The organism is Saccharopolyspora montiporae (assembly GCF_015209505.1).
Taxonomy (GTDB): Bacteria; Actinomycetota; Actinomycetes; order Mycobacteriales; family Pseudonocardiaceae; genus Saccharopolyspora; species Saccharopolyspora montiporae.
The window spans coordinates 1-56,550 of the sequence record NZ_JADEYC010000019.1 but is presented as its reverse complement, the minus strand read 5'-3'; the positions used below and the strand labels follow the sequence as shown (position 1 = coordinate 56,550).

Annotated in this window: 54 protein-coding genes; 28 read left to right on the top strand and 26 right to left on the bottom strand. The window is 72.2% G+C overall.

Annotated features, from left to right (window positions below; translation table 11 throughout):
* The first annotated feature begins 220 nt into the window (after window positions 1-220).
* Both IQ251_RS12355 and mptB read left to right on the top strand, forming a co-directional pair.
* A complete protein-coding gene (locus IQ251_RS12355; RefSeq protein WP_370591361.1) occupies window positions 221-1,876 on the top strand; it encodes a helix-turn-helix domain-containing protein in 1,656 nt (551 codons plus the stop codon).
* A gap of 101 nt (window positions 1,877-1,977) precedes the next feature.
* Window positions 1,978-3,552 (top strand): polyprenol phosphomannose-dependent alpha 1,6 mannosyltransferase MptB, encoded by a 1,575-nt coding sequence (mptB, locus tag IQ251_RS12350; RefSeq protein ID WP_370591360.1) that lies wholly within the window; start codon window positions 1,978-1,980, stop codon window positions 3,550-3,552.
* Between the two features lie 18 nt (window positions 3,553-3,570).
* On the opposite strand, the gene IQ251_RS12345 is transcribed toward mptB, so the two are convergent.
* On the bottom strand, window positions 3,571-4,440 hold the full coding sequence (locus tag IQ251_RS12345) for a PfkB family carbohydrate kinase (protein WP_193928679.1): 870 nt from the start codon (window positions 4,438-4,440) through the stop codon (window positions 3,571-3,573).
* Window positions 4,441-4,603: 163 nt separating this feature from the next.
* Between IQ251_RS12345 and IQ251_RS12340 the strand changes: the two genes are divergently transcribed.
* From IQ251_RS12340 to IQ251_RS12330, 3 genes are read left to right on the top strand one after another with little or no spacing between them, the layout of a single operon-like run.
* Window positions 4,604-5,608: a substrate-binding domain-containing protein gene (locus IQ251_RS12340; protein ID WP_193928678.1), complete on the top strand. Its 1,005-nt coding sequence runs from the start codon at window positions 4,604-4,606 to the stop codon at window positions 5,606-5,608.
* Entirely contained in the window at window positions 5,605-6,585 is a 981-nt protein-coding gene (locus tag IQ251_RS12335; RefSeq protein WP_193928677.1) for an ABC transporter permease, read from the top strand. Before IQ251_RS12340 ends, IQ251_RS12335 begins: the two co-directional genes overlap by 4 nt.
* Window positions 6,585-7,400 (top strand): ATP-binding cassette domain-containing protein, encoded by an 816-nt coding sequence (locus tag IQ251_RS12330; RefSeq protein ID WP_193928676.1) that lies wholly within the window; start codon window positions 6,585-6,587, stop codon window positions 7,398-7,400. The genes IQ251_RS12335 and IQ251_RS12330 overlap by 1 nt, the downstream gene beginning before the upstream one ends.
* Before the next feature lie 7 nt (window positions 7,401-7,407).
* Here the strand turns inward: IQ251_RS12330 and IQ251_RS12325 are convergent, their stop codons facing one another.
* Both IQ251_RS12325 and IQ251_RS12320 read right to left on the bottom strand, forming a co-directional pair.
* Entirely contained in the window at window positions 7,408-8,847 is a 1,440-nt protein-coding gene (locus IQ251_RS12325) for a pyridoxal phosphate-dependent decarboxylase family protein (RefSeq protein ID WP_193928675.1), read from the bottom strand.
* Window positions 8,847-10,166 carry an MFS transporter gene (locus tag IQ251_RS12320; protein WP_193928674.1) on the bottom strand — a complete coding sequence of 440 codons (1,320 nt, stop codon included), beginning with the start codon at window positions 10,164-10,166 and terminating at the stop codon, window positions 8,847-8,849. Before IQ251_RS12320 ends, IQ251_RS12325 begins: the two co-directional genes overlap by 1 nt.
* A 197-nt stretch (window positions 10,167-10,363) precedes the next feature.
* Here IQ251_RS12320 and IQ251_RS12315 point away from each other — a divergent pair, with 197 nt between their 5' ends.
* From IQ251_RS12315 to IQ251_RS12305, 3 genes are all read left to right on the top strand, one after another.
* A complete protein-coding gene (locus IQ251_RS12315; RefSeq protein ID WP_193928673.1) occupies window positions 10,364-10,723 on the top strand; it encodes a hypothetical protein in 360 nt (119 codons plus the stop codon).
* Window positions 10,724-10,924: 201 nt separating this feature from the next.
* Window positions 10,925-12,148 (top strand): MFS transporter, encoded by a 1,224-nt coding sequence (locus tag IQ251_RS12310; protein ID WP_228046654.1) that lies wholly within the window; start codon window positions 10,925-10,927, stop codon window positions 12,146-12,148.
* A gap of 183 nt (window positions 12,149-12,331) precedes the next feature.
* Window positions 12,332-13,099 (top strand): sunset domain-containing protein, encoded by a 768-nt coding sequence (locus tag IQ251_RS12305; RefSeq protein WP_193928672.1) that lies wholly within the window; start codon window positions 12,332-12,334, stop codon window positions 13,097-13,099.
* Between the two features lie 47 nt (window positions 13,100-13,146).
* Here IQ251_RS12305 and IQ251_RS12300 read toward each other — a convergent pair whose 3' ends face one another.
* On the bottom strand, window positions 13,147-13,350 hold the full coding sequence (locus tag IQ251_RS12300; RefSeq protein ID WP_193928671.1) for a hypothetical protein: 204 nt from the start codon (window positions 13,348-13,350) through the stop codon (window positions 13,147-13,149).
* A 123-nt stretch (window positions 13,351-13,473) separates the two neighbouring features.
* Here IQ251_RS12300 and IQ251_RS12295 point away from each other — a divergent pair, with 123 nt between their 5' ends.
* The 11 genes from IQ251_RS12295 to IQ251_RS12255 all read left to right on the top strand — a co-directional run bounded on the left by IQ251_RS12295 (window position 13,474) and on the right by IQ251_RS12255 (window position 25,050).
* Window positions 13,474-14,637, top strand: a complete 1,164-nt coding sequence (locus IQ251_RS12295) for a dipeptidase (protein WP_193928670.1) — start codon at window positions 13,474-13,476, stop codon at window positions 14,635-14,637.
* 126 nt (window positions 14,638-14,763) lie between these two features.
* Window positions 14,764-15,651, top strand: coding sequence for an oxygenase MpaB family protein (locus IQ251_RS12290; RefSeq protein ID WP_193928669.1), 888 nt, complete (start codon window positions 14,764-14,766; stop codon window positions 15,649-15,651).
* On the top strand, window positions 15,633-16,253 hold the full coding sequence (locus IQ251_RS12285; RefSeq protein WP_193928668.1) for a TetR/AcrR family transcriptional regulator: 621 nt from the start codon (window positions 15,633-15,635) through the stop codon (window positions 16,251-16,253). The genes IQ251_RS12290 and IQ251_RS12285 overlap by 19 nt, the downstream gene beginning before the upstream one ends.
* A gap of 128 nt (window positions 16,254-16,381) precedes the next feature.
* Window positions 16,382-17,293, top strand: coding sequence for a squalene synthase HpnC (hpnC, locus tag IQ251_RS19770; RefSeq protein WP_228046653.1), 912 nt, complete (start codon window positions 16,382-16,384; stop codon window positions 17,291-17,293).
* Complete coding sequence (gene hpnD, locus IQ251_RS19765) at window positions 17,257-18,153, top strand: presqualene diphosphate synthase HpnD (RefSeq protein ID WP_370591359.1); 897 nt, start codon at window positions 17,257-17,259, stop codon at window positions 18,151-18,153. The genes hpnC and hpnD overlap by 37 nt, the downstream gene beginning before the upstream one ends.
* A complete protein-coding gene (gene hpnE / locus IQ251_RS19760) occupies window positions 18,150-19,511 on the top strand; it encodes a hydroxysqualene dehydroxylase HpnE (RefSeq protein ID WP_370591358.1) in 1,362 nt (453 codons plus the stop codon). Before hpnD ends, hpnE begins: the two co-directional genes overlap by 4 nt.
* Window positions 19,508-20,515: a polyprenyl synthetase family protein gene (locus tag IQ251_RS12275; protein ID WP_193928667.1), complete on the top strand. Its 1,008-nt coding sequence runs from the start codon at window positions 19,508-19,510 to the stop codon at window positions 20,513-20,515. Before hpnE ends, IQ251_RS12275 begins: the two co-directional genes overlap by 4 nt.
* On the top strand, window positions 20,512-22,422 hold the full coding sequence (gene shc / locus IQ251_RS12270; protein WP_370591357.1) for a squalene--hopene cyclase: 1,911 nt from the start codon (window positions 20,512-20,514) through the stop codon (window positions 22,420-22,422). Before IQ251_RS12275 ends, shc begins: the two co-directional genes overlap by 4 nt.
* A gap of 22 nt (window positions 22,423-22,444) precedes the next feature.
* Entirely contained in the window at window positions 22,445-23,290 is an 846-nt protein-coding gene (locus tag IQ251_RS12265; protein ID WP_193928666.1) for a phosphorylase family protein, read from the top strand.
* A 9-nt stretch (window positions 23,291-23,299) separates the two neighbouring features.
* Window positions 23,300-24,301: an adenosyl-hopene transferase HpnH gene (gene hpnH, locus IQ251_RS12260; protein WP_193928665.1), complete on the top strand. Its 1,002-nt coding sequence runs from the start codon at window positions 23,300-23,302 to the stop codon at window positions 24,299-24,301.
* Between the two features lie 83 nt (window positions 24,302-24,384).
* Complete coding sequence (locus IQ251_RS12255; protein WP_193928664.1) at window positions 24,385-25,050, top strand: VC0807 family protein; 666 nt, start codon at window positions 24,385-24,387, stop codon at window positions 25,048-25,050.
* 18 nt (window positions 25,051-25,068) lie between these two features.
* Here the strand turns inward: IQ251_RS12255 and IQ251_RS12250 are convergent, their stop codons facing one another.
* From IQ251_RS12250 to IQ251_RS12220, 7 genes are all read right to left on the bottom strand, one after another.
* The gene (locus tag IQ251_RS12250) at window positions 25,069-25,812 is read right to left on the bottom strand and encodes an SDR family NAD(P)-dependent oxidoreductase (protein ID WP_193928663.1); all 744 of its coding nucleotides are present in this window, start codon (window positions 25,810-25,812) and stop codon (window positions 25,069-25,071) included.
* Window positions 25,803-26,729 (bottom strand): DMT family transporter, encoded by a 927-nt coding sequence (locus tag IQ251_RS12245; RefSeq protein ID WP_370591356.1) that lies wholly within the window; start codon window positions 26,727-26,729, stop codon window positions 25,803-25,805. The genes IQ251_RS12250 and IQ251_RS12245 overlap by 10 nt, the downstream gene beginning before the upstream one ends.
* On the bottom strand, window positions 26,726-29,104 hold the full coding sequence (locus IQ251_RS12240) for a wax ester/triacylglycerol synthase domain-containing protein (RefSeq protein WP_193928662.1): 2,379 nt from the start codon (window positions 29,102-29,104) through the stop codon (window positions 26,726-26,728). Before IQ251_RS12240 ends, IQ251_RS12245 begins: the two co-directional genes overlap by 4 nt.
* A gap of 99 nt (window positions 29,105-29,203) precedes the next feature.
* Entirely contained in the window at window positions 29,204-30,580 is a 1,377-nt protein-coding gene (locus IQ251_RS12235; protein WP_370591355.1) for an LCP family protein, read from the bottom strand.
* 305 nt (window positions 30,581-30,885) lie between these two features.
* Window positions 30,886-31,452: a GNAT family N-acetyltransferase gene (locus IQ251_RS12230; RefSeq protein ID WP_193928660.1), complete on the bottom strand. Its 567-nt coding sequence runs from the start codon at window positions 31,450-31,452 to the stop codon at window positions 30,886-30,888.
* 111 nt (window positions 31,453-31,563) lie between these two features.
* Window positions 31,564-32,226 (bottom strand): HAD family hydrolase, encoded by a 663-nt coding sequence (locus IQ251_RS12225; protein WP_370591354.1) that lies wholly within the window; start codon window positions 32,224-32,226, stop codon window positions 31,564-31,566.
* Between the two features lie 240 nt (window positions 32,227-32,466).
* On the bottom strand, window positions 32,467-33,759 hold the full coding sequence (locus tag IQ251_RS12220; protein ID WP_193928659.1) for a nickel pincer cofactor-dependent isomerase, group 22: 1,293 nt from the start codon (window positions 33,757-33,759) through the stop codon (window positions 32,467-32,469).
* Window positions 33,760-33,951: 192 nt separating this feature from the next.
* Between IQ251_RS12220 and IQ251_RS12215 the strand changes: the two genes are divergently transcribed.
* The gene (locus tag IQ251_RS12215) at window positions 33,952-34,347 is read left to right on the top strand and encodes a DUF5313 family protein (RefSeq protein WP_193928658.1); all 396 of its coding nucleotides are present in this window, start codon (window positions 33,952-33,954) and stop codon (window positions 34,345-34,347) included.
* A 15-nt stretch (window positions 34,348-34,362) separates the two neighbouring features.
* Here the strand turns inward: IQ251_RS12215 and IQ251_RS12210 are convergent, their stop codons facing one another.
* The gene (locus IQ251_RS12210) at window positions 34,363-35,358 is read right to left on the bottom strand and encodes a sigma-70 family RNA polymerase sigma factor (RefSeq protein ID WP_193928657.1); all 996 of its coding nucleotides are present in this window, start codon (window positions 35,356-35,358) and stop codon (window positions 34,363-34,365) included.
* 111 nt (window positions 35,359-35,469) lie between these two features.
* Window positions 35,470-36,399: a siderophore-interacting protein gene (locus IQ251_RS12205; RefSeq protein WP_193928656.1), complete on the bottom strand. Its 930-nt coding sequence runs from the start codon at window positions 36,397-36,399 to the stop codon at window positions 35,470-35,472.
* A gap of 55 nt (window positions 36,400-36,454) precedes the next feature.
* Between IQ251_RS12205 and IQ251_RS12200 the strand changes: the two genes are divergently transcribed.
* Complete coding sequence (locus IQ251_RS12200) at window positions 36,455-37,456, top strand: ABC transporter substrate-binding protein (RefSeq protein WP_193928655.1); 1,002 nt, start codon at window positions 36,455-36,457, stop codon at window positions 37,454-37,456.
* A 66-nt stretch (window positions 37,457-37,522) separates the two neighbouring features.
* On the opposite strand, the gene IQ251_RS12195 is transcribed toward IQ251_RS12200, so the two are convergent.
* From IQ251_RS12195 to benA, 12 genes are all read right to left on the bottom strand, one after another.
* Window positions 37,523-37,939, bottom strand: a complete 417-nt coding sequence (locus IQ251_RS12195; protein WP_193928654.1) for a hypothetical protein — start codon at window positions 37,937-37,939, stop codon at window positions 37,523-37,525.
* Window positions 37,940-38,003: 64 nt separating this feature from the next.
* Complete coding sequence (locus tag IQ251_RS12190) at window positions 38,004-38,789, bottom strand: alpha/beta fold hydrolase (RefSeq protein ID WP_193928653.1); 786 nt, start codon at window positions 38,787-38,789, stop codon at window positions 38,004-38,006.
* A gap of 7 nt (window positions 38,790-38,796) precedes the next feature.
* On the bottom strand, window positions 38,797-39,897 hold the full coding sequence (locus tag IQ251_RS12185) for an ABC transporter ATP-binding protein (RefSeq protein ID WP_193928652.1): 1,101 nt from the start codon (window positions 39,895-39,897) through the stop codon (window positions 38,797-38,799).
* The gene (locus IQ251_RS12180) at window positions 39,894-40,880 is read right to left on the bottom strand and encodes an ABC transporter ATP-binding protein (protein WP_193928651.1); all 987 of its coding nucleotides are present in this window, start codon (window positions 40,878-40,880) and stop codon (window positions 39,894-39,896) included. The genes IQ251_RS12185 and IQ251_RS12180 overlap by 4 nt, the downstream gene beginning before the upstream one ends.
* Window positions 40,877-41,809: an ABC transporter permease gene (locus IQ251_RS12175; protein WP_193928650.1), complete on the bottom strand. Its 933-nt coding sequence runs from the start codon at window positions 41,807-41,809 to the stop codon at window positions 40,877-40,879. The genes IQ251_RS12180 and IQ251_RS12175 overlap by 4 nt, the downstream gene beginning before the upstream one ends.
* Complete coding sequence (locus IQ251_RS12170) at window positions 41,806-42,750, bottom strand: ABC transporter permease (RefSeq protein WP_370591353.1); 945 nt, start codon at window positions 42,748-42,750, stop codon at window positions 41,806-41,808. The genes IQ251_RS12175 and IQ251_RS12170 overlap by 4 nt, the downstream gene beginning before the upstream one ends.
* Before the next feature lie 3 nt (window positions 42,751-42,753).
* The gene (locus IQ251_RS12165; RefSeq protein ID WP_193928649.1) at window positions 42,754-44,286 is read right to left on the bottom strand and encodes an ABC transporter substrate-binding protein; all 1,533 of its coding nucleotides are present in this window, start codon (window positions 44,284-44,286) and stop codon (window positions 42,754-42,756) included.
* A gap of 235 nt (window positions 44,287-44,521) precedes the next feature.
* Window positions 44,522-47,221 carry an AAA family ATPase gene (locus IQ251_RS12160; protein WP_193928648.1) on the bottom strand — a complete coding sequence of 900 codons (2,700 nt, stop codon included), beginning with the start codon at window positions 47,219-47,221 and terminating at the stop codon, window positions 44,522-44,524.
* 46 nt (window positions 47,222-47,267) lie between these two features.
* A complete protein-coding gene (locus tag IQ251_RS12155; protein WP_193928647.1) occupies window positions 47,268-48,038 on the bottom strand; it encodes a 1,6-dihydroxycyclohexa-2,4-diene-1-carboxylate dehydrogenase in 771 nt (256 codons plus the stop codon).
* Complete coding sequence (gene benC / locus IQ251_RS12150) at window positions 48,035-49,057, bottom strand: benzoate 1,2-dioxygenase electron transfer component BenC (protein ID WP_193928646.1); 1,023 nt, start codon at window positions 49,055-49,057, stop codon at window positions 48,035-48,037. Before benC ends, IQ251_RS12155 begins: the two co-directional genes overlap by 4 nt.
* Window positions 49,058-49,073: 16 nt before the next feature.
* The gene (gene benB / locus IQ251_RS12145) at window positions 49,074-49,580 is read right to left on the bottom strand and encodes a benzoate 1,2-dioxygenase small subunit (RefSeq protein WP_193928645.1); all 507 of its coding nucleotides are present in this window, start codon (window positions 49,578-49,580) and stop codon (window positions 49,074-49,076) included.
* Window positions 49,581-49,590: 10 nt separating this feature from the next.
* Window positions 49,591-50,955 (bottom strand): benzoate 1,2-dioxygenase large subunit, encoded by a 1,365-nt coding sequence (gene benA / locus IQ251_RS12140; protein WP_193928644.1) that lies wholly within the window; start codon window positions 50,953-50,955, stop codon window positions 49,591-49,593.
* Window positions 50,956-51,311: 356 nt separating this feature from the next.
* Here benA and IQ251_RS12135 point away from each other — a divergent pair, with 356 nt between their 5' ends.
* Genes IQ251_RS12135 through catC form a run of 4 tightly spaced genes read left to right on the top strand, consistent with a single transcriptional unit; the run spans window position 51,312 to window position 54,553 of the window.
* A complete protein-coding gene (locus tag IQ251_RS12135; RefSeq protein ID WP_193928643.1) occupies window positions 51,312-52,235 on the top strand; it encodes a LysR family transcriptional regulator in 924 nt (307 codons plus the stop codon).
* The gene (locus IQ251_RS12130; protein ID WP_193928642.1) at window positions 52,216-53,319 is read left to right on the top strand and encodes a mandelate racemase/muconate lactonizing enzyme family protein; all 1,104 of its coding nucleotides are present in this window, start codon (window positions 52,216-52,218) and stop codon (window positions 53,317-53,319) included. The genes IQ251_RS12135 and IQ251_RS12130 overlap by 20 nt, the downstream gene beginning before the upstream one ends.
* 42 nt (window positions 53,320-53,361) lie before the next feature.
* Entirely contained in the window at window positions 53,362-54,210 is an 849-nt protein-coding gene (gene catA / locus IQ251_RS12125) for a catechol 1,2-dioxygenase (protein ID WP_193928641.1), read from the top strand.
* Window positions 54,211-54,262: 52 nt separating this feature from the next.
* Window positions 54,263-54,553: a muconolactone Delta-isomerase gene (catC, locus tag IQ251_RS12120; protein ID WP_193928640.1), complete on the top strand. Its 291-nt coding sequence runs from the start codon at window positions 54,263-54,265 to the stop codon at window positions 54,551-54,553.
* A gap of 20 nt (window positions 54,554-54,573) precedes the next feature.
* Here catC and IQ251_RS12115 read toward each other — a convergent pair whose 3' ends face one another.
* Window positions 54,574-54,789 carry a DUF2277 domain-containing protein gene (locus IQ251_RS12115; protein WP_193928639.1) on the bottom strand — a complete coding sequence of 72 codons (216 nt, stop codon included), beginning with the start codon at window positions 54,787-54,789 and terminating at the stop codon, window positions 54,574-54,576.
* A gap of 274 nt (window positions 54,790-55,063) precedes the next feature.
* Between IQ251_RS12115 and IQ251_RS12110 the strand changes: the two genes are divergently transcribed.
* The 3 genes from IQ251_RS12110 to IQ251_RS12100 form a co-directional block, all read left to right on the top strand.
* A complete protein-coding gene (locus IQ251_RS12110) occupies window positions 55,064-55,300 on the top strand; it encodes a hypothetical protein (protein WP_228046652.1) in 237 nt (78 codons plus the stop codon).
* A 100-nt stretch (window positions 55,301-55,400) separates the two neighbouring features.
* Window positions 55,401-56,057 (top strand): response regulator, encoded by a 657-nt coding sequence (locus IQ251_RS12105; protein ID WP_193928638.1) that lies wholly within the window; start codon window positions 55,401-55,403, stop codon window positions 56,055-56,057.
* A partial coding sequence (locus tag IQ251_RS12100) for a HAMP domain-containing protein (RefSeq protein ID WP_193928637.1) occupies window positions 56,057-56,550 on the top strand: 494 nt, incomplete at its 3' end. The genes IQ251_RS12105 and IQ251_RS12100, both read left to right, overlap by 1 nt.

Here is a 56,550-nt window from a genome sequence, read left to right as displayed (position 1 = left end):
CCGGGGGCGAAATCCCGGGATGCGGCGGACCGCGTGCATCCACCGGGTGCAGCAATCGGCCACCCGGATGGCAGCAGACCGGCCGGGGACCCGACGCGCATGATCGCGCCAGCGCGCGAACCACGCGGCGGGCCCGTTGGCAAGGGACGGGACGTCCCGAGCGCGTCCCGGGACCGCCCGGGACGCGCCGGTGCGGGCCGATACGGGAGGACGGAACACGGTGAACCTGCGGCGACCGGATGACCTCGCGTCGATGCTGCTGGAGCTCAAGCAGCGCAGCGCGTTGAGCTACGCGCAGCTGGCGCGGCGGACCTTCACCAGCAGCTCGACCCTGCACCGCTACTGCACCGGGACGAGCGTGCCCGCCGACTACCAGACTGTCGTGCGCCTGGGGGAGGAGTGCGGCGCCTCCGATGACGAGCTCAACGAGCTGTTGCGCCGGTGGCGCAACCAGGAGCACGAAGCGGTGCAGCGGGGTGCGGAGGCGGTGCCTGCCGAGCCGGTCGAGGAGCCGGTGCCCCTCGGTGCTCTGCGCTCGCGGCGCGGGTTGCGGCCCGGGCACGCGTGGCTGCCGGTGGCCGCCCTGGCCGTGGCGGCGGTGCTGGCTGCGGTCACCATCGCGTCCGTCCCGCCGCCGGAGCAGCAGGAGGAGGTTCCGCCGCAGCAGCGGTCGCTGCCCGACCCGGATGCGGTGCCCGCGTGGGTGCGGCACCCGGCGCCGGTCGAGCCGGAGATGTTCGGCGTCACGATGAACAGCCACAGCGGTGAGATGCCCGCGTTCCGCGTCGGCAGCGTGCGGTTGTGGGACAGCAACACCCGCTGGGCGGGCCTGGAACCGGCGCGGGGGCGTTACGACTGGTCGACGTTGGACCGGATGGTCGGTGCGGCGCAGGAGGAGGATCTGCCGGTCACCTTCGTGCTCGGCGGTACTCCGGAATGGGCCGCGCCCGATGCGCCCAGCGGCACGTACTCGGACGGTTCGCGGTCCGCTCCGCCGGACGACCTCGCCGACTGGGACGGGTTCGTGCGCCGCCTCGTCGAGCGGTTCCAGGGGCGCATCGACGCCTACGAGCTGTGGAACAGCGCCACCGATGAGGTCGTCTACTCGGGATCGCCTCGCACGCTGGTGGAGATGACTCGGCGCGCCGCCGACATCGTGCACGAGGTGGATCCGCGGGCCACGGTGGTGTGCCCGTCGATGGGCGAGCTGTGGTCCGGGCACGGGATGCAGCGGTTGCGCGAGTTCGCCGACCTCGGCGGGTACGAGGAGTGCGATGCGGTCGGGATCAAGCTGCATCCGCGTTCGGCTGCCGATCCGCCGGAAAGCGCGCTGGAGCTGCTGCCCCGGGTCTCCCGGACGCTGCACGAGCGCGGGATCGTGCGCAAGCTCTGGAACACCGGCACCCGGCGGACCCTGCCCAACGAGGAGCAGCTCGACGAGCCGCGTGCGGTGGCGCACGCGATGCGGTTCTACCTCTCCGCGTTCTACGCCCGGCCGTTCGAGGTGGAGCGCATGTACTTCTACAGCTGGGGAACGCCGACGAATCCCGTGGTGCTGCAGGCCGAGGGCTCCCCGCCGACGGCAGCGGGCCTGGCGGTCGAGCGGCTGCAGAGCTGGTTGGCCGGGACCGCCGCGCGCGGGTGCGGTCGGGGGTTGGACCGCGGGCTGCCCGAGGGCGTGTGGGAGTGCGAGTTCGTCGACGGCGCCGGGCAGGTGCTGCAGGTGCGCTGGTCGCCGGGCGAGCGGCAGCAGGAGACGCGCGCGGGCCACGGTGCGCAGTACGTCACCGATGTCCGCGGAGTCCGGACCGCGGTGGGTCCGGGAGATCCGGTGCCGGTGTCCGGAACCCCGGTCCTGCTGACCTCCACGCGCTGAACCGCCGTCGCCTGGTCACTCGGACGGTGGATTGCGGGATGATCCGGACCGGGGGCCGGGGACGCTGAGTGATCTGGCTCATGCGGTTACGCTTCGTGGCCGTGGTGCGAGGTGACGAATCCGAGGGCGCGCGCCGGGAGCCCGGGGCGGACGCCGAGGTGAGCGCGTCGGCGGACCCCCCGCCGCTGGCGAGCTCGCAGCGCCGCATGCTCGCCGCGGTCCGCCGGTTCGGGCTCGCCGGTTCGCTCATCCTGGCCGTCGGCGCCATCGGCGCGGGAGCCACGCCCGTGGACAACCCGCTGTCCGGCGCGCGCCTGATCGGGTTGCCCGCGCGCATCCCGACCGTGGCGATGGCCTGCTCCTGGTTGGGCACGCTGATGGTCGTGGCCGGATGGCTGTGGCTGGGCAGGTTCTGCAGCCCGGCGGGCGGCCGGATGATCACCCTGCGCCAACTGACCCGCGTGGGGGTCCTGTGGAGCCTGCCGCTGGCGCTGGCACCGCCGCTGTTCACCCGCGACATGTACTTCTACCTCGCGCAGGGCGAAGCGGCGCTGCAGGGCTTCGACCCGTACGTGCTGGGCCCCGAGGCCTCGCTGGGCCTGCACAATCCGCTGACCCGCAACGTGGACATCCTCTGGCAGGACACCCCGGCTCCGTACGGCCCCGGGTTCCTCATGCTGGCCCGTGCGCTGGCGGTGCTCGTAGGCGAGAACGTGGTCACCGGTGTGCTGCTGTGGCGGCTGGTCATGCTCGTGGGGTTGGGCATGGCGGTCTGGGCGATCCCGCGGCTGGCCCGGCGCTGCGGGGTGCACCCGGTACCGGCGCTGTGGCTCGGCGCGCTCAACCCGATCGTGCTGTTCCACGTGGTCAGCGGCATGCACAACGAAGCCCTGCTGGTCGGGATCATGCTCGTGGCCATCGAACTGGGCCTGCGGCGCAGCGGGTGGCCGACCGTGGTGCTGGCCGGTGTGCTGCTGTCGCTGGGCGGTGCGATCAAGCCGCCCGGGTTCATCGCGCTGGGCTTCCTCGGCGTGCTGGTCGCCCGCCGCAACGGCGGCCGGTTCGCTGACCTGGTCAAGGTCGCGGTGGTCCTGGCGGTCACGCTGCTGGCCACGATGGCGGTGGTGACCGCGGTCAGCGGGTGGGGGCTGGGCTGGCTGGACACCTACGACGTGCCGAACCGGATCATCACGCCGCTGGCGCCGCTGACCACGTTCGGCGTGGCCGGTGGCGGGCTCAGCATGCTGCTCGGGCTCGGCGACCACACCGACGCCGTGCTGGTGATCACCAAGCTCGTCGGTTACGCGGGTTCGGCCGGGGTGTGCGCCTGGATGCTGTGGCGCTCCTTCCGCGGCCGGATCGAGCCACTGGCGGGCCTGGGCATCACGCTGGGCGCGGTCGCCGTGCTCGGACCGGTGCTGCATCCCTGGTACCTGCTGTGGATGCTCGTCCCGCTGGCGCTGTCCACCCACGACGCGCGATTCCGCATCGGGGCGACCGGATGCGCCGCGGTGGTGGCCCTGCTGATCCCGCCGAGCGGCGGGGGGTACGAAGATCCGTTCCAGATCCCGCTGGCGGTGGTGGCCGCCCTGCTCGCCTTCGCGGCGCTGGTGTGGCTCACCCGGGACAAGGTGCCCGACCTGCTCCCGCGGAAGGGAGCGCGCCGCGGCTCCTGACCGGGGACGTGCCGCGGGTCAGCGGTGCAGCTCGCGCAGCCACGCGCGGGGGCCGGCGATCGTCGTGCGCAGCGCGGCCACCCGCGCGGCGGCCGCGATGCGCCCGGGCACGTCCGGGCGCCCGGCGACCAGCTGCCAGCAGTAGGCGCCGTGGAACGCGTCCCCGGCGCCGAGGGTGTCCACCGCGGCCACCCGCGGCGGGGCGACCGAACCGGACTCCGCGCCGTCGATCCAGTGCACCGGATCCGGGCCGTGCGTGGTGACCACCGTCGGCACCCCCATCCCACGCAGCGCGCGGGAGGTGGCCACGGCATCGGCAGCGCCGGGGGTGCGGAAGCCCGCGGACGCGATCACCGTCTGCGCGCGGGTCAGCAACGGGCGCATCGGTTCCTTCCAGCGCCCCGCATCCAGCACGACCGGTGCCCGCTCGGCGTCGAGGACCGCCGCGGCCACCTCCGGGTAATGCCCGTCCAACAGCACCACGTCCGCCCCGAACGAGCCGATCCCGATCGGTGCGGCCGGCGCCAGTGCGGTCGCGTCCGTGCCGGCCACCGAGCGCTCACCCGTGCCGCGATCGACCAGCACCGCCGACACCGGTGCGTCCCCGCCGTCGACCGGGACCTCCACCACCCGGACCCCGTGCGCCCGCAGGTCCGCGCGGGCCACGTCGGCGGCCGGCCCGGAGCCCAGTGCCGTCACCAGCACCGCGGAACCGCCCAGCGCGGAGAAAGTGACCGCGGCGTTGGCGGCCGGACCGCCCGCGGACAGGAATTGCGCCGCGGCGGTGACCTTCTCGTCGCGTCCCGGGAACCGGTCAACGTGCTGGACCACGTCGAGCGTGGTCAGTCCGGCGAAAACGCCGGCCGCAGTGGGCGAATCCGTGGTCATCCGGCCCAGTGTAGGTACCCCCGGCCGGCGCACGGCCAGCGGCCGGACGAACGAAAAGCGGGCGGTTCCGGGAAAAACGGCAACCTTGTCCGCCGCCGCGGGGCTCCCTAGTATTCCGGTGCCGATCGTCCCGCGATCGACGGGCCTCGACGTGGAGGACACCATGCCCAGACGGGTCGCAGCCGCAGCACTCGGCCTGCTCGTGCTGCTGGCCACGGGCTGCACCGCGCAGCGCCACTGGGGCGGGAACGCCGCCGGCGACGGCGAAGCGCGGATCGGTCTGGTCACCAAGACCGACACCAACCCCTATTTCGTCGCGCTGCGCGATGCCGCCGAGCGGGCCGCGCAGCAGCGGGGCGCCGAATTTTCCGCGCTGGCCGGGCAGTTCGACGGCGACAACGACGGTCAGGTGCGCGCGATCGAGAACCTGCTGCAGCGCAACGTCAGCACCATCCTGATCACCCCGAACTCCTCGACCGGGGTGCTGGACGCCATCGACCGGGCGCGCCAGGCAGGCGTGCTGGTCATCGCGCTGGACACCGCCACCGAACCGGCCGAGGCGGTGGACGCCACGTTCGCCACGGACAACCGCGAGGCCGGGCGCAAGCAGGGCGCTTACGTGCGCGCCGCGCTCGGCGAGCGCCGCCCGCAGCTGCTCATGCTGGACGGGACCGCGGGCAGCACGGTGGACACGTACCGGCACGACGGGTTCCTGGACGGCATGCGGCTCGCACCGGGAGCCCCCGAGATCCGCGGCGCGCAGAACGTCAACGGGGACCAGAACCTCGCCCAGCAGGGCTTGGAGAACCTCCTCGCGCGCACCGGCGGCATCAATGCGATCTACACCATGAACGAGCCCACCGCGCAGGGCGCGCACACCGCGCTGCGCGCGCACGGGACGGCCGAGGAGGTGACGATGGCCTCCATCGACGGCGGCTGCGAGGGCGTGCGCGAGGTGGCCGAAGGCAGGTTGGCCGCGACCGTGATGCAGTTCCCCGCGAAGATGGCCGAGCTGGCGGTGGACGCCGCCGTGCAGCACGCGGAGAACGGGCAGCGGCCGACGGGGTTCACCGATACGGGATCGGTGGTCATCACCGACGATCCGGTGCCCGGCGTGCCCAGCAACCCGGTGTCCTGGGGAAGGCAGCACTGCTGGGGTGACCGGTGAGCGCGCCGGCCGCGGTCCGCCCCGCCGCGCTCGGCGCGGCGCTGCTCCGCACGCCGGCGGCGGGCTCGGCCCTGGCGTTGTTGGTGGCCGTGGCCGTCTTCTCGCTGACCACCGACACGTTCCTGGAACTGGACAACCTCTCGCTGGTCGTGCAGCAGTCCCTGGTGATCGGCACGCTGGCCCTCGGCCAGACGCTGATCATCCTCACCGGCGGTATCGACCTGGGCAACGCCGCGGCCGCGGTGCTGGCGACGTTGGTCATGGCTCAGCTGGTGCTCAGCGGACTCCCGGGCGCGCTGGCGCTGCCGCTGGGCGTCGCGTGCACCGTGCTGATCGGGCTGGTCGTCGGCGGGTTGGTGACCCGGATGCGCCTGCCGCCGTTCATCGTGACCCTCGGCATGCTGACCATGCTCACCGCAGGCGCCAAGCTGCTCGCCGACGGCGAGGCCGTCCCGGTCACCGATCCGCTGCTGACCTGGCTGGGCACCCGGACGTACCTGTTCGGCGGCATCGAGATCACCTACGGCATGACCGCCGCGCTCGTCATGTACCTCGTGGTGTGGTTCGCGCTGACCCGCACCGCGTGGGGATCGCACGTGCACGCGGTGGGCAACGCGCCGGAAGCCGCGCGGCTGTCCGGGATCAAGGTGAACCGGACGCTGCTGTCGGTGTACCTGGTGGCCGGCGTGGTCTTCGGACTGGCGGCCTGGCAGGCGCTGGGCCGCGTGCCCAACGCCGATCCGAACGCCTACCAGCTCGGCAACCTGGAATCCATCACCGCCGTCGTGCTCGGCGGTACCAGCCTCTTCGGCGGGCGCGGGTCGGTGCTGGGCACGATGGCGGGGGCGCTCATCGTCGCGGTGCTGCGCTCCGGACTGACCCAGCTCGGCGTGGACGCCCTGTACCAGGACGTGGCCACCGGCGCGCTGGTGATCGCCGCTGTGGTGCTCGACCGGGCGGCCAGGAGGAGGAACTGATGGTGCCCAGGATCGCCGCCCGCGGACTGGTCAAGCGCTACGGCCAGGTCACCGCCATGGACGGGGCGGACTTCGACGTGTTGCCCGGCGAGGTGCTGGCCGTGGTCGGCGACAACGGCGCGGGGAAGTCCACGCTGATCAAAGCCCTGTCCGGGGCGGTGGTCCCGGATGCCGGAGTGGTCGAAGTGGACGGTGCTCCGGTGCGCCTGCGCGGCCCGCTGGATGCGCGCGGGCACGGCATCGAGACCGTGTACCAGGATCTCGCGCTGGCACCGGCGCTGGACATCGCCGCCAACATGTTCCTCGCCCGCGAGCGGCGCAGGCCCGGCCTGTCCGGGCGTGTGCTGCGCCGGGTGGACCAGGCGGGGATGCGGGCCGAGGCGCGCCGCGTGCTCGACGAGCTCGGCGTCTCGGTGGACTCGGTCGAGCAGCCGGTGGAGACGTTGTCCGGCGGGCAGCGCCAGGCGGTGGCGGTCGCCCGGGCGGCCGCGTTCGGCAGCAAAGCCGTCATCATGGACGAACCCACGGCCGCACTCGGCGTCGCCGAATCCGGCAGGGTGCTGGCGCTGATCGACCGGATCCGGCAGCGCGGGTTGCCCGTGGTGCTGATCAGCCACAACATGCCGCACGTGTTCGACATCGCCGACCGCATCCACGTGCACCGGCTGGGGCGCCGGGTGGGCGTGGTCGCACCGCGCACGCACAGCATGAACCAGGTGGTGGGCCTGCTGACCGGCGCGCTGCGGGTGGACGAGTCCGGCGAGGTGTCCGAAGTGGAATCCGCGGTGCACACCGGGCTCGACGAGGAGGGGTGATCCGGGCTCAGGGGCGGTAGAGCTCGCCGAGGAACTCCACCAGCAGCCGCTCGCGCAGCTGCGGGGCGGCGTGCGCCAGCATCACGTTCACCGGCGCCATCCGCTCGGGCAGGCCGGCGCCGCCGGCCATGCCCGCCGCGGCCAGCAGGCCGGCGAACTCGTCGTCGGTGAGCGCCTGCGGATCCAATTCCGCGATGAACTCGGCCACCTCCGGCTCCAGCTGCACCGGACCCGCGGCTCGGGCCGCAACCACCGCATCCGCCAGGTCGCGGGCGAACTCGGCTTCGCTGCCCCGGTTCGACGCCGTGACGGTCAGGTGCAGGTTGACCGGCGAGGAGGCGTGCGCGAACTGCGGTTGCACGTACCAGCCGCGGTCGCGCATCTCGTCGGCGACGGTGAACAGGTCGAAGTCGGCACCGTCCTCAGCGGCCACCGCCAGCAGCGTCGCGTCGGGTTCGCCGAGCACCCGCAGCCTGGGCACCTGCTGCACGCCAGCCCGGATGTCGTGCACGGCGGCGTAGGTGTCCGCGGCCAGCTGCAGGTACCCGTCGTCGCCGATGTGCTGCAGCGCGGCCCAGGCCGCGGCGATCGGCCCGCCGGAGCGGGTCGACTGCAGCGTCGTGTTGAGCATGGTGTAGCCGGGCCAGTCGGCGGCGGCGAAGTACTGCCCGCGGCGCATCCCCGGTTCGGCGTGCAGCAGCACCGAGGTGCCCTTCGGGCTGTAGGCGTACTTGTGCAGGTCCACGGAAATGCTGCTGACGCCGGGATTCTCGAAGCCGAACGAGGGGACCGGTGCGCCGACCCGGCGCAGGTAGGGCAGCACCCAGCCGCCGATGCAGGCGTCCACATGCACCGGGATGCCGCGCTGCTCGGCTGCCGCGGCGATCTCCGGCACCGGGTCCACGACGCCGTGCGCGTAGGAAGGGGCGCTGGCCACGACCAGCACGGTGTCCGCATCGCAGGCCGCGGCCATGCGTTCCGGGTCGGCGCGGAACGTGCTCTCGTCGACCGGAACCCGGACCAGCCGGACCCCGAACAGGTGCGCCGCCTTGCTGAACGCCGCGTGCGCGGTCGCCGGCGCCACGACGGTCGGCGCCGCCGCGTCCGGTCGGCGTTCGCGCGCGGCCAGCACCGCCAGCAGGCAGGACTCGGTTCCGCCCGAGGTGGCCGTACCCACCGCCTGCGGATCGCCGAGCAGCTGCGCGGCCGCGGCCACCAGGTCGTTCTCCATCCGGCGCAGGCTCGGGAACACCGTCGGGTCCAGCGCGTTGGCGTGCGCGGCCAGCGAGTGCGCCGCGGCGGTGAGCTCGTCGAGTCCCGCCAGCCCGCTGTCGTAGACGTAGGCCAGCGTGCGCCCGCCGTGCGTCGGGGTGTCGGCCGAACGCAGCGAGCGCAGCTCGGCGAGCACGTCCGCGGCGTTGTTCCCGGTGTGCGGCAGCGGTGTCATCAGCGTCCTTCCAGGACTCGGCGGCGCAGCAGCGGTACGGGGGCCAGGATCAGCGCGGCGGGCAGCAGCGAGAAGCCGAACAGGACGGCGGTGACCGCGCTGGGCGGTTGGGCGGTCAGCGATTCGGTGGTCGACCGGTAGCCGCCGATCGAGAGCACCAGCCCGAAGATGCCCGGGCCGAGCGCGAAGCCGAGCGTCTCGGCGGCGGTCCAGACCCCGGCGGCCACACCGGTTTTCGTCTCGCCGGTGCGCTGTTCCTCGGCAGAGATGAGGTCCGGCAGGATCGCCAGCGGGAAGGTCTGTACCCCGGCGTAACCCGCTCCGCAGACCGCGATGAGTGCGAAGATCAGCGCCAGCGGCATGGTTTCGGCGAACACCAGGATGGCCAGCGCACCGCCGAACATCAGCGAGGAGATCTGGAAACCGGCAACCTTGCCGCGCGAGCGCCCCATCCTCGCCCACAGCGGCATGATGACCAGCGCCGGTCCGACGAAACCGGCGAACAGCACCGACTGCAGACCCGGGTCCCCGAGCACATACCGCGCCACGTAGTTCACGCTGGCCAGCAGGACGCCGATGCCCATGGCCTGCAGCACGAACACGACCAGCAGCCGGCGGAACACCCGCCACCCGCGCAGTGCCGCGACCAGCTCGCGCAACCGGGGGGCCTGCCCGGTCGGCGCGAACGGCCGGTTGCGGATGCCGAAGTACACCGACAGCACCCCGGTGAGCATGAGCACGGCCACGAGCACGCCCATCAGGCGGTATCCGGCCGCGCCGCCCAGCGCCTCGACGACCAGCGGCGCCAGCGCACCGGACAGCAGCACGGCCAGCGCCAGCAGCGCGATCCGCGTGCTCGTCAGGCGGGTCCGCTCGTGGTAGTCGGCGGTGAGTTCGGCGGGCAGCGCGTTGAACGGGACCTGGAAGAACGCGAACGCGGTCGCGGTCAGGAAGAACACGCCGGTCACGTAGGCGGCACCCGCACCGGGCGACCCCAGCTGCGGCCCGGCGAACAGGGTGCCGAACAGCACCGCCAGCAGCGTGCCGCCCAGCAGCAGCCCCCGCGCCCGCGAGCCGCGGGCGAGGAGTTCGCCGTCCGAGATGCGGCCTGCGACCGGGTTGAACACCACGTCCCAGATCTTGGGCACCAGCACGATCAGCCCCGCCGCGCCCGCGGGCACGGCCATGGTGTCGGTCAGGTACGGCAGCATCAGCAGACCGGGAACCGTGGTGAACGCGCCCGTGGCCAGCGAGCCGGCGGCGTAGCCCCATCTCGTCCCGGGCGGGACGTGCGCTGTCGGGACGGGATTGGTCTGCATGTGCTTCCTCGGTGCGGTGCTGGTCGGGTACCCGCTCGCGGGCTCCCGGTGTCGTACCGGCGCGGGTGTCAACGGCGCCGGAACCGGACGATCACTGCTCGGTGACCATAGTCATACGCCCCGATCGGGTCGCGTGGAGGGTGATTCGCCGAGCCGGGGCCGTCCGGTCACCGCCGACCGGCGGATGACCGCGTTCCGTGATCGTCGTGCGCGCTGCGTTGCGACGGCCCCTGTCCGCGGCCGGAATCGCTCGGATGCCGGGCGGATTTCCCTTGCACGACCGGGCGGTAACCGGCATCGTTTCGGATCGCGCGTCGCGGAGGTACGTCCGGTGCGCCGCGCGCCTGGTGGGACAACGGGGTCTTGCCAGGCTTCCCCATCCGGCCGCCGGTGCGCGGCCGGGCCGGCAGGTCGAAGGGTTCGGTGTGCAGGACCACCAGCAGCCGTCAGCGAGCCGGAGCACCGCGCAGGAAGCGCGGTCCGCGCGTCCGACCGGCACCACCCGCCTGCTGCTGCGCGCCGCGTGGCTCGAACTCTACGCCCTGCTGCTGCGCTGATCCGTCCGCCGCTTTCGCGCCGTGGTGGCGTGCGTCTCGGGCACCTGGTCGCCGGGTGGACGCGGCGTAGACTCCGCCGCCGGTTGTGCAGTCGTTGGCGCGAACGCGCGGTGAGGAGCCGGCGGTGAGCAGTGCGGCGGACTCCGCTCCGATCGGCCGCGGCGGTCCGGTGCAGCGGGTGCTACCGGGACGTGGTCGGCGATGAGCGCTGCGGCGGCCCGCCGAGCGCTGCCCGTGCTGCTGCTGTGCGTGGTCTGCACTCAGACGGCGCTCAACGTCGCCCGGCCGCTGATCTCCTACCGCGCGATCGCGCTCGGCGGTGACGCGCTGGCCATCGGTCTCATCACGTCCGCCTACGCGGTGCTGTCGCTGGCGGTGGCGCTGCCGCTGGGGCGGTTCACCGACCGGACGGGCCGGAACACTGTCGTGCTGACGGCCGGAACCGTGCTGCTGGTGCTCGGCCCTGTGCTGCTGGCGGCCGCTCCGTCGCTGCCACTGCTGGCCTGCGCCGCGGCACTGCTGGGTTTCGGGCATATCGTGTTCATGGTCGGCGGGCAGGGATTCATCGCCCGCATGCCCGACGCGGACCTGGACCGCAACTTCGGCTACTTCACGGCGGCCGTCTCCGCCGGGCAGATGCTCGGTCCGCTGCTGGCCGGGGCGCTGCTCGGCGAGGGCAGCGGTGCCGATCTGGCCGGGCCGACGGCGTTCGTCCTGGTCCTGGCCGGATTGGTGGCGGCGGCGGGCCTGCCGTCCTGCGTCCTGCTGCTGCGCGCGCCGGCTCCGCGCCCGCCGGTGGCGGGCTCGGCGGACGCCGCGCCGTCGGCACTGCACATGCTGCGGTCCCCGGGCATGGTCGGTGGGCTGTTCACCAGCTTGGCCCTGCTGGCCGCGGTCGATCTGCTCACCGCCTACCTGCCGCTGATCGCGCACGAGCGGGGCATCGCACCGGCCGTGGCCGGTGTGCTGCTGGCCCTGCGCTCCGCGGCGTCGATCTCCTCGCGGCTGCTGCTGCCCCGCCTGCTGCGCCGGTGGTCCCGCCGCGTGCTCATCGGCGCGAGCAGCCTCGGCGCCGGCGTGTTCCTGGCGGTGCTCACCCTGCCCGGAGCAGGTGTCGCGGGGATGGCGATCGCGCTCGCGGTGGGGGGTTTCCTCCTCGGTATCGGCCAGCCGCTGACCATGACCGCGGTCGTCAAGTCCGTTCCCGGGCATGCCCGCGGCGCGGCCCTGGCGCTGCGGTTGTGGGCCAACCGGACCGGGCAGGTGGCGATCCCGGCGGTCGCGGGGGTGGCCGCCGGTGCGCTCGGCGCGGCCGGAGCACTGTGGTTCGCCGCGCTGGTCCTCGTCGCGGCGTCCGGAACGGCTCGGCGCACCCCCGCGGACGAACCGGGCCCCGACCGAGCCGGAACTCCTCCACAACGGTGAATTCCCAGGCGTGCGCTCGCTCGCAAGGGTGACCCAACTGGCCGACCGCGGCGATCCGTGATGTGAAGCGCGGGCAACCCATCAACGATCTTGCGGACGACTCGGGGTGGTTTCGTGTCGAAGCCGAGGCATCGGGTGCCGTCTGCCGACTGGCGGCAGTGGCTCCTGTGGACGATCGCCGCCGTGCTGGTTCCACTGCTGTGCGCGGTGCCGGCGGGCGGTATCAGCGGATTCGCGCTCTTCGGAGTGCTGCTGGTCTGCTTCGCGGCCGGGACGGCGGCCGGCGAGTTCCTGCTCGGCAGGGTGTGGCGGTTCCCGGTGAGCCAGTCCCCGGAGCCGTCGCCGGGCGCGGCGGACGAGCGCGCACCGGAGCGGCCGCGCGAGCTGCCACCGGCCGGGATGCCGCGCACCGCGCGCACATCGGGCGAGGCGGCCGCGTTCGCCTTCTCGGGCGATGCGGGCAGCCTGCTGGAGATCACGTTGCTGGCCGCGCGAGGCCCGCGGGTCCCGGACCCGGCCGAAGGCGTCGTACCCGGGTCGGCGGCACTGGCTCCGGACGAGCGGCCGCTGCGCCCCGGGCCGGTCGGCGGGGACGGACCGAACGCGACGGACCCGGTCGAGCCCGGGCGGGACGTCCCCGACGGATCCGGCGGCCGGCCCGAAGCGGCCGCCGAGGACGCCACGGCGCACGCAGTGGTGCCGCAGCCGGCCCCACCCGTCGCGCAATCGGATGCCGAGCACCCGTTCCCGGGTGCGGTGCGCGCCAAGGCGGACGGGCGTTCGCCGGACAAGGGCTACCGCGTCAAGGGGAATGCGCGGTCGAAGCTGTACCACACGATGCAGTCGCCGTACTACGAGCGGACCAAGGCGACGGTGTGGTTCCGGTCGGCGGCCGAAGCCGAGCAGGCCGGCTTCTCCCCGTGGAACTGGCGCACCCAGAACGACAACTGACCGCAGGGCCGTCGGCCGACCGGGCCCGCGCGGGCCGTGGTCGGCGGTCAGGCGGCGTCGTCGCCCGGACCGGTGGCGCCCTCCGGCAGCGAGCCGACCTGCCGGTCGATGAGCTCGTCCAGCTCGGCGAGCCGGGCGCGCAACCGGTCGGCGGCCGCGGGATCGGTCTCCGGCAGGCGCGCCGCGAGGCGGCCGTACTCGGCGAGAGCCTCGGGCAGTCCGGAGCCCGGCCGCTGCGGGGGAACGTTCATGTGCGCATCCTGCGTCACCAGGGAGAATCCGGCATTTCGATCATCGTTCGATCAGTGGACCGGGGGTCGTCCGGCGGGGGATAGGCTCGGCCGGCCGGGAGCGGGGCCGAACGGAGGTGCGGTGTGCAGGAGAGGGCGGACCAGCCGGTGCTGGACGGGCACAACGATCTGGCCTGGGCGTTGCGCGAGCAGGTCGGTTACCGGTTCGCCGAACGCGATATCGCCGACGACCAGTCGCGCTACCTGCACACGGACCTTCCCCGGCTGCGCGCGGGCGGTGTCGCGGCCCAGTTCTGGTCGGTCTACGTCAGCACCGAGCTGCGCGGGGGCCACGCGGTGAGCGCGACGCTGGAGCAGGTCGACTGCGTGCGCGAGCTCGTCCGGCGCCATCCGGACGCCCTGCAGGCCGCGGACACCGCCGAGGACGTCCGCGCCGCGCACGCAGCGGGGCGGATCGCGTCGCTGCTGGGTGCTGAAGGCGGGCACAGCATCGACTGCTCACTGGGGGCCCTGCGCGCGCTGCGCCGCCTGGGCGTGCGGTACCTGACGCTGACGCACAACGACAACGTCGCCTGGGCGGACTCGGCCACCGACACTCCGGTGCTCGGCGGGCTCTCGCCGTTCGGCCGCGAAGTGGTCCGCGAGATGAACCGCGTCGGCATGCTCGTGGACCTCTCGCATGTGGCTCCGACGACGATGCGCGACGCGCTGGACACCAGCCGCGCCCCGGTGCTGTTCTCCCACTCGTCGGCCCGCGCGGTCTGCGACCACCCGCGCAACATCCCCGATGACGTGCTGGCCCGGTTGCCGCACAACGGGGGAGTGGCGATGGCGACCTTCGTGACCGGCTTCGTGCTGCCCGCCGCCGTGGAGTGGAGCCGGCGGGCCGATGCGCACCTGGCTCGACGGGGTTTCGACCCGGACCGCGAGACACCGGAACTGGTCGCCGCTCGCGCGGAGTTCGAGCGCGCGCACCCGCGCCCGGTCGCGGGACCGGCCGATGTCGCCGATCACCTGGACCACATGCGCGAGGTCGCCGGTATCGACCACGTCGGCGTCGGCGGGGATTTCGACGGGACGACTCACCTGCCGGACGGGCTGCACGACGTGTCGGGGTACCCGAACCTGCTCGCCGAACTGCGCGCCCGCGGTTGGAGCGCAGCGGACCTCGCGAAACTGGCCTGGGAGAATCCGTTGCGGGTGCTGGCCGAGGCGGACGAGGTCGCCGCGCGGCTGCGGCGGACGGAGGAGCCCAGTACTGCCACCATCGCAGAACTGGACGGCTGATCGGCCGAATCACCGCTGTGTGCGGCGTATTTCGCGACGACCCCGGGGATGAGACAGATCTTGACCCGTTGTCTCGATCGGGCTAGGTTCGAGCGCGAGCTGACCCGCTGGAGATGAGGACGCGCGATGAGGCGCTTCGAGCGGCTGGAACACATCCTTTCCCTGGATCCCGACTACGACTGCGAAGCCATCTACCGGCTGCTGGCCGAGTACGAATTCCCCTGGGACATCGCCAAGGCGCTCGAACTGGCGCTGTTCCGCACCTACGCTGTTCCCAGCATCGGCAGGCTGTTGGACCGCACCGGCGAGTTCCGGCTGCGTCCGCAGCGCCGCTACGACGACACCCTGTTGCTGCTCTACGAGATCTTCCACGCGGGCCCGACCGGTCCGCACGGGCAGCGGGCCCTGGACCGGCTCAACACGATCCACGGGCGCTACCGCATCAGCATGGACGACTACCGCTACACGCTGGCGACCTTCGTGGTGATGCCGGTGCGCTGGATCCGCGAATTCGGTTGGCGCGACCTGCATCCGCACGAGGTGCGTGCGGTCACCAACGCGATGCGCCGGATGGGCGAGGGCATGCGCATCACTGAGATCCCGGAGACCTACGCCCAATTCGAGGAGCTGCTGGACGATTACGAGCGCGCGCACTTCCAGCAGGACGCGGGCGGGCGCCGCGTCGCGGACGCCACGCTGGACCTGTTCGCCTCCTGGTACCCGAAACCGGCCGCGCCGTTGGTTCCGGGCGTGGCGCGGACGCTGATGGATCCGCATCTGCTGCGCGCGTTCGGCTACCGGCTCCCTGCGGCCGCTTCGGCTCGGGTGGCGCGGTGGGCCCTGCGCGCGCGGGCCGGTCTGCTGCGGGTGGGGCCCGTCCGGCCCGACTCCCGGCCGGTTCAGCCCGATCCCACCCTCAGTTACCCGGACGGGTACCGCATCGAGGACCTCGGTCCCGGTCCGCACCGCAAGCGGGAGCGGCAGGAGGGTGCGCGGTGCCCGGTGGCGAACTGACGGCCGGTGGCCCGGACGATCCGGTGTCGGGTGATCTGCTCGACGTGGCCCGCGCGGAGTTCGAGCGCGCGGGCATCCGCGCCGCGACCGTGCACGGCATCGCGCGCCGCGCGGGGATCGGCCGGGCCACCGTCTACCGGCGCTACCCGGACAAGCGGTCCCTCGTGGACGCTGTGGTGCTGCGCGAGGTGCGCGACTTCCTACGGCACGTCGACGAGCGGATCTCGCACATCGCCGAACCCGCGGCGCAGATGGCCGAATGCTTTGCCGTGGTGCTCACCGGGCTGCGCGAGCACTCGTTGCTCAACGGGCTGCTCGGCGTGGAGCCGGAGGAGACCCTGCCTGCGCTGACGATCCACGCGGGAGCGGCGCTCGCGTTGGCCCGCGGCTACGTGGCCGACCTGCTGCGCGGGCACCAGGCCGCGGAGAAGCTGGCGGACTTCGACGTGCAGCCGCTCGCCGAGATCTTCGTCCGGCTCGTGCACTCGGCCGTGCTCACACCCAGCGGCTGGATGCCGGAGGATGAGGGCACCGCGCGCACGTTCGCTCACGCCCACCTCACCCCGCTACTCGGGGAGACGCCCGCCCGACGCCCCCGCTAACCGTCCACACAGGACTGAACGCTGCCGCGGGCTCGAACGGCTGGGCGATCGCGCTCGACCTGCGGTGCCCCGCGGGCCCTCCTACGATGCCGGAGTGCGCCTCCTGGTCGTCGGATAGGAGGAGGGCGATGGTCCTGTCACTGCCTGAACCGGCGCTGTCCGGCGGGGACTCGGAAGATCCCGGCGCAGGCACACCTCGTTCGGGTGACTTCCCGCGGATTCCGGCGGTGTTGGCGCGCATGCGGTCGGAGAACTTCCCGGTCGCCTCGCGGCTGCTTCCCGACGGAGTGCGCAGGCACCTGCGCTCGCTCTACGGCTACTTCCGGGTCGTCGACTACGCGGGCGACGAGGCCCCCGGCAACCGGGACGCGCTGCTGGACCTGCTCGACACCGACCTCAAGCGCGCCTACCAGGGCACCGCGCGCATCCCGGTGCTGCGCGCGCTGACTCCCACCGTCCGGGACTGCGCCATCCCCCGCGAGGTGCTCGGCAAGCTGATCGAGGCCAACCGCCAGGACCAGGTGGTGACCCGTTACCAGACGTTCGACGAGCTGCTGGACTACTGCGCGCTGTCGGCCAACCCCGTGGGCGAAGCCGTGCTGCACGTGTTCGGCCGGGCCGAACACGACCTGCTGGTGCTGTCCGACCGCATCTGCACGGCGCTGCAGATCCTGGAGCACTGCCAGGATCTCGCCGAGGACCACCGCGCAGGCCGGGTCTACCTCCCGATGCGCGATCTCAAGCGGTTCGGCTGCGACGAGCAGCAGTTCCTCGAACAAGCGGCGGCAACCCGGGTGCGCGGATTGGTCAAGTTCGAGGTGGACCGCGCGCTGCGGATGCTCGATGCCGGTGCGCCGCTCGTGGGGCGGCTCTCCGGAACCGCGCGGATCGCCGTCGCCGGATACGTCGCCGGCGGCCGGGCCACCGCCGCCGCGCTGGCTGCGGCCGGGCACGACCCGCTGCGCGCCGAGATCCGCCCGTCCAGGACCAGGACCGCTGCCGAATGGCTCCGCGGCTTCGCGTGGGGAGGCCGCAGGTGAGCACAGCCGGCCAGGTCCGGGACGCCTACGACGAGTGCGAACGCATCACCCGGGAACAGGCGCGCAACTTCGCCTACGGCATCCGGCTACTCCCCGGCGGCAAGCGCCGCGCCCTGTCCGCCGTCTACGCGTTCTCCCGCCGCGTGGACGACATCGGCGACGGTGGCCTGCCCCGCGAGGAGAAGCTGCGCCGGCTCAAGCAGTGCCGCGAATCCGTGCACGCCGCATCGTTGGACTCCGCGGACCCGGTCCTGGTGGCCCTGGCCGACACCGGCCGGCGCTTGCCCGTGCCCATGCGGGCTTTCGACGAGCTCGTGGACGGTTGCGAGGCCGATGTCCGCGGAATGCGGTACCGGACCTTCGCCGAGCTGCTGCACTACTGCCGGTGCGTGGCCGGCTCGGTCGGCAGGCTCTCGCTGGGGGTGTTCGGCAGCGATGCCCCCGACCTCGCGCGCAGGCGCGCCGACGCGCTCGGCATCGCCCTGCAGCTGACCAACATCCTGCGCGACGTCCGCGAAGACCGGTCGGAGGGGCGGGTGTACCTGCCCGCCGCCGACCTCGACTCGTTCGGCATCGAGTCCGGCGACGAAGGGGAGTTCGCCCCCGATGCGGACGCCTGGGCCGCGCTGGTGCGTTTCCAGGCGCAGCGCGCCGAGCAGTGGTACCGGGAAGGCCTGCGGCTGCTGCCCATGCTCGACCGCCGCAGCAGGGCGTGCTGCGCTTCGATGGCCGGGATCTACCACCGGCTGCTGCGCAGGATCGCTGCGGATCCGGACATCGTTCTCCGCGAACGGGTTTCGTTGCCGGCTCGGAGCAAGGCCGCGGTGGTCGCGGGTTCGCTGGCCGGAGCACGGCCGTGAGCCGCGGCAGGATCGCCGTGATCGGCGGCGGATTGGCCGGGGCGACGGCAGCCATCGAGTGCGCGGACAAGGGATTCGAGGTCGACCTGTTCGAAGGTCGCCCGCGGTTGGGTGGAGCGACCTACTCGTTCCAGCGCGGGGAGCTGCTCGTCGACACCGGGCAGCACGTGTTCCTGCGCTGCTACTCGTCCTACATCGGTCTGCTGCAGCGGTTCGGCGTGGCCCGCTTCGCCGGTCTGCAGCGCCGGTTCCACGTGCCGGTGCTCACCCCGGGTAGGCGGCCGTCGGTGCTGCGCCGGGGCGCGCTTCCCGCGCCGGCACATCTGGCCCCCGCGCTCCTGGGATACCGGCTGCTGAGCCTCGGCGAGCGGGCGCGGGTGGCGCGCACCGCTCTGGCGCTGCGCGGCCTGGACCCCGCCGACCCCGTGCTGGACAAGATCAGTTTCGGGGAGTGGTTGCGGCGCCAGGGCGAAACGCCCCGCGGCATCTCCGCGCTGTGGGGGCTGCTGGCGCTGGCAGCGCTCAACGCCGATCCGGACGAGAGCTCGATGGCGTTGGCGGCCAAGGTGTTCCGCACCGGAGTGCTGGACGCCACGCGCAGCATGGACGTCGGTGTGCCGCGCGTACCGCTCGCTCGGCTGCACGGGGTCGCCGCGCACGACGCGCTGCTGGACGCCGGGGTGCGGGTACACCTGCGCAGCAAGGTGCGGGCTCTGGCGCCGCGCAGCACCGGCGGGTTCGACCTCGCCGTGGACGGCACGTCCGGCAACGGCAGCCTGGACGCCGACAGCGTGGTCGTCGCGACCCCGCACACCGCAGCCGCCCAGCTGCTCCGGCCGACGCTGCCCGAAGCCGACCGGTGGGACCGGTTGTCCGCCTCGCCGATCGTGAACGTGCACGTGGTCTACGACCGCCAGGTGACCGGACTGGAGATGGCCGCCGCCGTCGACTCCCCGGTGCAGTGGGTGTTCGACCGGACCCGGTCGGCCGGGCTGGGCACCGGGCAGTACCTGGCGCTGTCCCAGTCCGCCGCGCACGAGCTCCTCCAGCGGCGTACCGCCGACCTGCGCGCGGTGTTCGTCCCGGCCCTGCAGCGGCTGTTCCCGCGGGCCCGGGACGCGCGCGTGCTCGATTTCTTCGTCTCCCGCGAACCGCGCGCCACCTTCGCCCAGGTGCCCGGCAGTGCGGCGCTGCGCCCGCGGGCGCGCACCGCGGTCCCCGGATTGGTGCTGGCCGGCGCGTGGACGGCGACCGGCTGGCCGGACACCACCGAAGGTGCGGTGCGCAGCGGTTCGGCCGCGGCCGAAGCGGTGGACCAGCACCACCGGGCGCGACACGGTCTGGAGGTGACCGCATGACGACCGCTCTGCCACCGGTGCTGCACACGGCGCGCGTCTCGGTGGACCCGCTGCTGCGCAAGGCAGTCGGCAGGCTCGACCCGGCGACCCAGCGGATCTGCGAGTACCACTTCGGCTGGCGCAATGCCGACGGTTCACCCGGCCGCGGGGGAGGCAAGGCGCTGCGGCCCGCGATGGTGCTGCTGTCGGCGGGCTGCGCCGAGGCCGACGTCGAACAGGCCGTACCGGCGGCCGCCGCGGTCGAACTCGTGCACAACTTCTCACTGCTGCACGACGACGTGATGGACGGGGACACCGCGCGCAGGCACCGGCCCACGGCCTGGACCGTGTTCGGCAGGCCTGGTGCGCTGCTCGCCGGCGACGCCCTGCTGGCCCTGTCAGGTGAAGTGCTGCTGGAATCCGGATCGCCGAACGCCGCTGCGGCCGCCCGCGCTCTCGCCGCGGCCACCCGGACGCTGATCGCCGGGCAGGCGGCCGACCTCGATTTCGAGCACCGGCGCGAGATCGGGCTCGACGACTGCCTGCAGATGGCGCACGACAAGACCGCCATCCTGCTGGGCAGCGCTTCCTCCATCGGCGCGCTGCTGGTCGGCGCCCCCACCGAGACCGTGGTGCGCCTGCACGCGTTCGGCACCGAACTCGGCATGGCCTTCCAACTCGTCGACGACCTGCTCGGGCTCTGGGGCGACCCCGAGGTCACCGGAAAACCCGTGCTGTCCGACCTGCGCGCCCGCAAGAAGTCCGCCCCGGTCGTGCACGCGCTGAGCTCGCCGGCACCGGCGGCCGGTCGGCTGCGAGCGCTCTACGACCAGCCCGAGCCGCTCACCGAAGCGCAGGTGCAGCAGGCGGCCGCACTCGTCGAGGAGGCCGGTTCGGCCGAGTGGGCCCGCACCGAGTGCGATCGCAGGCTCGGCTCCGCTCTGGAGTACCTGCCCCGCGGGGGCGGGGACACGACGCAGTCGTTGACCGAACTGGCCGAGTTCATCATACGGAGGACACATTGACCGACCAGCTGCAGGAGTCCGCGCCGGCGCTCGACGAGTCGGACTCGCGCACCGCGCTCACCGCGGCTCGTGACCACCTGCTGTCGCTGCAGCACCCGGACGGGTACTGGAAGGGCGAGCTCGAAACGAACGTGACCATGGACGTCGAAGACCTGCTGCTGCGGCAGTTCCTCGGCATCCGCACCGCCGCCGAGACCGAGCAGGCCGCGCGCTGGATCCGCGCACAGCAGCGCGCGGACGGGACCTGGGCCACGTTCTACGGCGGCCCCGGCGACCTGTCCACCACCGCCGAGGCGTACACGGCGCTCAAGCTCGCCGGCGACGACCCGGACGATCCGCACATGGCCGCGGCCAGAGAATGGGTCCTCGCCCACGGCGGCCTGGAGTCCACCCGCGTGTTCACCCGGATCTGGCTGGCGATGTTCGGCGAGTGGTCCTGGGACGAACTTCCCGCCATGCCGCCGGAAGTGGTCCTGCTGCCGAAATGGTTCCCGCTGAACACCGCGGACTGGGGATGCTGGGCGCGGCAGACCATCGTCCCGCTGACCGTGGTGTGCACCCTGCGGCCGAACCGGGATCTCGGGATCAGCGTGCGCGAGCTGCGCAGCGGGCGGCACCCGGCGAAACCACGTCCGCAATGGACGTGGGAGTACGGGTTCACCGCGCTCGACCGCGTTCTGCACCGCTACCAGCGCCACCCGGTCGGACCAGTGCGCGAGCACGCGATGCGCCGCGCCGCCGAGTGGATCGTGGCGCGCCAGGAGGCCGACGGCTCCTGGGGCGGGATCCAGCCGCCGTGGGTGTACTCGCTATTGGCCCTGCACCTGCTCGGCTACCCGATGGACCACCCGGTGCTGAAGCAGGGCCTCGACGGGCTGGAGCGGTTCCTCATCCGCGAGCACACCCCGGGCGGGGTGGTGCGCAGGCTGGAAGCGTGCCAGTCGCCGGTCTGGGACACGGTGCTGGCCTCCATCGCGCTGCTGGACGCCGACCTCGCGCCCGATGACCCGGCCCTGCGCCGCGCGACCGACTTCCTGCTCGCCGAGGAGATCCGGGTGCGCGGCGACTGGGCGGTGCGCAGGCCCGACCTGCCCGCGGGCGGCGGATGGGCCTTCGAGTTCGACAACGACGGCTACCCGGACATCGACGACACCGCAGAAGTGGTGCTGGCGCTGAACCGGGTGCGCCACCCGGACACCGCGGCGGTGCGCGGTGCCGTCGAGCGCGGTCGCCGCTGGCTGCGCGGCATGGCATCCCAGGACGGCGGGTGGGCGGCGTTCGACGCCGACAACACCCGGGAACTCGTGCGCAGACTGCCGTTCTGCGACTTCGGCGAGGTGATCGACCCGCCGTCGGCGGACGTCACCGCACATGTGGTGGAAGCGCTGGCCGCGCTGGAGAACCGCGACGACCAGGTCCTGCGCCGCGGCGTGAAGTGGCTGTTGGCCAACCAGGAGGAGGACGGGTCCTGGTTCGGCAGGTGGGGCGCCAATCACCTGTACGGCACCGGAGCCGCCGTGCCCGCCCTGGTCCGGTCCGGGGTCTCGCGGGACAACCGCGCGCTGCGCCGCGCCGTGCAGTGGCTCGAACGGCACCAGAACGACGACGGCGGTTGGGGAGAGGACCTGCGCTCCTACGACGACCCGGACTGGATCGGCGCGGGGGACTCCACCGCCTCGCAGACCGCCTGGGCGCTGCTGGCGCTGCTGGCGGTGCAGCGCCAGGACACCGAGGCGGTGCGCCGGGGAGTGGACTTCCTGGTGCGTACCCAGCGCTCCGACGGCGGATGGGATGAACCGCAGTTCACCGGCACCGGGTTCCCCGGTGACTTCTACATCAACTACCACCTCTACCGGATCGTCTTCCCGCTGACCGCGCTGGGCCGGTACCGGGCTGCGGTGGGATGACCGCGTCGGAAGCCGTGGCGGCGTGACCTCCTGCCGTCCGCTGCTCGTGTGCGCCCCGCTCAGGCCGGAAGCCCGCGCGCTTCGCGGAGCGCTGCCGCACCACCTCGTGCTGCGCACCGGCTGCGGGCCGACCAGGGCCGGGGCGGCGGTGCGGTCCCTGCGGCGCCGCGATTTCGGTGCGCTGGTGGTGGCCGGGGTCGCGGGAGGCCTGGACGACTCGGTGCGCAGCGGGGATGTGATCGTCGCCGACGAGCTGCGCGCGCCCGGCGGCGTGCTGAGCTGCCCGTCCGCGCCACTGCTGGCCGGCGAGATCCGCCGGGTCCTGGCCGCGGCCGAGCCGCACGGTCGCGCCCGGGTGCGCTGCGGGCCGATCGCCACGGCGCACCGCATCGTGCACGGTTCGCGCAGGCGCGAGCTCGCCTCCGGAGGTGCGCTGGCGGTCGACCTGGAGTCCGCGGTGCTGGCGCGAGCGGCGCGGGAACGGCCGCTCGGGGTGGTGCGGGTTGTCGTCGACACCGCGCGGCAGCCGCTGGCGGCTCCGGGCACACCGGGTCGCGGAATGGCCGCGCTGCGCCGGCTGCGGGCTCTCGCCCCGGCGGTCGTGCGGTGGCACCAGGCGACCGGACCGCGCAGGCTGGTCGACCCGGCGGGGCATCCGGAGCTGGTCCTGACCACCCGGTTCGGTGACGGCTCAGGCCAGCCGGTCTGCGAGGTGGGCGATGTCGCGCTGAGCTGGTTGGCGGGAGTGCGGGAACTGTCGGTCGTGGCCGCCGATGCGGCGACGGCCGCGCGGTTCACCGACGCGCTGCGCGGTCTCGGCCCGGTGGAGGGCGAGCCGTACCGCGGCGCGGTGGAAACGACGTCGTAGGAGGCATCCGTGGGAATCCCCGTGCGCCAGGCGGTCCGGGTCGGTGCGCACCTGGTCAAGCAGAAACTGCTCCGCCGCGACAAATTCGCGCTAACCCTGGAACTCGAACCGCTGTTCGCCTGCAATCTGGCCTGCGCGGGGTGCGGCAAGATCCAGCACCCGGCGAACGTCCTCAAGCAGCGGATGCCCGTGGAACAGGCCGTGGCCGCGGTCGAGGAGTGCGGAGCCCCGGTCGTGTCCATCGCGGGCGGCGAACCGCTCATGCACCCCGAGATCGAGGTGATGGTCGAGGAGCTGGTCAAGCGCAAGAAGTTCGTCTACCTGTGCACCAACGCGCTGCTGCTGCCGCGCAAGATCGAGAAGTTTACGCCGTCGCCGTACTTCTCCTGGGCCGTGCACATCGACGGGCTCGAAGAGCGGCACGACGCCTCGGTGTGCCAGGAAGGCGTGTTCGCCCAGGCCGTGGACAACATCAAAGACGTGCAGCGGCGCGGATTCCGGGTCACCACGAACAGCACGTTCTTCACGTCCGACACACCGGCCTCGGTGATCGAGGTCCTCGACTTCCTCAACAACGACCTCGAAGTCGACCAGATGATGCTCTCGCCCGCCTACGCCTACGACAAGGCGCCGGATCAGGACCACTTCCTGGGCGTGGCCGAGACGCGGGAGCTGTTCGCGAAGGTCTTCGCCGACGGGCGCCGCAAGAAGTGGCGGTTCAACCACTCACCGCTGTTCCTGGACTTCCTGGAAGGCAAGACCGATTTCGCGTGCACGGCGTGGGCGATCCCGTCCTACTCGCTGTACGGGTGGCAGCGGCCCTGCTACCTGATGAACGACGGGTACGCGGCCACCTACCGGGAGTTGCTGGAGGACACCGACTGGTCGGCCTACGGACGCGGACGCGACTCCCGGTGCGCCAACTGCATGGCACACTGTGGATACGAGCCCACGGCCGTGCTGGCCACGATGGGCTCGCTGCGAGAGTCGATCCGCGCGGTCCGGGGGTGACCCGGCCGGGCTGTCCGCACCACCGGGCACTCCGACTCGCCGATGCCCCCGACTGGTCCGCGACCGCCGGACCGCGAGGAGACATGCACGACCACCACCTGACCGTCCACTTGCACGGCCTGGGTACTCAGCTGTGGCATGCGACGAAGAGCCTGGTGGAGACCGTTCTGGCTCCGCTGCTGCTGTTCTACGTCCTGTTCGAGCTCACCGATTTCACCGGTGGGCTGCTCGCCGCGCTGGGCTGGACGGTCGCGGCGCTGGCGGTGCGGGTGGTGCTGCGCTACCGCGTTCCCGCGGTGTTGTGGCTCACCGCCGGCATGCTGGTGGTGCGCACGGTGGCGGGGTTCGCCACCGGAAGCACGTTCGTCTACTTCCTCGAACCGAGTCTGAAGAACTTCCTGATCGCCGCGGCGCTGCTGGCCACCGTGCCGTTCGAACGGACGTTCCTGGCCAAGCTCGCCGACGACTTCTGCGTGCTGCCGCCCGAATTGACCGGGAATGCCGGTGTGCGCCGGTTCTTCCGTCGCGTGTCGCTGCTGTGGGCCGTGGTGTTCGCCGTCAACGGCATCGGCACGCTCTGGGCGTTGGCCGCGGCCACACTCGGCGACTTCATGCTGGTCAGCACGATCGGTTCGTTCAGCCTCGTGGCCGCGGCCGCCGGCGCGTCGCTGTGGTGGCTGCGCCGCGCGCTGCGCGGGGAGGGGATCACGGTGCGCTTCGGCGCGCAGCCCGCCGCCGCGGCGGGCTGACACCGCGGGCGCGGCCGGTCAGCCGAACTCGCCCGCCAGCCACTGGTACAGCCGCGGCGCGGCGCCGCGCACCCGATCGGCGACCACCAGCCAGCGGGGGACGAACACCTCGCGCCGCCCCCGCTCGACCGCGCGCACCGCAGCGGTCGCTACCGCCTCCGGCTCCACCATCCTGGGGAAGCGCCGGTCGTAGGCACGTCCGCGACCGGCGAAGAACGGGGTCCGCACGGCACCCGGCAGCACCGTGGTCACCGATACGCCTCCCCGCGCGCACCGCCGGTCCACCGCGGCCGCGAACGTGCGCAAACCGGCTTTCGCCGCCGAGTACACCTCCTCGTCCGGCACCCCGAGCGCGGCCACCGAGGAGATGAACACCAGGTGCCCGCGTCCGCGCTGCAGCATGCCGGGCAGTGCCGCCCGGGTGAGCCGCAGCGGTGCGGTCAGGTCGAGCTCGGTGAGCGCGGCGACGCGGTCCGGCGGCATCGCCGCGAAATCACCCGCGAAACCGGCACCGGCGCAGTGCACCAGCACATCGGCGCGGCTCGCGGCCGCGGCCACCGCCCGAAACCCGGTGTCCTCGGTCACGTCCGCGCACAGCGGTGCCCCCGCGCAGCCGTCCGCGGCGCGCTGCAGGCGCTGCCGGTCGCGGCCCACCAGCACCACCCGGCAGCCGCGGGCCGCGAGCCGGTGCGCCACGGCCGCACCGATACCGGACGACGCGCCGGTGACCACGGCATCGGCGCCGCGCAGGTTCAGCCCCACGTGAGCCCCGTCGAACCGGCGCTGCGGTGCCTGCGGTCCAGGTGCCTGCGCAGCTGCTCGCTGCGGTGCGTCAGCACCGCCACCCCGGCGATCAGCACCAGCAGCGCGACGATCTCACCGGCCAGGATGGCGGGGGAGAGGTCGAGCCGCTCGCCGAACCAGCTCACCCCGATGGCCGCGGACACCAGCGGGTCGATGGTGGTGATCACGGCCAGCGCCGGGGAGATCAGCTTGCCGCGCTGGAAGGTCTGCTGGCTCAACAAGAACCCCACCGGACCGATCACGCACACCACGTAGAGCGTCCAGTGCCCGAACGGTTCGGCCACGCCCGAGGCGCGCACCTGGTCGGCCACGACCTTCATCAGACCCGCGGTGATCCCGTACAGCACGCCGGTCGCCGCGGCGAGGCTGATCGCGCCGATCTCGCCGCGGAATCGCCGCGCGGCCAGCACCGCACCGACCACGATCACCCCCAGCACGATCGCCAGCGGGGCGACCGGGGCCCCGGTGAATCCGCCTCCCTCGCCTTCCGGGCGGGCCAGCACCAGGAACGCCGACAGGCCCCCGACGCACGCGAACCCCCCGGCGGCCAGCACCAGGTCGAGCTTGCGGTGGGCCATCCAGGCGGCGAACGCGGCGCCGAACAGCACCGAGGTCACCAGCAGCGGCTGGACCAGCACGAGCGGACCGAACGCGAGGGCCACCACCTGCAGCGACAGGCCGACGACCACCGTCACGATGCTCAGCAGCCAGACCGGTTTGCGGATGAGTCCGAACAGGAAGCCGGGGCGCAGCATCCGGTGCTCGGTCACCTCCTTGGTCACCCGGTGCTGCACGGCGCTGGCCAGCCCGAAACTGGCCGCGCCGGCCACGGCGGTCGGTACGGCGATCCACAGGACCGGTGCGTCCCCGTTCACCCGCGCCCGTCCTCGTCCAGCTCGGCGAACGCTTCGCGCAGCGCCCCCGCCAGCGAGTCGGCGCGTGGCGCGAGCTCGGGGTCGGTGGTGACGCCGAAACCCACCCGGCTGCCCCAGTTCACCGCGCCCACCGCGACACCGGTCCCGTCGGCCAGCGACAGGACCGGCGACACCGCTTCCAGGTGGTGCCCGTCGATGTCGGCGCCGCGCCGGCGGCCGGGAAGCACGGACACCACGGCGCTGAAGAACCGGCGGTGGTAGATCCGGCGCACCACGGCGGCGTGCAGCGGAGCCGGTAGCCGCCCGAGCAGGGACAGCACCGCGGCCGACGCCACCGGTTGGCCCGCCCGCTCCGGTGCGTCCAGCGCGCTGTCGACCGCCGCGAGCCGGTCGGCCACCCGCATCGGCCCCACCGGCAGGTCCACGGACATCGAGGCCGTGTAGTTGCCCGGTGCATCCGGGCCCGGGCCGTTCCGGCCGGTGCGCGCGGTCCGCGGCACCATGACCCGGAACAGGTCGTCGGGGGTGGCCGACCCGGTCATCCGGTGCAGGGCCTCGGCGACGCAGCCCACCAGCAGCACGCTGCTGGACACGCCATGCGCGCGGGCGGCGCTGCGCACCCGGTCGGCGGGCAGCTCGGCGAATCCGAACGAACGCGCCGCGCTGCTGCGCCCGCTGGTGGGCACCGGGGGTGCCGGACCTGCCGCGGCGAGGCTGAGCAGTCCGGACACGAGACCGCGCACTCGCTCGCGCGCGGACCGGGTCTCGGCCGCGGGCCGGAGTTCCGGCGGGTGCGGGCCGTCGCAGAGCAGTCTGAGCAGGGCACTGGTGACCGCCACGCCGTCGCCGAGCGCGTGGTGCATCTTCGCCAGCAGCCGGGTGCGCCCGTCGGCCGATTCGCGCAGCACCAGCAATTCCCATGGTGGGCGGTCGGTGCGTACCGGCTCGGTGAAGAAGTCCGCCAGCACCGCAGCGGCCCGCTCCGGATCGTCGACCTCGCGGCAGCGCAGGTGTTCGGCGGGATCGATGCGCGGCACGTGGGCCCACTGCGGACGCCGTCCCGGGCGCAGCACCAGGCGGCGGGTGAGCAGCCCGAGACCGGCGGCGTGCTCGGTGATACGGGCGGCGATGTGCTCGGCGCGTTCGTGCGCGGGCACATCGCCGCCCAGGTGCAGCACGGCACCGGTCTGCTGCGGGACGTGCGGTGTGCCCGCGTGCACGAAGAACGCGTCCTGCGGGCGCAGCGGACGCCGACCGCTGTGCCGTGGGAGCGCGGGCATCGCGGCGACCTGCTCGTCGAAATCGGCCCGCTGCCGGTGCTTGTGCGCGCGCTGTTCCCGTTCGGCCAGGGCGTCCGGATCCGTGGCCAACTGCTGCAGCAGCGCGGTGAGGTCCTGCTCCCGCGGGCACAGGTCGGCCAGCTCGGCCTCGGCCATCAGCTCGGCGTTGGCCCGGCCGTGCCCGGCGATCGGTTCGAACGTGACCGCGGCCCGGCCGCAGGCCAGCGCTTCGAGCGCGGTGGCACCGCCCGCGTTGCTGATCACCACGTCGGAGCAGGCCATCAAACCGGGCATGTCCTCGACCCAGCCCAGCGCCGCCAGCCGCGGATCCGGCAACCGGGTGCGCAGCTGCTCGCGCAGCGCGGCATTGCGTCCGCAGACCACGAGCACGGCGCGCACCTCCCGGACGCGCAGCGCGGCCCGCGCGGCCCGCTCGACCGAACCGAAACCCAGCGAGCCGCATGAGATGAGGGCGGTGAAGCCGTCCGGCAGTCCGGCCGCCGCCCGCGCGGCGCCGCGCTCCCGCGGCCGGAACGCGGTGACCACCGGAGGTGAGCAGGCGCTGCCGACCGCATCGGGCTCGGCGCTGCGCAGAGCGCGCGCACTGGTCTCGCTCATCACCAGGTGTTGGTCGGCTTCGGCGTAGACCCAGAACGGGTGCGGGGAGAAATCCGAGACCACCGCCGCCAGTGGAACGTCCAGGAGCCCGTGGCGGCGCATCCAGTCGAGCCCGGCGGTGCCCAGCGGGTAGGTCGACACGACGAGGTCCGGGGAGACCGCCCGCACCGCGGGCAGCAGGCAGCGACCGGACCAGGCGCCGACGAACCTGCGGCACGCGTCGGCGAACCACCGGTAGCGCCACAGCGCGTCGTAGAAGAAGTCGTAGAGCCACGGGGTGGTCTCCACGTTGAGCACGTAGATCCGGTTGAACGTGCGCGGGACCCAGCCGCCCATCGCGCGCAGCGCGTCGACCCACTCGACCTCGACCCCGGGCCAGTGCCGGTGCGCGACCTCCTCGACGGCGCGCGCGGTCGCGTTGTGCCCCTCACCGATGGTCGCGCTGACCAGGAGCACTTTTCGCGGCTGGTCGGTCACGAGGGGATTCCTTCCGCTCTCGGTTCGCGCACTCGCAGATTAGCCCGGATCGGCGCTGCGGGCGCGATCGCGGACGAGGCCGTCCGCGGCGGGCGGCGGTCAGTTCACGCAGGGCACGTCGTCGGCGGTGATCGTGGCGGGCTCCTGGCCGGATTCACCGCCGCCGTCGAGCTGGACCTTGCTCGGCGGTGCCATCCGCGGGGCGGGGTGCTCGCGGAAGTCCGCGCCGAGCAGCACCTGGACGTGACCGGGCGGGACCCCGGCGCCTTCCTCCACGTCGAGGTCGCCGAACATCGCGGCCACGCGGGCGGCCTGCTCGTCGGAACCCGGGGCGTGCCGCACCACCGAGGTATCGCGGGCGGGGGCATTGCCGGTCTCGCCCAGTGCCAGCCCCTCGTCCTCGATCCGCGTCCCGACGCGCTGCGCGAGCCCGCTGCGCTCGGTCGTGTTGAGCACGTCGACGGCCAGGTCCCCGCCGGACGTCGCCTGCGGTGCGGGCCCCTCGATGGCCTGGTTCACCGCATCGCGAACCTCGTCGGTGTCCACCTTCACCGCTTCGCCGTCCGGGGTGGGATAGGCGGGATCCTCGATCGGGATGGTGGAGAACCGGACCGCGCCGCCGGCAAGACCGCGCAGCCGCTGGGCGAAGGAGAACACGTCCCACCCGTCGTCGAGCACGATCGACTGCTGCAGCGAACCGATCAGGTCGCTGAGCTTGCCGGGGTTGGCCAGCACGCCGCCGGAGAGCATCTTCTGGGTCAGCCCGGCCAGGAACGCCTGCTGACGCACCACCCGGTCCAGATCGCCCCGCGGCAGGCCGTGCCGCTGGCGGACGAACGCCAGCGCCTCGCCACCGGAGACGGTCTGCTCTCCCGCGCTGAAGTCGGCGCCGGAAAGCTCGTCGGAAACGGGCTGGTTCAGGCAGACCGGGACTCCGCCGACGGATTCGGTGATCCGGGAGAACCCGAGCAGGTTGACCTCGGCGTAGTGGTCGACCGACACACCGGTCAACTCCTCGACCGTGCTGAGCAGAGTCTGCCGGCCCGCGTCGGCGCCGCGCCGCTCCAGTTCCGCCGGATCCGCGGTGCCCGAGCCGTCGGTCGCTGCGGTCGCGGAGTCCTTGCCGCGGCTGAACGCGGAATTGATCTTGTGCTGGCCGTGCCCCGGGATGTCGACGAAGGTGTCCCGGGGGAAGGAGAAGCCCACGGCGCTCGACCCGTCGTCCGGGATGTGCAGCAGGATGATGCTGTCGGTCAGCGTCGCCTCGTTGGCCGAAGTGTTGAGCTCGGCGAGCACGTCATCGGGCAGCGGATTCCCGTGCGCGTCGGTGCGGCTGTCGGCGCCCACCAGCAGGATGTCCGTGGCCCCGTCGGAGGTCGCGTGCTCGGTGACCTTGCTCGTGGCCATGCCCTGCTGCAGATCGCGGTAGTTCGACCAACCGTAGCCGGTCACCAGCAGGGTGGCGGCGGACAGCACGGCGAGGGCGGTCTTTGCCCCGTGTCGCTTCCGCGGCGCCGGGCGCCGGGCGCGGACGGGAGGGGTGCGCGGACGGCGCTGCGGCGGGCGGTTGCGACCGCGATCCCTGCTGCTCTCTCCACGTACCACGATGCCTCCGGCGGCTGCGTCCCGCGCTGCTCACGCCCTGCTCGGGCAAGCATCGCACTGCGGACGTTCCCCGGCAGGGCGGAGTTTCGGACGTCTGTCCACGTTGGACATGTGTTGTGCAGCGATCGGAGAAGGGTCGGCGTGTTAGGCCCTACCCGGTTGCCACCGGAGGTGTGTCAGTCTTCGGTGGCATCCAGCGGGGGAAGCCCCGGCAGATCGCCGGGACGGATCCGGTACACCTGCAGCGAGGTGCCGTAGTACTTCGACGTCTCACCGACCCACTCCATGCCGATGCGCCCCGCGGTCGCGATCGCCCGGGTGTTCGCGGGCATGGCCAGTGCGAAGACCTCGTCGATCTCGTAGCCGAACGCCCACGCCAGCAGCGCCCGCGCTCCCTCGGTGGCGTACCCGTGGCCCCATGCCTCCGGTCGGAGTTGCCAGGTCAGCTCCACGTCGTGGTCGTAGGGTGGCAGCATCCGCAGCACCAGGCCGCCGACGATCGCGCCGTCCTCGCGGCGCTGCATCGCCCAATGGCCGGTGGGCGGCAGGTCGGACGCCTGCTCGTCCAGCCACCGCCGCAGGACCTCGCGCATCTCTGCGAGGTCGGTGACGTGGGTGATCGCCGGGGTCAGCCACTGCGTGACCTCCTGGCGGCCGTACAGGGTGAAGGCGGCCCGCACGTCGGCATCGGAATCCGTCCAGTCCCGGATGACCAATCGGGACGTTTCCAGTGCGGGCTGCATCTCGGCGTTCCCCCTCCTTCGCGGATGCGCGGGCTCGGATCGCGGCCGAAGACCCCGATTCTAGGTCGTGTCGGGGCGGTGCGTGCAGCCCTTCACCGGCACGGATGCGCCTCACGGCTCCTCGGCGAGATCGGCCAGCGCGTCGGGGAGCCGGGCGATCCCTCGGAGGACGCGGTGGGTGAGCGCCAGCGCCTCCTCCGGTGGCGGGAAGTGCGGATTCGGCACGGCGAACACGGTCATCCCGGCCGCTGCGGCAGCACGCAGTCCGCTGGCGGAATCCTCGACCGCGGCGCACCGGGCGGGATCGGCACCGAGCCCGGCCGCCGCCTCCAGGTAGACGTCGGGCGCAGGCTTGCCCGCACCGACCTGCTCGCTGGAGACCGCCGTGCCGACCTGCTCGCCGAGGCCGGTGGTGTCCAGGAACGCGCGGATGATGCGCGGGGGAGCAGATGAGGCGATGGCCGTCGGGTAGCGCTCGGCGACGGTGCGCACCGTCGGCACCGCGTCCGGCAGGATCGGCGGGTCGGCGGTGTAGTGCTCGGCCATCCGTTCGATGACGTGCTCGGCGATGTCCTCCGGCGTCGCACGGGCGCCGAGCTGTTCGACCAGGTAGGCCGACCACTCCGGTGTGCTCATGCCCATCATCGCTTCGGTGGCTCCCGGTCCCCAGCTGCCGGAGTGGGCGGCGACGACTTCCCGTCGGAGCCGGTCCCAGAGCTGCTCGGAGTCGGCGAGGACGCCGTCCAGATCGAAGATCACACCGGCTGCGCGCACGCTTCCGATGCTAGGCGGCGGCTCGACCAGCGACCACCGGACCAATCATTAAAATGCGCTGTCGTTTCAGAGCAGATCGAAATCAACGCGCAGAAGGACGTGCCGGTCGGGTTCGGCACGGTACTGATCAGCGAGGAAGAGGCTCGCGGGCGACACCGGGCCAGACCTCGCTGCGCTCGGGTGCGCGGTCGACGCGCTCCAACCCGTCGAACAGCGACTCGATTTCGCTGCGCGAGCGGTTCAGCCGGCAGCCGCCGGGAGCAGCCGACCGGTCGCGGCGTCGAAGTCCCAGTGCACCGGGGGGCCGGTTGCGCTGAGGTCGGGATGATCGGCGACCTCGTCGGCCAGCGCCTCGGAGACCTCCAGCTCGATCAGCGACAACGTGTTGCGCATCCGGACCACCCGCGGTGCTCGACCGGTGCCGCGGGCCATGTGCAGGGCGGCGATGATGGCTTGCCGGTCATCGGCCAGGGCCATCGGGATCTTCGCGCTGACCGCGACGCCGGAGGTGAGCGAATTCGTGTAGAACGAACCGAAGTCGATGCCGTCCAGGCAGCGCTGCGTGGTCACGTCGGCGATGCCGAGGCCGCACGCGTTGCCGTGCGTGCGCTCGGTCAGCCCCAGGACCACGATCTGCGAGATCGCCACATCGGCGAAACCGTCGCCGGTGACGGGGGCGCGCCCGGTGATGTTCGGATCCATGCCCGCGCCGCTGATGTCCTTGCCGATCTCGTCGACCACGAGCACGTCGATCCGGGGGAACAGCAAGCGGGGCAGCAGCTGCTTGGCGCGCACCAGGAGTTCGGCTTCGCGTTCCAGCATTCCTTGCGCGGGAACGAGTTCCAGTTCGGCGATGTCCTCGTAGGCGTTTTCCACGACCGCCACGCCGAACTCCACCGGTGCGTTGTCCAGCGCCGCCTGCGCTGCGGCCGGGATGAGGTGCGGGAAGGCGCCGAAGCCGTGGCTGTGCAGCGTGGTGGCGCCTTCGTGCTTGCCCAGGCCGATGGCCAGCATCTTGGCCAGGCCGCTTTCGTGCTCGCCCTTGAAGTCGGTGTGCGGTTTGACGCGGTTGACCACGACGACGCCGTCCGCCGCGGCGGCCTCGGCGTCGAAGTGCACCGGTGTTCCGTCCGGGAGGTGGGCGATGACGACGGTGTCCATCGACGAAACCACCGGTGCGCGAACGGATTCCTCGGTGACGCCGTAGTCGGCCAGCACTTGGCGCTGGCCGTCCGCGGTTCCGCCGCCGTGGCTGCCCATCGCCGGGACGACGAAGGGTTTCGCGCCGCGGGCGACGAGTGCGGCCACGAGTTCGGCGGTGACCTCGTCGATGCGGGCCACGCCGCGGCTGCCGACGGCGACGGCGATTCGCTTGCCGCTCAACGGGTTCGCGCGGTCGTGCGCGGCGACCTGGTCGGCGAGAGCGGTTTGGACGTCGGGCACCGATCCGGCGGCGAAGCGCTGGCGCACCGGGAGCATGCGCGGAAGCCGGTGTTCGGATCCGGCAAGTCGGACCTGGTCGACGTCGAACATCGTCGCAGCCTCCCCGCGTGGTATCCGCGCGAAACGGAAATGCGGTCCGGATCCTTTCACGGGCGGCTGCGTGGAGGAAGACCTCGCGGGCCGCGGCCACCGGACGGCCGAGCGGGTTCGCGGGGCTGTGCGGGGGAGTGCCCCGAGGGCGGGGATTACCCCCGCTGACGGGCAGTCCCTAGACTGCGGCGGATGTCGCGTCCTCGACCGAACCCCGTCCTCTGGGTGTACTACCAGTTCGGGGGCATGCTGCCGCAGCGCTACCGCGACTGGGTGCTGCACGATGCGACGTGCCGCACGTGGGTGTTGCGGGTGCTGGTCCGCGGGCTGCTGCAGATCGCTCCGCTGGGTGCGGTGCTGTTCCTGGCGCTGGGGGTGTTCGGTGGTGCGTGGCCGATCGCGGCCGGGTCGCTGCTGCTTGGTGTGCTGGTGGTCGGTCGGGTGGTGCTGACCAACGCGGTGGACAGCGTGGACGCACGGTTGGTGCGGTACGGGTTCGGTCCCGGGCACGGTTCGGCGGTGCGCCGGCGGCGGGATGCGGCCGCCGCTGAGCGCTATCGGGCGGTCTGGCGCGACGGCGGGGGGTGACCGGCCGGCCCGGGTTCAGTGGGCGGGGGCGGCGGTCGGTTCCGCGGTGCTGGGCAGGCCGAACAGCGCGAACAGCGTGGTGTCGAAGAAGGCGGCGGTGTGCTGCACACCGCTGCCGGCCAGCGCCAGTACCTGCAGTTGGAACGGGCGGAACACGCCGTCGGCGCTGCGCCGGTACACCGCGAAGGCGATCTGGCCGTTGGCCCGGGTCGGGACCAGGTGCATCTCGCCGGGTCCGGCCGGGCACTGGCGGTCGATGAGCACGCCGATGGCGGCGGCGCCGCGCACCCACGTGCTGAACGGTGGCATCTCCCAGGTCGCGTCGTGGGTGAACAGGTGCACCAGTTCGCCGACGTCCTTGGCCTCGAACGCGGTGACGTAGCGGTCGAGCAGGTGCTGCTGCTCCTCGGTCAGCGCGGTGGGCGGGTCGTCCTCGGCCGGTGCGATCCGCGCGAGTTGGGCGCGGGCGCGCTGCAGGGCGCTGTTGACCGCGGTGACGGTGGTGCCGAGCAGGTCGGCGACTTCCGGGGCTTTGCACTTGAGCACGTCGCGCAGCAGCAGGACGGCTCGCTGCCGGGCGGGCAGGTGCTGCAGCGCGGCGGTGAACGCCAGTCGGGTGCGTTCCCGCCCGCCGGCGATGGTGGCGGGATCGGTGGGGTCGTCGGCGATGCGTGCGTCCGGGACCGGTTCCAGCCAGGCGATGTCGGGGCGTTCGCGCAGCCTGCCGTCCGGGGAGGAGGTGGCGGCGCCGAGCCCGGAGGGCAGCGGGCGGCGGCTGCGCCGGTCGAGCGCGGTCAGGCAGGTGCTGGTCGCGATCCGGTGTAGCCAGGTGCGCAGTGAGGAGCGACCCTCGAACCGGTCGTAGCCCCGCCAGGCGCGCAGGTAGGTCTCCTGCACGAGGTCTTCGGCCTCGTGCAGAGAGCCGGTCATCCGGTAGCAGTGCGCGAGCAGCTCCTTGCGGTACGGGTCCGCGAGCCTGATGAACTCCTCGGGTACGCGATCTTGCGCCATGTCCGCCGACCACCTCCGCAGGTCGTGCACATCCGGTCCGTCACACGTGCCGGCGTCGAGCGCACACCTGTCGATGCTAGGCGTGCTGCTGCGCCGGGTCACTGGTCGAGTTCAGCTGCGCCCGTGGCGCCAGTAGCCCATGAACGCCACCGATTCCCGGGGCAATCCCCGGTCGGTGACCAGGATGCGGCGCAACCGCTTGATCGTTCCGGCTTCGCCGGCCAGCCAGCCGTAGACCCGGCCGGTCGCGGTGCGTTCCGGGACTTCCCAGAGCGCACCGGTGTCCACGTCGACGTCGTCGAGCTGGGTGCCGGTGCTGCGGTGCGGTTGCAGCTCGGCGACGGCTTCCAGCAGGGCGGTTTCCAGCAGCGCGCCGTGCTCGGTGCCGTGGTTGTGCCGGAAGAACCACCGCACGTCCACGCCGGGTGGGCAGTTCCAGTCCTGGCGGTCGCGGGGTTCGGGGACTTCCAGGCAGGCGATGCCGCGGGCGGTGTCCGGGAGCGCTTCCAGGATGGCGGCCACGGCGGGCACCGCGGTTTCGTCGCCGGCCAGCACGAGTTGGTCCGCGGTTTCCGGTGGGGCCCATTCGCAGCCCCACATCCGTCCGCCGCCGGGGCGGTCGGGCCCGAGCAGTCCGATCCGGTCGCCGGGGACGGTGTTCGCGGCCCAGTGCGTGGCGGGTCCGCCGTGGCCGGAGTCGATGCCGTGCAGGACGAAGTCGATGTCCAGCTCCGCCGATTCGGGTCGGTGGGTGCGCACGGTGTAGGTGCGCAGCACGGGCCGGATGCGTTCGGGCAGGCCGAGCCACGAGGAGTACCAGTCCGGTCCGTCGGGGAAGTCGGAGATCGTGCGGCCGGGTTGGGGCAGCACGATTTTGATCCGCTGGTCGTCGCCGGCGGATCCGAACGAGCGCAGGCATTCCCCGGTGAACGTGATCCGCACGAAACTCGGCCCGAGCGGCCGCACGCGGCTGACGTCGACCGGGAACAGCCGGTACGCGGGCTTGGTCCGGTTGGCACCGGTTGTGATGGTTGCGGTCATCGTTACCTCCTGAAGTGCTAGGTTAGCCTAGCCTTATCAAACAGGGGAGGTTGGTGTGCATCACAGGATCCGGTCGGCATGGGTGGTGGCCGCGGCGGCGGTCGCGCTCACCGCGTGCACCTCGGGCGGCGGCGGTGGTGGGCAGCAGGAGTGGTCCTACACCGATGACCGCGGCGAGCAGATCAGCACCGAGGGGCGCCCGGAGAGCGTCGTCGCGCAGGTTTCGGCGGCGGGGGCGCTGCAGGATTTCGGCGTGCCGATCGCGGGCACGTTCGGTCCGCTGGTGCGCAGCGACGGCTCCACCGAGCCCGAGGCGGGCAGCATCGATCCGCAGCGGGTCACCGATGTGACCGGGCCGGGGTACGGGGAGGTCAACCTGGAGCGCATGGCCACGCTGGAGCCGGACGTGGTGGTCAGCGGGAAATACGCCGAGTTCCCCGGCCTGTGGCACCTCACCGAGGACCAGGAGGCGATGGTGCGCGAGTTCGCGCCCACCATCGGCGTGCAGCAGTCCGGTGTCGCGCTGCCCGAGGCGATCGAGTCGTACCGCGACCTGGCCCGCGCGCTGGGCGCCGACGCCGATGCGGAGCGGGTGCGCGCCGATGAGCGCGAATTCCGCGCGGCCGCCGAGCGGCTGCGCGGGATCGGGGAGCGGATGCGGGCCGCGGACCGCACGATCTTGGCCGTGGGCGGGACCGAGCAGGAGTACTTCGTCGTCGATCCGCACCGCAACCCGGACCTGGACTTCTACGTGCGCGAACTCGGGTTGCCGATCACCGTGCCGGATGCCCCGGACGAAGCGGGGGGCGGCTACTTCGAGCGGCTCTCCTGGGAGAACGCCGGTGCCTATCCCGCCGACGTCATGCTGTGGGACGCCCGGGCGGCGTCGCTGCCGCCCGAGCAGATGAAGCGCAAGCCGATCTTCGCGGCGCAGCCGGCCGCCGCGGCCGACCGCTTCGCGAAGTGGGAGGCCGTGGCGCCGATGAGCTACGCCAGCTATGCCGGCATCATGCACGGGCTGGCCGACGAGTTGCAGGCGCAGCTGGATCGGATGTGACCTCGGGATCGGCGCAGCGGGGTTGCGTGGCGAGGTTCCGCTCCGCGCGGCCTGCCCGAGCGCTGTCTAGCGCGGTGCGTTCTGCTCCGGGGCTTGCTGCGGCTGCCCCGGAGCCACGACCAGTTCGCAGGTCACGCGTTCCGGCGCGGTCTGCTCCACGACGGTCTCGCCGTCGACGAGGATGCGGCACGTGCGGGGCGATTCGTCGCCGGAGGCGGTCACCGCGGCCTTCTCGCCGTCCTGCAGCCGCACCCCGGCGCTGAACGGAAGCCGGACGTCGTCGGCTTCTTCGGTGACCGCACCGTGGCCCTGCCACAGCACCAGGCGCGCCTCGCCGGAATCGCCCTCGATCCGGTACTCCACCGCGCGGTCCGGGGTCGAGTCCTCTGGCGGGGGAGCGGTGCACGACCCGGCCGCGGCCACGACGGCGGCGACGAGCGCGGTCGCGGGTCCCGGGGCGGTTGCGGGGCGAGGTACGTGCACACCCGGCATTGTCGGACGGATCCGGCGGCTGTGCGCGCTCCCGACGTCCGGACTGCCTGACGGGTCAGGCCTGCGGGAGCAACCGGTTGAGCAGATCGGTGAGCTGCTCGGGTGCGTCCGCATGCACGAGGTGCCCGGAGCCCGCGATCTCGTGGTACCGGGACCGGGGCAGGGATTCCAGCAGGATGTCGGCGGCCTTGCGCGGGCACAGCCGGTCGTGCTCGGCGCCGATCACCTCGACCGGACCGGAGATCTCGCCCAGCCGGGGCGCCAGCGGGTGCTCGCGCAGACCGGCCATGGCCGCGGCGGCGTTGGCGTAGCCCTCGCCGGCTCCGATCGCGGCGGCGCGCTTGCGCCAGGCCGTGGCCGGATCAGCCCCGCCGTTGAGCATGGCCGCGGTGTCGGTGCGCAAGCTGTCCAACACCGCGTCCCGATCGCCGGCGCGGACCTGCCGGGCGCGCTCGGTGTAGAACTCGGCGGCCGAGCGGCCCACCACCGCCGAGGTCGCCACGGTCACCGCGGAGGGAACCAGGTCCGGGCGTTCGGCAGCGGCGGCCAGCACCAGCACTCCGCCCAGCGAGAAGCCCACGCAGGTGGCCGGGCCGCTGACCTGCTGCAGGAAGCCGAGCAGGTCGTCGCGCAACTGCATCCAGGTCCCGTCCGGTTCGCCGAGCCCGCTGGCGCCGTGCCCGCGCAGGTCCGGTGCGATGGTGCGCCGGTCAGTGAGGGCGTCCTGCTGGGTCCGCCAGCTCGTGCCGTCCTCGCCGAGACCGTGCACGAGCACGACGGGCGGGCCGGCACCGGCCTCGCGGTAGGCCGTCCGGATGCCGTTCACGGCTGCTGCGGGCACTCGTCGATCAACTCCCCGGGTCGTGGCGGGGCGATTCTGCGCCAGGCGGGCCGGTGGGGTCCAGTGCCGCGTCCGGGTCGGGCAGCGGGTTCCCGCCGAGCCCCGGTCCGCTGGTGTGCAGGTGGCAGCGCACCGTTCCGCCGCCGAGGACCGGGGTTTCGGCGGGGCGCTCGGTGCGGCAGACGTCCATCGCGAACGCGCACCGCGGGTGGAACGGGCAGCCGCCCGGCGGGGCGGCGGGATCCGGCGGATCACCGGCCGGGATGGTGCGGTGCCGGTCGCGGTGCGCGGGATCGGGCACGGGAACCGCCGAGAGCAGCGCCCTCGTGTACGGGTGCGCCGGGGCGGTGTAGACGCGTTCGGCCGGGCCCTGCTCGACGATGCCGCCCAGGTACATCACCGCGACCCGCTGCGCGAGCCTGCGCAGCACGGACAGGTCGTGCGAGATGAACAGGTAGGCGGTGCCGAGGTCGGTGCGCAGCCGCTCCAGCAGGTTGATGATCTGGTTCTGCGTGGACACGTCCAGCGCCGAGACGGCCTCGTCGCAGACCAGCACGTCCGGCCCGGTCGCCAAGGCACGGGCGATGGCCAGGCGCTGGCGCTGCCCGCCGGAGAACTCGTAGGGGTAGCGCTCCAGGTGCTGCGGTGCGAGCCCGACCAGCCGCAGCAGTTCGCGCACCCGCTCGTGGCGTTGCGCGCGGGTGAGCCGTTCGTGCACGTGCAGCGGTTCGCCCAGGCTCTCGGCGACCACCATGGACGGATCCAGTGAGGAGTAGGGGTCTTGGAAGACCATCTGCACGTGCCTGCGGGCGCGGCGCAGCCGGTCGCCGCGCAGCGCGGTGAAATCGGTACCGCGCAGGAGGATCGTCCCGCTGTCCGGTTCGACCAGCCGCAGCAGGGCGCGCCCGGTGGTGGACTTGCCGGAGCCGGATTCGCCGACCAGGCCCAGGACTTCGCCCGGTGCCAGGGCCAGGCTCACCTCGGAGACCGCGGTGAGCCTGCCGGTGCGGCGCAGCGCGCCGCGCGGGATCGGGAAGCTCACCGACAGGTTCTCGGCGCGCAGTACCGCGTCCTCGGTGTCGGTGGTGGTCGCACTGCCGTCGGTCATCGCGGCCCTCGCAGCGGGAGTTCGTCCAGGCGCACGCAGCGCGTCGACCGCGCCGGGTCGACGGTGCGCAGGGGCAGGGGGTCGTCGGCGCACACCGGTGCCGCGTAGGGGCAGCGGGTGCGGAAGCGGCAGCCGTCCGGTGCTCGGCCCGGTGCCGGTGCCCGGCCGGGGATGGTGGCCAATTCCGCGGCGGGGTCACCGGCCTGCGGCATCGCGGCGAGCAGGCCTTCGGCGTAGGGGTGCGGGGGACTGCGGAACAGCCGGTGCACCTCGTCGCCGCCGACGACCTGCCCGGCGTACATCACCGCCACCTGGTCGCAGATCTCGGCGACCACGCCCAGGTCGTGCGTGATGAACACCATCGCCATGTCCAGTTCGTCGCGCATCTCGCGCAGCAGGTCCAGCGTTTGCGCCTGGATGGTGACGTCGAGGGCGGTAGTGGGTTCGTCGGCGATGAGCAGGCGGGGGCCGCAGCACACGGCCATCGCGATCATCACCCGCTGGCGCATCCCGCCGGAGAACTCGTGCGGATAGCTGCGCGCGCGCCTGGCCGCGTCCGGGATGCCGACCCGGTCCAGCGCCGCGACCGCTCTCTGGTGCGCGCGCCTGCGGGACAGGCCCTGGTGCCTGCGCACGGTTTCGGCGATCTGGTCGCCGACGGTGAACGCCGGGTTGAGCGAGGTCATCGGCTCCTGGAAGATCATCGCCACGTCGTTGCCGCGCACCCGCGACATCGCGCGGGTGCTCAGCCCGAGCAGTTCCGTGCCGTCCAGCCGGATGCTGCCCGCGGTGATCCGGCAGCCGCGGGCGGGCAGCAGTCCCAGCACGGCCAGGCCGGTCACCGTCTTGCCGGAGCCGGATTCGCCCACCAGGCCCAGTGTGGTGCCCGCGGGCACGTCCAGGGACACCGAGTCGAGCACCACGACCCAGCCATCCTCGGTGGCGAACCGGACTTCCAGGTCCCGGATCTGCAGCACGCTCACTGTCCGCTCCTAATCTCCCGGCCCAACGAGTCGCGCAGACCGTCGCCGAGCACGTTCAGCGCCAGCACCGCTGCGGCGATGGCGATTCCGGGCAGCACCACGAGATGCGGTGCCAGGGACAGGAATCGGGCGCCTTCTTGCAGCATCGATCCCCAGCTGGCCTGCGGGGCGACCACGCCGAGGCCGAGGAAGCTCAGCGTGGCTTCGGCCAGCATCGCGAACGCCGCCACCAGCGACAGCTGCACCAGCAGCGGGGACAGCACGTTCGGCAGCACGTGCCTGCGGATGATGTGCCCGGAGGGGGTGCCGATGGACCGCGCCGCCTCGATGTAGGTCTCCTCGCGCACCGACAGCACGGCGCTGCGCACCAGCCGCAGCAGCCGCGGGGCGGTGACCAGGCCGACCGCGAACATCGCGTTGCCGAGTCCGGGCCCGCGCGCGGCCACGATCGCCACCGCCAGGATCAGTGGTGGGAAGCTCATGAACGCATCCGAGATCCGCACCACCCACCGGTCGAACCGCCCGCCGAGGTAGGCGCCGACCAGGCCCAGCGGCACGCCCAGCAGCACCGCGACCCCGGTGGCCTGCACGGCGGCCAGCAGCGAGATGCGCCCGGCCACGAGCAGCCTGCTGAGCACGTCGCGGCCGAACTGGTCGGTGCCCAGCAGGTGCCCGGACGCGCCCGGGCCGGCCAGCACGTCGCGCAGGTTCTGCTCGTCGGGGTCCAGTGGCGCCAGCAGCGGTGCGAGCACGGCGATCCCGGTCAGCGCCAGCAGGAACACCGCGGCGGCCAGTCCCGGTCGCTGGCGGCGGAACCGGCGCCAGAACCGCGCGCGCGGCGAGCTCGGCGCACCGGAAGCCGGCGGATCGTCGTCGGTGGTGCTGCCGCCGGTCCAGCGCCGGGCGGGGTCGTCGGCATCGGTGCTCATCGGGCACGCACCTTCGGGTTGAAGTAGCCGTAGGACAGGTCGACCGCGAGGTTGGCCAGCATGACCAGCACCGCGGTGACCACGACAACGCCCTGCACCATGGGCAGGTCGCGCTGCAACACCGCTTCGATCGCCAGCTGGCCCAGCCCGGGTATGCCGAAGATCTGCTCGACGACCACGGTTCCGCCCAGCAGCACCGATATCCGCATGCCCAGCACGGTGACCACGGGTGTGGCGGCGTTCTTGAGCGCGTGCTTGGTGACCACGCTGCCGCCGCGCAGTCCTTTCGCCCGCGCGGTGCGCAGGTAGTCCTGGTCGAAGACGTCGATGAGCGCACTGCGCAGCTGGCGGGTCAGTTCGGCCGCGGCCGCCAGGCCGAGAGTGGCCGCGGGCAGCAGCAGGTGCGCCAGCCAGGCCAGTGGGGCGTCGTCCAGCGGCACGTAGCCGGTGGCCGGCAGCAGGTCCAGGTGCAGCGCGAACACGGTGGCCAGCAGCAGGCCGAGCCAGAAGTTGGGCATGGCCACGCCGACGGCGGTGCCCAGGGTCGCGGTGCGGTCGATCCAGCCGCCGCGGTGCAGGGCCGCGGCGATGGCCGCCGGGACGCTGACCAGCAGTGCGAGCACGATCGCCATGGCGGTCAGCGACAGAGTGGCCGGGAAGCGTTCGGCGATGGCGCCGGACACGCTGCGGTTGCTGAACATCGAGGTACCCAGGTCGCCCTGCACGGCCGCCGAAGCCCAGCGCCAATACTGCTCCAGCAGCGGATCGTCCAGACCCATGCGCTGCCGCGTCGCGGCGATCTGCGCGTCGGTGGCATCCTCGCCGGCGATGGTGACCGCCGGATCGCCCGGTACGAGCAGCACCAGGCCGAACACGATCAGCGACACCAGCACCAGCAGCGGGACCATGGCGCCGATCCGGCGCAGGGCCAGTTCCAGCACGGTTCAGCCCTCCGATCCGCGCACGTCGATGCCGCGCAGTTCGGGTTTGTTGGACTGCCAACCGCGTAGCCCGGTCACCCGCGGGTGGTGCGCGAAGACGGTGTCGGCGAAGGTGACCGGGACGTCCAGCGCGTGCTCGGCGACCAGCCGGCCGATCCGGTGCAGCAGCGCGTCGCGCTGCCGCGGGTCGATGGTGCGCCGGGCCTGCTCGGTGAGCTGCTCGATCCGCGGGATGGTGTGCGAGCCCGGGTTGGCGAAGCCGTCCGCGCCGTATAGCAGGGACAACGTCTGCACCGGGTCGGCGCGGCCGCCCCACGGCGAGAACATCGCATCGGCCTGTTCGCGGCTGTAGAACAGGTCGGCGGTTTCGCCGGAGGACACTTCGCGGATGTGCATCCGCACGCCCACGTCGGCGAGCTGCTCCTGCACCGCGATCGCCAGTCCGGGATCGGTGGTGGGCACGATCGCCTCGAAGTCGAAACCGCCTGCCAGGCCCGCTTCGGCCAGCAGGGCGCGGGCTTTCCGCGGGTCGTGCGGGTAGGGGTCGCCGAGGTGGGGGTCGTGCGCGCGGTAGCCGGCAGGGAACGGTTGCGCGGCGGGTTCGCCGTGGCCGAACAGGACGCCGTCGATGGTGGCCGAGCGGTCGATCGCGTGGTTGAGCGCGCGGCGCACCCGTTGGTCGCCGAAGTGCGAGCGGGTGCGGTTGAGCTGCAGGTGGTAGAAGGCCAGCGTGGAGTCCCCGGTGGTGGGCAGGTCGTAGAGGCCGGCTTCGGCGACCTGGTTGCCGCCGACCAGCGCGGCGTCGGTCTGCCCGGAGCGCAGTGCGTTCATCCGCGTGGTGCTGTCGGGCTGGATGGCCACGACCATCGACGGCACCTGGGCGGCGGCGGGATCCCAGTAGCGGTCGAAGCGCTCCAGCACGACGCGGTCGTTCGGGCTGTAGGACACCACGCGGTAGGGGCCTGCGCCCACCGGTTGCAGGTCGAGGTCGGGATCGTCGAACGCGGCGGGGCTGATCATCATGCCCGCGCGGTCGGATAGCGTGCCGACCAGCGAGCTGTCCGGTTCGGTGAGCACCAGCACCACGGTGCGCGCGTCCGGGGCCTGCACCGCGCGCACGGATTCCAGTTCGGAGGCCACTGTGGACCCGTCGAGGGTGCGGGCCCGGTCCAGGTTGGACTTGACCGCGGCCGCGTCCAGCGGGGTCCCGTCGTGGAAGCGCAGATCCGGCCGGATCCGCAGTTCCAGCCGGGTGCCGCCGGCGGTGTAGCGCCAGGTTTCGGCTAGTCCGGGGATCGGTTCGGCCTGCGGGTCCAGGTGCACCAGCCGGTCGTAGACCGGGAACAGGGTCACGTTGTCGAAACTCGACGAGGCGCGGTGCGGGTCGTAGCGGCTCGGGCCCACGGGATAGGCGAACCGGAACGACGCGCCCCCGCCCGAACCGCCCACCTCGGTATTGATCCCGCCGCACGCCGCGACCAGCGCCAGTACGAGGGTGAGAACGGCTGCGCGGTGGAAGATGCGCGGTGGTGGCACGCGAAACCTCCGGTGTCCGGCGGGTTCTGGCGCTGCTGCGCGAGCGGATCGGTGCCGACGGTGGTGCGCGGGGCGCGTGCGATGCGCCCTTCCGGCCGGACCGGTGGTCGTGATCCGCCCATTCAAGGAGACCTGGATCACAGAATCAAATAGTCCTGGGCGATCGGACGTATAGGACGCGGTGATGCCCGCGGTCGGCCCAGCGCCGTTGCCCGGTTCGGTCGTGCGCCCGGGCTCAGATCCCGCTGTGGAACCGCGCGGCGAGTTCGCTGCGCGAGCGGATGCCGAGCTTGGCGTAGATGCGGGTCAGGTGGAACTGCACCGTCTTGACCGAGACGAACAGCTCCTGGGCCGCCTGCTTGTTGGTCACGCCCGCCGCGACCAGGCGCACCACCGCGTGTTCCTGCGGGGTGAGCTCGGTCAGGTCGACCGCGTCGCGACGCGCGTAGACCCCGCCGGCCTTGAGCTCGCGGTCGCAGCGCACCACGTAGGCGTCCGCGCCCAGTGCCGCGTACGCCTCGCGGGCCCGCTGCATCACCACGTCGGCCTCCTTGCGCTTGCCCGCGCGGCGCAGCGTCTGGCCGTAGGCGAAGTGCACCCGGGCCCGTTCGTAGGGCAGCGGCAGCGCCGCCAGCAGCTGGACCGAGCGCTCGAAGACGTCCTTGGCCGCGTCGATGTCCCCGCCCGCGGCCAGCACCCGTCCGCGCGCGTAGCCCAGGCGCGCCTGCGAGGACCGGTGCTCGCGCTGCCGGGCGAGCTGCTCGAAGGGCGCCAGGAACTCGTCGGCCTCCTGCGGGCGGTTGTCCATGACCAGCGCATTGGCGTAGATGTCGTGCCACGGCCAGAAACCCGGCTCGTCGATGCCGTTGCGCGGGTGCAGCTGCACCAGCGGGTCCAGCGCCCGCAGCACCCCCTCGTAGTCCGAACGGGCCTCGGCGAAGTGCGCTTTGGCCATGCACGAGGGGGCCAGCATCGTCTCGTAGTTGTGCCCGGACGCCGAGGTGGTGTGCGCCAGGTGCGCCTCGGCGCTGTCGAAATCCCCGCGCAGCGCGTAGATCTGGGCTCCGGTCCAGTGCACCAGCGGGCGGCACAGGTCCAATCCGCTCTCCTGCAGCAGCACCGCGGCGCGGTCGACGGTCTGCAGCGCCTCGTCCCAGTCGCCGAGCGCGAACAGGGTGCGGGCCAGCCAGCCGTGCGCCCACAGCGAGATGCGCGTGGACCCCATCCGGTACTCGCCGGGCATGGCGCTTTCCAGCTCGCGGCGCGCGGTCTGCGGGCGGTCCAGAGCCAGGTCCAGCCAGCCCTTGCCCATCTGCACCCGCTGCGATTGGGCGCCGCGGCTGACCCGCTCGACCACCTGGCGGTAGGTGCGTTCGGCCTGGCGCGGTTCTCCGGTGGCGGCCAGCCCCAGTCCCATGATGGCTTCGGATTCCACGGCCGAGGGCTCGTCCGGATCGGCCAGCGACATGGCCTGCCGCCCCCAGCTGACCAGGTCCGGCCCGTGCCAGCGGCTCAGCGAGTGCAGGACCCTGCGCTGGCAGATCAGCGCCGCGGTCTCCGGCTCGCGCTGCGGATCGCACTGCTGCCACGCTCGGGTCAGCAGCAGTTCGGCCTCGGCGGCGCGGCCGCGCTGGATGGCCAGGTAGCCCAGCACCGCGTCGCGCAGCGCCGACGGCGGCATGCCTTCCAGCTGCGGGGCGAACGCGCCGGCCGAGATGAGGTCTCCGGCACCGACCATCGCGTCCACCGCGCGCAGCAGGCGCTGCTCGCGGTCCTCGCGGGTGGGGCTGAGCCTGCTGGCGTTGAGCAGGGCATTGCCGGCCACCGACCAGGCGCCCTGCCCGGACTGGCGCACGGCGAACGCGTCCAGTTCGGCGGCCAGCTCCGCGTCCGGGTGCGGGGTGATGGCCACCAGGTGCGACAGCCGCGCGTCCTCGTCCTCGGCGCGGTCGGCCGCGCGCCGGTGCAGGTCGCTGCGCTGCAGCGGCGGCAGGGAGGCGTACACGGCGGCGTGCACCAGTGGGCTGGCGAAGGTCAGCTGCAGCAGGCCGTGCCCGGCCACTGTGCTGACCAGGCCGTGGCTGCAGGCTTCGTCGAGGGCCTGCACCGCGTCGTCGATCCCGGCGAGTTCGGCGGCCTCGGCCACCGCGGCCGTGCTGCCCAGTACCGCAGCGGACTCCACGAAGCGGCGGGCGGCGTAGCCGCAGGAGTCGAGTCGCCGGGCGGTCTCGGCGGCCAGGCCGCGCGGGGCGGGCAGGACCGGTTGCCAATCCAGCCAGGCCCGGGCGGGCAGTTCGTCGAGCAGATCGCGCACGTACTCCGGGTTGCCGCCGGTGTGCGCGGTCAGCCGCTGCACCGTGGGTGCGGGCAGGTCGCGCCCGGAGTGCAGCATCGCCAGGGTGCGCACTTCGCCCGGGCCGAGCGGTCCGATGCGCAGCACGTGCTCGCGCCGCAGCTCGCGGGGCATGAGGTCGTCGCGCACCACCAGCACCACCAGCAACTCGTGGGTGGTGGTGCGGCGGTAGGCCGACAGCAGGGCCTGCAGCGAGGCGATGTCGGCGTGGTGGGCGTCGTCGACGACCACGGCCTCGGGTTCGGTCTCGGCCCAGCAGGTCAGCAGCTGCTCGGCGGCCTGCACCGGGGCGGTGTCCGGGGGCAGCGCGGTGGCCGGGCCTGCGGCGGGTGCGGCCTGCAGCAGCTGGTCGACGACGCCGAAGCGCACGGTCTGCTCCCAGAGCATCCCGATCCCGCGCTGCGGGGTGAGCTGGTGGCGCTCCAGGAAGTGCTCGACCAGTGCGGTCTTGCCGATGCCGGCCGGGCCTTCCACGAACACGAGCTCGGGGCTGCCGCCGCGGGCCGAGGCCAGCAGGCGCTCCAGTTCGGCCAGCTCGCGTTGCCGGCCCACCGGAGCGTGGCCACGTCGCCTGCTGGTCATCGGTTCACTCTAACGGGGACCGCGGGTGCGCGGCCCCCGTGCCGGGTCAGCCCAGATCACCGCCGGCCACGGGCAGAACCGTGCCCGTCACGTAGGAGGCCTCGGCGGAGGCCAGGAAGGCGATCGCCCCTGCCTGCTCGGCCAGGGTGCCGTACCGCTTCATCAGCGAGGAGTCCGTGGTCTGGTCCACGACCTGCTGGAACCAGCCGCGCTCGCGGTCGCCGTCCGGACCGGGGCCGCGCGGGATCCGCCGCGGCGGGGCCTCGGTGCCGCCGGTGGCGGTGGCCACCACCCGGATGCCGCGTTCGGCGACCTCCATGGCCAGCGAGGTGGTCAGCGCGTTCACCCCGCCCTTGGCGGCCCCGTACGGCACGCGGTTGACACCGCGGGTGGCCACCGAGGAGACGTTGACGATGGTGCCGCTGCCCCGGTCGAGCATGTGCGGCAGCACGGCCCGGCAGCACCACAACGTCGGGAACAGCGAGCGCTGCACCTCGGCGCGGACCTCGTCCTCGGCGTAGTGCTCGTAGGGCTTGGCCCAGATGGTGCCGCCGACGTTGTTGATGAGCACATCGATGCGTCCGACCAGCTGCACGGCGCGTTCGGCGGCCGCGGTCGCCCCGGAGAACTCCTCCAGGTCGGCAACGACCCCGTGCGCACCGAGCTCGGCGGCGACCTCGTGCACCGCCTCGGACCGGTCCACCAGGACCACCTCGGCCGATTCGGCGCGCAGCCGCTCGGCCACCGCCCGGCCGATGCCCTGCACGCCGCCGGTGATCATCGCGGTCGTTCCCGCGAAGCGCTGCGGTGCGATCATGATGCGGCCTCCGCAGCGACCTGGAACTTCTCGTAGTGGAAGTTCGCCGGTTGGGTGCCGGTGGTGCGGAAGTGCTCGCGCACCGCGTCGACCATCGCAGGCGGACCGCACAGGTACACGTCCACATCGCCGCCGTTGAGCCGGTCCCCGTCGAGCAGGCTGGTGACGTAGCCCTTGTTGGGCGCGGTACTGGACTCGTCGGCGACGCAGTAGTCCCAGGTCAGTCCCGGGACTGTCGCGGCGAACTGCTCGATGGCGGCCAGTTCCACCAGGTCCTGGTCGGTGGTGACGCCGTAGAGCAGGTGCAGCGGTTGCCCGCCGGTACCGCCGTCGGCGAGGCGCTGGAGCATGGACAGGATCGGTGCGAGTCCGGTGCCGCCGGCCAACATCACCACCGGGCGGGTGAGGTCGCGCAGGTAGAAGCTGCCGAGCGGTCCGGTGAGTTCAAGGCGGTCGCCCGGCTGGGCCGACTCGCGCAGGTACTCTGACATCGCCCCGCCCTCGGTGATGCGCACCAGGAACGACACGGTCTTGTCCGCCGGGCCGCTGCTGAACGAGTACGAGCGGGCCAGATCGGTCCCGGGCACGCCGATGTTGACGTACTGACCGGGTAGGAACGCCAGTTCGTCGCGGTCGTCGAGTTCCACGGAGAAGCCCACCGTGCTTGGCGAGTACCGGGTCACCTCGCTGATCGCGCCGCTGTGCGCGGCCGGGCCGGTCTTGGCGGCCTCGGAGGTGCCGGTGATCTGCAGGACGAGGTCGCTGTGCGGCATCATCTGGCACGGCAGCACGTAGCCCTGCTCGGCCTCGTCGTCGTCGAGCGCGTCCTCGATGTAGTCGCCGCCGTCGTAGGTTCCCGAGGCGCACCACGCTTTGCAGGTCCCGCAGGCGCCGTCCCGGCAGTCCAGCGGGATGTTGATCCGCGAGCGGTAGGACGCCTCGGCCACCGTCTCGTCGGGGCTGCAGTCCACGAAGCGGGTGACCCCGTCCTCGAAGCTCAGCGCAACTGTGTAGCTCATCGCCGTTTCCGCCCCCTCAGACGTGGTAGATGTCCACGACGTGGTGGATGTAGTCGTTCTTGAGCACGACCTTCTTGTTCCGGATCAGCGGCTCGTCACCACCGAAATCCACGGTGTAGAAGGAGGTTCCGAAGTAGGTGTCCACCGTGTTGTAGCGGAAGTACAGCGTGAACCAGTTGAAGCGCAGATCCACGAGCGCACCGCGCTGGTCGAGCAGCTCCACGTTGGTGATGTTGTGCCCGGTGCGCGGCTCGGGCATGCTCGTGGCCGCCGAGCGGTCGGTGCGGATGCGGAAGACCCGGTCCTCCAGGCCGCCGCGGTTGGCGTAGTAGATCAGCGAGATCTCGTTCTGCGGATCCTCGGTGAGCTCGTCGTTGTCGTCCCAGGCCGGCATCCAGAACACGGCGTCGGGGTGGTAGCACTCCACCCACTTCTCGAACTCGCGGTCGTCCAGGTAGCGGGCCTCGCGGTAGAGGAACTCGCGGACGGTCTCCAGGCTGATCGTGCCGGTGGCGGTCGTCATCGCGGCAGCCTCACTTTCCCCGCCGCTCGGCGGATTCCGCGTCGATGGCGTTGTGCATGGTGTCCAGCCAGAAGCCGTGCTGGATCGGGTAGAGGCCCTCGTCCTCGGTGCGCTGCCCGCTGGCGATCGGTTCGATGCCGAGCTTGTTGGCCTCCTCGTCGGGACCCTGGATTTGGTGCACGGCGCCGCGGCTGAGGTCGTTCCACGGCGATTCCGTGGCCAGGTAGGTCTTCTGGCAGGCGCGGAACTCCTCCAGGTCGTCCGGGGTGGCCATGCCGGTGGCGTTGAAGAAGTCCTCGTACTGCCGGATGCGGTTGGTGCGCGCCTCGGCGCTCTCGCCCTTCGGCGCGATGCAGTAGATGGTGACCTCGGTCTTGTCCACCGAAATGGGCCGCAGGTGGCGGATCTGCGAGCTGAACTGGTCCATCAGGTAGACGTTGGGGTACAGGCACAGGTTCCGGGAGAAGCCGATCATCCAGTCGGCCCACGCCTGCCCGAACTGCTCGACCAGTTCGTCCCGGCGTTCGTTGAGCGAGCGGTTGCTCGGGTCGGCCCATTCTGTCCACAGCAGCAGATGGCCGTTCTCGAAGGAGTAGAACCCGCCGCGCTGCTTGGACCAGGTCCCGGCGTCCATGTTCTTGGTGTCGTTGGCCGATTCGCCCGAGGTGCGCCGGGCGGTGGTGGCCGCGTAGTTCCAGTGCGTGGCCGAGACGTGGTAGCCGTCCGCGCCGTTCTCGGCCTGCAGCTTCCAGTTCCCGTCGAAGACGTAGGTCGACGAGCCGCGCAGCACTTCGAGCCCGTCGGGCGACTGGTCCACGATCATGTCGATGATCTTGGTCGTCTCGCCCAGGTGTTCGGTCAGCGACGTGACGTCGGGATTGAGGCTGCCGAACAGGAATCCGCGGTAGCTCTCGAAGCGGGCGACCTTGGTGAGGTCGTGCGAGCCCTCGGTGTTGAACTGCTCGGGATAGCCGGCCCCGCGCGGATCCTTGACCTTGAGCAGCTTGCCGTCGTTGCGGTACGTCCAGCCGTGGAACGGGCAGGTCAGCGTGGTGCGGTTGTCCCGCTTGCGGCGGCACAGCATCGCCCCGCGGTGGCTGCAGGCGTTGATCAGCGCGTTGAGCTGCCCGTTCTTGTCCCGGGTGATCACGATCGGTTGGCGGCCGATGTGCGTGGTGAAGTAGTCGCCGACCTCGGGGATCTGGCTCTCGTGCGCGAGGTAGATCCAGTTGCCCTCGAAGATGTGCTTCATTTCGAGCTCGAAGAGCTCTTCATCGGTGAAGATGCTGCGCTTGGCGCGGTACACGCCGCGTTCGGGATCTTCCACGACCGCATCGGTGAGCGTGCTGCGGATGTTGTCCAGCGTGTCGGACATCGGTGCCTCCTCGACGTTCTCGCAGACACCCGCATCCGGGCCGCTGGCCCGGCGGCGGCTGTCGGCACTGCCGGACCACCGCGCCGGCCAGGCGGATTCGCCCGGTTCGGACGGCGGTGTCCGTGCTCGGAACGACGCTGACACGCAGGTGTTCTGGGTCACGCCCGGTAAATGCCCAGTATCGACCTAGACCCCCTATTCATAGGCACTGAATACGAATCGATCGCGAATGAGTATTTGTATCTGCTCAATTTCGGATCTACGCTGCCGGGACCGACGACATCGCGGTCGCCGTCCGCACACCGGATCTGCCCTCGTGACACGCACGGCCGCGCAGCGGGGAGGGAGGCAACGCGGTGGAACTGCGGCACCTGCGCTATTTCGCGGCCGTCGCCGAGACCCGGCACTTCGGCCGGGCGGCCAAGCGCCTGAACATGGCACAACCGCCGCTGTCCCAGGCGATCCGCCAGCTCGAAGCCGATGTGCAGGCCGAACTGCTGGCGCGCACGACCCGCCACGTGGCGCTCACTCCGGCCGGGCAGGTCTTCTACGAGGACGCGACCCGGATCCTGAAAGCGGTGGATGACGCGGCGCGCCGGGTGAAACTGCTGGCCGACGGCCGCAACGGCGTGCTGCGCCTCGGGCTCACCGGGCTGGCCTCCTACCGGTCGCTGCCCCGGCTGGCCGGGATCGTGCAGCGCGAGCTGCCGGGCATCGCCTTGGAGATCCACACCGACATGCTCACCTCGGCGCAGGAAACCGCGCTGGCGCAGGAGGGGCTGGACGCCGGGCTGCTGCGCCCACCGGTGCGCGATCCCGGCATCGAGCACCGGGTCGTGGCGCGCGAGCCGCTGGTGCTCGTCGTCAACGACGGTCACCCGTTGGCCGAGTGCGCGGAGGTCGACCTCGCCCGGCTGCGCACCGAACCGTTCGTGATGTATGCGGCCGAGCTGCGCTCGGTGGTCAACGACGCGATCGTGCGCAGCTGCGCAGCGGCGGGATTCCATCCGCACTGCGCGCACGAGGTCGGCGAGGCCTCGACGCAGGTCGCGCTGGTGGCAGCCGGGCTGGGCGTGGCGCTGGCCCCCTGCTCGGTGCGCGCCCTGCCGCTGGAGGGCGTGCGGTTCGTCGGGGTGCGCGGCGCGGAGAGCGTGGACCTGGCGCTGGCCTGGCGCGCGGACAGCACCTCGGCGGTGCTGCACAACCTGCTGGCGACCCTGCAGGACAACGACGTGTTCGTCGACGACATTGAGGACATCGGTGAAGATCACGCGAGTTGAGGCGATCCCGTTCGCCATCCCGTACCGCAAGCCGCTGCGCTTCGCCAGCGGCGAGGTGCACGCTGCCGAGCACGTCTTGGTGCGCGTACACACCGACGACGGTCTCGTCGGTGTCGCCGAGGCCCCGCCGCGGCCCTACACCTACGGCGAGACCCAGCAGTCCATCATCGCCGTCATCGGCGGCCTCTTCGAACCGCAGCTGGTCGGGCTCAGCCCGCTGGAGCGCGAGACCGCGCACGCCCGGATGCACGCCACGGTCGGCAATCCCACCGCCAAGGCCGCCATCGACATGGCGCTGTGGGACGTCATCGGCAAGGCGCTCGACCAGCCGGTGACCGCGCTGCTCGGCGGCTACGGCGACCGGATGCGGGTCTCGCACATGGTCGGTTTCGACGACTCGGCCAAGATGGTCGCCGATGCCCAGCGGGTGCGCGAGGAGCACGGCATCACAACGTTCAAGGTGAAGGTGGGTCGCCTGCCGTACACGCTCGACGTCGAAGCCTGCCGAGCCCTGCGCGCCGGTCTCGGCGACGACGTGGAGCTCTACGTGGACGGCAACCGCGGTTGGAGCGCGGCGGACTCGGCGCGCGCGCTGGACGAACTGGCCGATCTGGGGCTGACCCTGGCCGAGGAGCTGTGCCCGGCCGACGATGTGCTCGGCAGGCGGTGGCTGGTGCAGCGCAGCCCGATCCCGTTCGTGGCCGACGAAAGCGCTACCACGCCCGGGGAGGTGACCCGGGAACTGCTCGGGGGTTCGGCGACCGCGATCAGCATCAAGACCGCCCGCACCGGGTTCAGCGCCTCGCAGCGCGTGCTGTTCCAGTGCGAAGGCCTGGGTGCCGATGTCGTCATCGGCAACCAGATCGACGGCCAACTCGGCACCGCGTGCAGCGTGGCCTTCGGCGCGGCCTACCGCCGCACCTCCAACAGGGCGGGCGAGCTGTCGAACTTCTTGGACATGTCCGATGATCTGCTCACCGAGCCGGTCCGCATCACCGGCGGCGAGGTCTTCGTCCGGCCCGGATCCGGGCTCGGCGTCGAGATCGACCCGGACAAGCTCGCGCACTACCGCCAGGACACCTGATTGCCGACCCGGAACCGACCGCACCGAGAGGAAACCACCACGATGACCCAGCTTTCCGAGTACGACGCCACCGCCGCGGCCTCCGGCGCGGCCGCCACCAAGCGGTTCCAGGACAAGGGTGGCGCCGCCTCCACCAGCACCGAGCGGGTGGACATGCTGGCCACCGAAGTCGTCGAGGCCGTGCACGACGTCATCCGCAGGCACAAGGTGACCTACGAGGAGTACGACGCGCTCAAGGCGTGGCTGATCCAGGTCGGCGCGGACGGCGAGTGGCCGCTGTTCCTGGATGTGTGGATCGAGCACGTGGTCGAGGAGGTCGCCAACGAGAACCGCGAGGGCAGCAAGGGTTCGATCGAGGGCCCCTACTACGTGCCGGGCGCCCCGGAGCTGCCCGCGGACGCAACCCTGCCGATGCGCGACGACGAGCAGGGCACGCCGCTGCTGTTCCAGGGCCAGGTCACCGATGTCTCCGGCGCGGAGCTGCCCGGCGCCACCATCGAGATCTGGCACGCCGACGACCACGGCTTCTACTCGCAGTACGCGCCCGGCTTGCCGGAGTGGAACCTGCGCGGCGCCGTGACCGCCGACGAGCACGGCCGCTTCCGGATCACCACGATCCAGCCCGCGCCCTACGAGATCCCCAAGGACGGGGCCTGCGGCAAGCTCATCTCCGCCGCGGGCTGGCACGCCTGGCGCCCGGCCCACCTGCACGTGAAGGTCTCCGCGCCCGGCCACCAGCTCATCACCGCGCAGCTGTACTTCCGCGGCGGCGACTACGTGGACAACGACATCGCCCAGGCGGTCAAGCCGGAGCTGATCCTGGACCCGGTCGCCTCCGCCGACGGCGGCGGCAACGTGGCCACGCACGACTTCGTCCTGGACCCGAGCTGACCGCAGCCGGGCGCGCGCCCGGCCGAGACGAACCCGAAACGGAGGAATCGCCGTGCTGTTCGCGGTGAACATGGACGTGCGCATCCCGGCCGACCTGGATCCGCAGGTGAAGGCGGACACCATCGCCCGGGAGAAGGCGTACTCGCAGCAGTTGCAGAAATCCGGCGAGTGGCGGCACATCTGGCGCTGCGCGGGCCAGTACAGCAACCTCAGCATCTTCGACGTCGCCGACAACGAGCGACTGCACGAGATCCTGTGGAACCTCCCGCTGTTCCCGTACATGGACGTCCAGGTGACGCCGCTGGCCCAGCACCCGTCGGACATCGCGCTGTCGACGGACTGACCGGCAGGTGCGCGGGCGCGTCACCCGCTCCGGCCGCGTACCTGCAGCGACGCCAGCAGCTCGGCGGTGGCGTGCGCGACGTCGTCGACCGCGTGGTCGAAGGCGTGCCGGTTGTGCGCGGCCGGGGTGTGGAACCCGGAGACCTTGCGCACGTACTGCAGCGCGGCGGCGCGCATGTCGTCCTCGGACACCTGCTCGGCGTAGGGCGGGCGCAGCGTTCGGATGTTGCGGCACATACCGCCAGTGTCCATCGCCCCGCGCCCGCGGGCCTTCGCACGTGCGGGTGGCCGTGCGCGGCGCACCCGGACCGAGCGCGCGCCGGCGGCGCGGTCGGCGGCACCATGCGGGGCCATGAGCGAGGACGACGACACCGACGAGACCACCGGCGCCGAGTTGCTGGCGGCGGAACTGGCAGGGGAGAGCGATCCCGCGCAGCTCGGCGACCTCGGCTGATCCCGGCCGCGGGGCACCCGCTCGCCCCTCTCTTGTGTCCTGCGCTACAACGGAGGCATGCAGGAATCCGCAACCACCGCCCTGCGCCCGGGCGATGTCCAGGTCGGCGCCAACGGTGAGCGCTTCGGCCGGTCGACGGGTGGGCGACTCGTCCAGTTGCGCCGCCGGGTGTCCGAGCCCGGGTTCGTGGTCACCGTGGACGCGCAGCCGCGCGCCGAGGTGCCCGCCGAGGTGATCACGACGGGCTGGACGACGGCCAACACCGCCTTCGAACGGCTGATGCGCGAGTACTGAACCCGCACCGCCCGGCGTGCCCGGGCGGTGCTGCCTATGCTGGTCGGTGCTGACGCCAGGAGCCGAGCGCACCACGATGCGCAGCACGGAGAGGCGTGCGATGACGACCAGCGTGTTCGTGGTCGACGACCATGACATCATCCGCCGCGGCGTCGCCGCTCTGGTCGGCGCCGAACCCGACATGCAGCTCGTCGGCGAAGCGGCCTCGACCGCCGAGGCGCTCGTGCGGGTGCCCAGCACCGATCCGCAGGTGGCGGTGCTGGACGTGCGCCTGCCGGACGGCAGCGGGGTGGAGCTGTGCCGCGAGCTGCAGTCCCGGATGCCCGGCCTGCGCTGCCTGATGCTGACCTCGTTCGACGACCAGGACGCGCTGCTGGACGCGATCATGGCCGGTGCCGCCGGATTCGTGCTCAAGGGCGTGGTCAGCGAGGAGCTCGTCGGTGCGATCCGCAAGGTCGGCGCCGGCGAGGCGCTGCTCGACCCGCGGCGCACCGAGGCGATGCTGGAGATGCTGCGCAAGGAGCAGCAGAAGGCCGATCCGCTGCGCGAGCTGACCGCGCGCGAACGCGAGGTGCTCGACCTCATCGGCGACGGGCTGACCAACCGGGAGATCTCCGGGCGCATGCACCTCGCGGAGAAGACGGTGAAGAACTACGTCTCGCAGATGCTGGCCAAGTTGTCCATGCGGCACCGCAGCGAAGCGGCGGTGCTGGCCACCAAGCTCCGGTTGGAGCGCGACTCCCGCAACAAGCGCTGATGCCGGGCTCGGGCGCTGAACCACCCCGGGACGAGGTCCTGTCCGAACCGCTGCGCGACATCTCCCGCGTGGTGGCCGCGCTGGCCGCCGGTGACTTCCGGCGGCAGGTCACCACCCGCGTGGACGGTGAGCTGGGCGCGCTCAAGGACGACGTGAACGCGCTGGGGGCGCGGTTGGCCGCGCTCACCGGCGAGGTGCACCGGCTCAGCGGTGAGGTGACGGTGGAGGGCCGGCTGGGCGGGCGAGTCGACCTGGTCGACGCCGAAGGGGGGTGGCGCACTCTCGTGGACTCGGTCGACGGCATGGTCGCCGGGCTGGCCGACCAGGTGCGCGACCTGTCCCGGGTGGCGCAGGCGGTGGCGCGCGGCGATCTCTCGCAGAAGATCGACGTGAGCGCGCGCGGGGAGATCCTGGAGCTCAAGAGCACGATCAACACGATGGTCGACCAGCTGTCCGGGTTCGCCGCGGAGGTCACCCGGGTGGCTCGGGAGGT

What these genes read in the sequence shown, in the direction of transcription:
- IQ251_RS12345 (WP_193928679.1), bottom strand. Translation starts at nt 4,440, where the DNA reads ATGACCACGGATTCGCCCACTGCGGCCGGCGTTTTCGCCGGACTGACC.
- IQ251_RS12340 (WP_193928678.1), top strand. Translation starts at nt 4,604, where the DNA reads ATGCCCAGACGGGTCGCAGCCGCAGCACTCGGCCTGCTCGTGCTGCTG.
- IQ251_RS12330 (WP_193928676.1), top strand. Translation starts at nt 6,585, where the DNA reads ATGGTGCCCAGGATCGCCGCCCGCGGACTGGTCAAGCGCTACGGCCAG.
- IQ251_RS12325 (WP_193928675.1), bottom strand. Translation starts at nt 8,847, where the DNA reads ATGACACCGCTGCCGCACACCGGGAACAACGCCGCGGACGTGCTCGCC.
- IQ251_RS12320 (WP_193928674.1), bottom strand. Translation starts at nt 10,166, where the DNA reads ATGCAGACCAATCCCGTCCCGACAGCGCACGTCCCGCCCGGGACGAGA.
- IQ251_RS12310 (WP_228046654.1), top strand. Translation starts at nt 10,925, where the DNA reads ATGAGCGCTGCGGCGGCCCGCCGAGCGCTGCCCGTGCTGCTGCTGTGC.
- IQ251_RS12300 (WP_193928671.1), bottom strand. Translation starts at nt 13,350, where the DNA reads ATGAACGTTCCCCCGCAGCGGCCGGGCTCCGGACTGCCCGAGGCTCTC.
- IQ251_RS12290 (WP_193928669.1), top strand. Translation starts at nt 14,764, where the DNA reads ATGAGGCGCTTCGAGCGGCTGGAACACATCCTTTCCCTGGATCCCGAC.
- hpnC (WP_228046653.1), top strand. Translation starts at nt 16,382, where the DNA reads ATGGTCCTGTCACTGCCTGAACCGGCGCTGTCCGGCGGGGACTCGGAA.
- hpnD (WP_370591359.1), top strand. Translation starts at nt 17,257, where the DNA reads ATGGCTCCGCGGCTTCGCGTGGGGAGGCCGCAGGTGAGCACAGCCGGC.
- IQ251_RS12275 (WP_193928667.1), top strand. Translation starts at nt 19,508, where the DNA reads ATGACGACCGCTCTGCCACCGGTGCTGCACACGGCGCGCGTCTCGGTG.
- IQ251_RS12255 (WP_193928664.1), top strand. Translation starts at nt 24,385, where the DNA reads ATGCACGACCACCACCTGACCGTCCACTTGCACGGCCTGGGTACTCAG.
- IQ251_RS12230 (WP_193928660.1), bottom strand. Translation starts at nt 31,452, where the DNA reads ATGCAGCCCGCACTGGAAACGTCCCGATTGGTCATCCGGGACTGGACG.
- IQ251_RS12220 (WP_193928659.1), bottom strand. Translation starts at nt 33,759, where the DNA reads ATGTTCGACGTCGACCAGGTCCGACTTGCCGGATCCGAACACCGGCTT.
- IQ251_RS12215 (WP_193928658.1), top strand. Translation starts at nt 33,952, where the DNA reads ATGTCGCGTCCTCGACCGAACCCCGTCCTCTGGGTGTACTACCAGTTC.
- IQ251_RS12210 (WP_193928657.1), bottom strand. Translation starts at nt 35,358, where the DNA reads ATGGCGCAAGATCGCGTACCCGAGGAGTTCATCAGGCTCGCGGACCCG.
- IQ251_RS12205 (WP_193928656.1), bottom strand. Translation starts at nt 36,399, where the DNA reads ATGACCGCAACCATCACAACCGGTGCCAACCGGACCAAGCCCGCGTAC.
- IQ251_RS12185 (WP_193928652.1), bottom strand. Translation starts at nt 39,897, where the DNA reads ATGACCGACGGCAGTGCGACCACCACCGACACCGAGGACGCGGTACTG.
- IQ251_RS12175 (WP_193928650.1), bottom strand. Translation starts at nt 41,809, where the DNA reads ATGAGCACCGATGCCGACGACCCCGCCCGGCGCTGGACCGGCGGCAGC.
- IQ251_RS12160 (WP_193928648.1), bottom strand. Translation starts at nt 47,221, where the DNA reads ATGACCAGCAGGCGACGTGGCCACGCTCCGGTGGGCCGGCAACGCGAG.
- IQ251_RS12155 (WP_193928647.1), bottom strand. Translation starts at nt 48,038, where the DNA reads ATGATCGCACCGCAGCGCTTCGCGGGAACGACCGCGATGATCACCGGC.
- benC (WP_193928646.1), bottom strand. Translation starts at nt 49,057, where the DNA reads ATGAGCTACACAGTTGCGCTGAGCTTCGAGGACGGGGTCACCCGCTTC.
- benB (WP_193928645.1), bottom strand. Translation starts at nt 49,580, where the DNA reads ATGACGACCGCCACCGGCACGATCAGCCTGGAGACCGTCCGCGAGTTC.
- benA (WP_193928644.1), bottom strand. Translation starts at nt 50,955, where the DNA reads ATGTCCGACACGCTGGACAACATCCGCAGCACGCTCACCGATGCGGTC.
- catA (WP_193928641.1), top strand. Translation starts at nt 53,362, where the DNA reads ATGACCCAGCTTTCCGAGTACGACGCCACCGCCGCGGCCTCCGGCGCG.
- IQ251_RS12115 (WP_193928639.1), bottom strand. Translation starts at nt 54,789, where the DNA reads ATGTGCCGCAACATCCGAACGCTGCGCCCGCCCTACGCCGAGCAGGTG.
- IQ251_RS12110 (WP_228046652.1), top strand. Translation starts at nt 55,064, where the DNA reads ATGCAGGAATCCGCAACCACCGCCCTGCGCCCGGGCGATGTCCAGGTC.
- IQ251_RS12105 (WP_193928638.1), top strand. Translation starts at nt 55,401, where the DNA reads ATGACGACCAGCGTGTTCGTGGTCGACGACCATGACATCATCCGCCGC.